The organism is Sinomonas gamaensis, assembly GCF_005876955.1.
In the GTDB taxonomy this organism is placed as follows: domain Bacteria; phylum Actinomycetota; class Actinomycetes; order Actinomycetales; family Micrococcaceae; genus Sinomonas; species Sinomonas gamaensis.
The window spans coordinates 166,879-223,937 of sequence record NZ_SSCL01000004.1 but is presented as its reverse complement, the minus strand read 5'-3'; the positions used below and the strand labels follow the sequence as shown (position 1 = coordinate 223,937).

Below are 57,059 nucleotides of genomic sequence, written 5' to 3'. Positions count from 1 at the left end.
ATGCGTGGAGCGCTTCAGGTTGAGGTAGGCGATGCAGCCCTTGGCCTTCGCGATCTTCTCGAGGATGATCTCGCTGGCGGGAACGAGCAGCTCCGCGAGGGGCAGGCCCTTCGTGTCCTCCTCGCCGATCCGGTCCCCGAGCTCGGAAGTTTCCCGATGAGCAAGGAGCCGCGCGGGAAGGACCCATTCACCCCACACGCCCTTGCTCGGCAGCAGCATGGGAGTCTGGCCCTCGGGGAGAGTCGCCGCGAAGTACCGCGTGTCGAAACGCCGGTGGGCGAAGTCGGGCGAGATCCAGTGGACGAGTGGCCGGAGGAGGTCCGTGCGGAGGCCGAGGCCGCGTTTGGACATCAGCTCGCCGAAGCCGATCTCCTCGTTCGAGACGGCCTCCCGCGCGCGGGTCCACTCCGCAGTGCCAGTGCCCTCGACCACGGTCGTCGCGTCCGTGCCGGCAAGCAGGACGCCGGTCTCCTCGAACAGCTCGCGGATGGCGGCGACAACGTGAGCGCGGGCAATCGAGAAATCGTCGACGCCGAGCATCTCAGCCCACTGCCCAACCGAAGGGCCGAACCAGTCGAACGTGTCGTGGTCGGCGTTCTGGACGGATCCTCCCGGGAAGGCGACCGCTCCCAGCGGAGAATTCCCGGGCCGGTAGTCGAGCCAGGTCTCAGTGCCCTCGGCGGAGTCCCGGACGAGGACGACCGAAGACGCGAGCCGTGCGCTGCGACGAGGACGGTCTGCCTCGTCGAGCCAGCTGCGCGCCGCTCCTTGGTATCGCTTCGGAACGATGAAGCGACGGCTATGCGAACTCTGCAATCAGTTCCACCTCAACAGGGGCGTCGAGCGGCAGGACCGCGACGCCGACGGCGGAACGGGCGTGAGCGCCCGCCTCGCCGAATACCTTGCCCAGGAGCTCGGAGGCGCCGTTGACGACGCCCGGCTGCCCGGTGAACGACGGATCCGAAGCGACGAAGCCGACGACTTTGACGATGCGGGTGACACGGTCGAGGTCGCCGATCTGCGCCTTGACGGCTGCCAGGGCATTGATGATGCACAGTTCCGCGTACTTCTTCGCGTCCTCTGCGCCCACCTCTGCTCCGACCTTGCCGGTGGCCGGCAGCTCGCCCTTGACGAAGGGCAGCTGGCCGGAGGTGTAGACGAACCCGCCGGCGACGGCGGCGGGCACATACGCAGCCACGGGTGCGGCCACCTCGGGGAGGCTCAGGCCGAGATCGGCGAGCCGACGTTCGACGGCGCCCGCCGCACCTTCCGCGGTGCCCTCGGCGGCCGTTGCCTGCACTTCGCTCACGCCTGCTTCTCCCTCTTCATGTAGGCCACAAGTCCGTTTCCGCCAGGCCCGGGGACGACTTGGACGAGCTCCCAGCCGTCCTCTCCCCACTGGTCGAGAATCTGCTTTGTCGCGTGGACGATCAGCGGTACGGTGGCGTACTCCCACGTGGTCATAAGGTCCAGCGTAATCGGTCCCGGTAGACTGCCCTACATGGCGTCTGGCAAGAATCCGCTCTTCGACACTGCCACAACGCTCGGCAAGATCATCGCTTTCCTTGGTGTCAGCGCGATCTGCGGAGTGCTCGTGGCGGGCCTTATGGTGCCCGCTGCAGCCGTGACGGGGAGCGCAGCAAACGGTTCGGTGCAGTTCTTCGACAGCCTGCCGAGCGAACTGACCGTGACCCCTCCGGGACAGGTGACGAAGCTCCTCGCAGCCGACGGCTCGCAGATCGCGACCCTGTTCGCGGAGAACCGGACGCAGGTCCCGCTCGACCAGATGTCTCCCAATATCAAGAACGGCATCGTGGCCATCGAGGACTACCGGTTCTACGAGCACGGCGGCGTCGACCCCACGGGCATCCTCCGGGCGCTGGTCTCGAACGCGCGAGGGAACAAGCAGGGCGCCTCGACGCTCACCCAGCAGTATGTGACGAATGTCATCAACGAGAACCTCGTCTCGCAGGGCAAGGACGCCGAGGTGGTCCTCAACGGCCAGAAGGGCGTCGGCGACAAGCTGCGGGAAATGAAGCTCGCCATCGCTCTCGAGAAGCAGTACTCGAAGGAGCAGATCCTTCAGGGCTACCTCAACATCGTGTTCTTCAACACGAACGCGTACGGAATCCAGGCGGCGAGCCAGTACTTCTTCTCGGTTGACGCAAAGGACCTGACGCTTCCGCAGGCGGCGCTGCTCGCGGGCCTCGTGAACAGCCCGTCCTATTACGACCCCATCGCGCACCCGGACAACTCGATCAAGCGCCGGAACCTCGTGCTCGACTCGATGCTCGAGCACGGCTACATCAACAAGCAGCAGCACGACGACGCCGTCAATACCCCGATCCAGCTCAAGGTGAATCCACCGAAGCAGGGCTGCCAGTACGCGGGGCAGGCGCAGTACTTCTGCGACTACGTGGTGCACCAGATTGAAAACGATCCCGCCTTCGGCGCAGACAAGGATGCGCGAGACCAGAAGCTCACGCGCGGCGGCCTCACCATCAAGACCACGCTCGACACCCGTATGCAGGGCCCTGCCCAGGAACAGGTCGACGCGACTGCCGGGGCCAACCCGGACAAATGGGGCGCCTCACTCGTGACGATTGAGCCCGGCAGCGGCAAGATCCTGGCGATGGCCCAGAACACCCGCATGCTCCCCGGCCAGGGGAAGGACTTCGTCACGTCCTACAACTTCAACGTCGACAGAACGGACCCCAACGGGAATGACCTCGGCGGCGCGGGAGGCATGCAGCCCGGTTCGACGATGAAACCGGTGACGCTCGCGGCATGGCTCAACGAGGGCAAGCCGACCAACCAGATCGTCAACGCGGCCCAGCGCCGTTATCCCGCGAACTACCCGTGGAAGTCCACGTGCGGCAAGGTCAACGGCTTCTATGACTCCACCGTGTCCGGTTCGGATGACCTGCAGAACGACGAACCCGGCTGGTACCGGCCCATGTCGGTCCGCGAGGGCATCTATCAGTCGATCAACACCGCGACGTTCGCCTCTGCGGCAGGCCTCAACGACTTCTGCGACATCCAGCGGGCGGCCGATTCGCTCGGCATGCATGACGGCGAGGGCAAGGGCCAGAAGCTCGACCTCTCGACCCTCGGCAACCTCCTCGGCGGCATGAACGTGGCGCCGATGACCATGGCGAACGCGTTTGCGACCTTCGCGAGCAACGGCACCTACTGCACTCCGATGTCCATTACGGAGGTCACCGACGTGCAGGGCAAGAAGATCGGCGGCCAGGCTCCGACCTGCCAGCAGGGGGCGATCAAGCCGGACGTGGCCAAGGCCGTCACAAACGTGCTCCAAGACGTGCTCACCAAGGGCTCGGGCTACAACATCAAGGACAACAGCGGCCAGACCATCAAGCTCGGCGTCCCCGACGCGGCAAAGACCGGTACCAACCAGTACAACAGCCAGACGTGGGTGGTGGGCTACACCCGAGGCCTCGCTACGGCGTCCTTCTTCGGCGAGGCACTGAATGACCCGAGCTCGCGCATCGGGCGCGGCGTGACGGTCAACGGGAAGTTCTACACAAGCGTCGACGGTGCGTTCATCGCCGGACCGCAGTGGGCCTACTACATGCAGAAGGTGCTCGGCCTGTACGACCACGGCGACTTCGATGCTCCGCCGCAGAACCTCATCACCGGTGGCTCTGGCGCCACGCCGCCCAGCGGTACCACTACCCAGGGCGCGGGCGGAACTGGGAGCCAGAATCAGCCTGCGCCGCTGCAGACTTTCGCGCCGCAGCCACCGCCAGTCCAAACGAAGCCCGGCAACGGCAAGGGCAACGGCTGATGGCAGCCCTTGAAGGGCCCGTCCCCTCTTCGGGGCGGGCCCTCGCCCGTACAGCGCGGCGGACGACGGCGGCCCTCGCCCGGGCGGGCAAGCGGACCGGGCTCTTGGCCGGCATGGCGGCCTCGGCTGGCGCCGCGGCAGCCGCCTACGGCTGGTGGGAGAAGGAGCAGTTCGGTCTCCGCGAGGAGCGCGTTCCGATCCTGCCGCCCGGTTCCGCGCCGTTGCGGGTGCTGCACCTCAGCGACATCCACTTCGTGCCGGGCCAGACGAAGAAGGCGCGGTGGCTCGGGGAGCTCGCGAGCCTCAATCCCGACCTCGTCGTCAACACCGGCGACAACCTGAGCCACGTGGAAGCGGTCGCTCCCCTGCTCGAGGCGCTCGCGCCCCTTCTGACGTTCCCCGGCGTCTACGTCCCGGGCTCTAACGACTATTACGCGCCCATCGCCCGGAACCCGGCGACGTACCTCCTAGGACCGTCGAACCGCCGCCCCCTCCCGGAGCGGATCGAGCTCGATTGGCGCGGCCTCTTCGCGGGTTTCGGCGCGGCCGGCTGGATCGACCTCACCAACCGCTCCCAGTCGCTCGCGTTCAACGGGACGCGCTTCGACTTCTCCGGAGTGGACGATCCGCACCTCAAGCGCGAGCGTTACGCCGACTGGCCCCGTGGCGCTTCGGGCCACGACCGTAAGCCGCACGTGAAGGTGGCGGTCATCCATGCCCCGTACCAGCGGGTGCTCGATCACTTCACGCGTGTGGGAGCCAACCTGATCCTCGCGGGCCACACTCATGGCGGTCAGATCTGCCTCCCCGGCTACGGCGCTCTGGTGTCGAACTGCGACCTCCCGACGTGGCGCGCCAAGGGCCTCACGGGCTGGGAGCACGACGGCCATTGGGTCCCTCTCAACGTCTCCGGCGGCATCGGAACGTCGCGTTTCGCGCCTATCCGCATCGCGTGCCGCCCGGAAGCTGTGCTGCTGACGCTGACCGCACGGCGGTAATCGGCGGCCCGGGCTCCCCCGCGCACCGCCGCCTCCAGCAGACCCTCACAGCCGCATGGCGTAGGGTAGTTGCCGCAGCTAACTACTTCTAGCCGGAGGTGCACGCACCGGCATGCCCGTCAAGGCCCCCGCCCGAGAGCAGATCCCCTTCCGCCGCAGTCTGGCACGGCTCGCGCCCGAGGCGCGGCGCATCATTCCGCGGCTCGTCGCGGGCCTGGGCGTGGGGCTTTCCGCCTCGGTTCTCGCGGTCCTCGTGCCGCAGGTGTTCCGCGCCATCATCGACACGCTGCTGCGCGCCGGTGCCACGCCGTCCGCCGTCGTGAGCGCCGCCGTCGTCGTCCTCATCATGGGCGTGCTCGAAGCGCTGCTGACCTTCCTGCGCCGCATCTTCGTGCTGGACCCCGCAACGAATGTCGAGGCGTCGCTGCGCGTCACGCTGTACCGGCACCTGCAGCTCCTGCCGGTCTCGTTCCACGACCGCTGGGGCTCGGGCCAGCTGCTCTCACGTGCCATGACCGACCTCAACATGCTGCGCCGCTGGCTCGCGTTCGGGGCGATCTATCTGGTCATCTCGATCACCACCGTGATCGTGGGCATCGCCATGCTGTTCACCATTTCGTGGCAGCTTGCGCTCATCTTCCTTGCCGCGGCTGTTCCGATCAGCATCTACAGCTTCCGCTTCCGCCGCCAGTTCGTAGCCGCTTCCCGCCGAAGTCAGGACCAGGCCGGAGACCTCGCGACGGCCGTCGAGGAGTCTGTGCACGGCATCCGGGTGCTCAAGGCGTTCGGACGGAGCCGCGAGGCGCTCGAGAACTTCACGCTGCAGGCCGAGGAGCTCCGCGCCACGGAGGTCACGAAGGCCCGTCATCTCGCGGTGTTCAGCATGGTCGTGACCCTGCTGCCGGAGCTCGCCCTGGGGACCGGGCTCATGGTGGGGCTGTGGCTCGCCGCGACCAACCAGATCACGGTGGGCGCCCTCGCCGCATTCTTCGCCACGGCGGCCGCGGTCGCGAACCCCGTCGAGATGTCGGGCGCCCTCGTGGGCATGGCCCTCACGGCGAAGACCGCAATCGACCGCCACTACGAGGTCCGGGACGAGCCCGTCTCGATCGCGGACCCCAAGGAGCCGCGGCGTCTCGCCCGGCCCCGCGGGGCGCTCGCCTTCCGCAGTGTCCGCTTCGCGTACGAGCCCTCCCGCTCGCGATCGGCCGAGCGCAAGGACGACGGCGCCCGCCCGGTTCTCCGCGACATCGACCTTGAGCTCGTCCCCGGCGAGACCATGGCCCTCGTAGGCCTGACGGGATCGGGGAAGAGCACCCTCCTGCAGCTCGTGCCCCGGCTGTACGAGGTGAGCGGCGGCTCGGTCGAGATCGACGGTGTGGACGTCCGCAGCCTCGCGCTCTCGGACCTCCGCCGGATCGTCTCCGTCGCGTTCGAGGACACCACGCTCTTCTCGACGTCTGTTCGGGACAACGTCCTGCTCGGCGCCTCGACCCGGGAGGGGCCAGAGGCGGAGGCCCTCCTCCAGGAGGCCCTCGACGTCGCGCAGGCCCACTTCGCGTATTCGCTCCCCGAGGGGGTCGACACCCGGATCGGCGAGGAGGGGCTGAGCCTGTCCGGCGGGCAGCGGCAGCGCATTGCGCTCGCCCGCGCGATCGCGGCCAAGCCTGCCGTGCTGGTCCTCGACGATCCCCTCTCCGCGCTCGACGTCGCCACCGAGGAACGCGTCGAGGCGCGCCTTCGACAGGTGCTCGCCGAGACGACGACCCTCATCGTCGCCCACCGCCCGTCCACCGTCGCCCTCGCCGACCGCGTGGCGCTCCTGCGGGACGGCGTCATCGATGACGTGGGCACCCATTCCGAGCTCCTCGCACGGAACTCGCACTACCGGTACGTCATCGCGAGCCTCGACACCGCCCCGCGGGACCTCGACTCGGAGCTCGAAGCCGGCGATCTGGACGATCTGGAGGAGGCCCGATGAGCCACGCTCCCCGCACGGCGAGAGGCACCTCCCGCCCGGGCGCGCCGGAAGCGCACGCCGAGGACGACGTCGTCCTCTCCCGCGAGGAATCGCGCGCGGTCCGCCGCCGGTCCCTCCGACTCCTCGCCGAGCTCATCCGTCCGGTGCGGGTGCGCTTCTGGGCGACGCTGGGGATGGTCGTCGTGTCGCAGGCGACGAAAGCCGCCGGCCCCGCGATCATCGCCCTCGGCGTGGACCGCGCCCTGCCCGCACTCCTGCACGGCGACTCGTTGCTCGTCTGGCTCACCGGCGCCGCCTACCTCGCGGCCGCGCTCACGACGGCGGGGCTCACCGCGGGCTACGTGACCTCCACGGCGAAACTCAGCCAGGCGATGCTGCTCGACCTCCGCGTCCGCGTCTTCCGGCACACGCAGCGCCTGAGCCTGGACTTCCACGAGCACTACACCTCGGGCCGCATCATCAGCCGCCAGACCTCGGATCTCGAGGCCCTGCGCGAGCTGCTCGATTCAGGCGTCAGCTCGCTCGTCTCCGGCATTCTGTTCATGCTGTTCACTGCGGCCACGGTGTTCCTGCTCGACTGGCCGTCCGGCTTCATCATGCTCACGGCGGCGGCGCCGATGTTCGCCCTCGCGCGCTGGTACCAGAAGCGCTCTCAGGTGGCCTACCGGGCCTCCCGGGTCGCCTCGGCGCGCCTGATCGTGCACTTCGTCGAAACGATGACGGGCATCCGCGCGGTGAAGGCCTTCCGCAAGGAGGCCGAGAACAACGAGGTCTTCGGCGGCCTCGCCGAGGACTATCGCAAGGTGACCGCCCGCTCGATCCAGCTCAACGGCATCCTGCAGCCCGGGCTCGTGCTCATCGGGAACGTGACGGTCGCCGTCGTGCTCCTCGTCGCGGGCCTCCGCGTGCTCGACGGAACGCTCGCCGTCGGCGTGCTCCTCGCGCTGGTCCTCTCGGTGAAGCGCTTCTACCAGCCGGTCGCGGACATGGCCATGTTCTACAACTCCTTCCAGAGCGCACAGGCGGCGCTCGAGAAGGTCTCGGGACTGCTCGAGGAGGTCCCCACAGTGGTGCCTCCGCGCGATCCCACGCCGCTCCCGGACCCGCGTGGCGAGGTCCGCTTCGACCGCGTTGAGTTCGGCTACGGCGAGGGCCCGGTGGTCCTCCCGGAATTCAGCCTCGACATTCCAGCCGGTCAGACCGTCGCGCTGGTGGGGGCCACGGGCGCGGGGAAATCGACCCTCGCCAAGCTGATCGCGCGCTTCTACGACGTCACCTCAGGCGCGGTGATGCTCGACGGCGTGGACCTCCGGCGCCTCTCGACGACCGACCTGCGGCGAGCCGTCGTCATGGTCACCCAGGAGGCGTTCCTCTTCAGCGGCTCGGTCGCCGACAACATCGCGCTGGGACGGCCGACGGCGACCCGCGCCGAGGTCGAGGCCGCCGCCAAGGCGGTGGGCGCGCACGACTTCATCGAAGCCCTGCCCGAGGGCTACGACACGGACGTCAACAAACGCGGTGGGCGGGTCTCGGCGGGCCAACGCCAGCTCATCTCCTTCGCCCGTGCGTTCCTCGCGGCACCGGCGGTGCTCATCCTCGACGAGGCGACCTCGTCGCTCGACATCCCGTCGGAGCGGCTCGTCCAGGCTGGCCTCGCGAAGCTGCTCGCCCAGCGTGAGCGGACGGCCATCATCATCGCGCATCGGCTCTCCACGGTGGAGATCGCGGACCGGGTCCTCGTCATGGACGGCGGCCGCATCGTCGAGGACGGCACCCCCGAGGAGCTCATCCGGGGCGGCGGGCGATTCGCGGCGCTGCACGGGGCGTGGCGCGAGTCGCTGGTCTGATTTCACGTCAGGGGCCCGAATCGGGTACTCTGGATGAGTTGCTTCGGGGACTTGGTCCACGAATGGCAGCGGATCGGGATGTAGCGCAGCTTGGTAGCGCGCTTCGTTCGGGACGAAGAGGTCGCAGGTTCAAATCCTGTCATCCCGACCACAAAAAGTGCTCTGGCGGAAAATGCCGGGGCACTTTTTTATTGCCCTCTGCTTTCGCAGAATTGTCGCTTTTTTGCGCGTATCCATGCCCATCACTCGCACAAAACCCACAATTCGCGGGATACCCGGGTTAGAAAACGAAGAACCCCGCCCGTCGAGGTGACGGGCGGGGCTCCCCTGCACTATCTCTGGACCCGCTAGCGCGGATCATGTCGGAGAGTCGAACGTTGCTGCCTGCCTCGGGCAGTCGTCCGCTCGCCTGGATAAGTCAGATCAGAAGGTCGACTTCATCGGGTCGGGCCAGTTGCCGATCGCCGTGGCCTTCATCGGGTCGGGCCAGTTGCCGATCGCCGTGGACTTCATCGGGTCAGGCCAGTTGCCGATCGCCGTGGTCTTCATGGGGTCAGGCCAGTTGCCGATGGCCGTCGGGGCAACAGAAACGCCTCCCAGCGCCAGAGCGCCGACGAGGGCGAGTGACGCGGTCAACTTCTTGAGCATGTCATGTCCTTATGTTGTAGCGGGTGCAATCGGGCAGAGCGTGCTTTGTCGTGATTGACACACCAAGTAAAATAAGATCCACAGCAGGTGTCAAGCCGCTAGGGTATCGCCTTACCCCAAGTTGCAGACCGGGGTGCTCTGTCAAGGAGGAAGTTGTGGGGAGCGGATTCGGCGAGAAGTTGCGGGCCGAGCGCCTCGAGCGTGGGCTGACCCAGGCGGAATTGGGCAAGGATCTCTACTCTCCGAGCTACATCTCCCTCCTCGAAACTGGCCGTCGGGAGCCGACTCCCGAAGTCATCCAGGAGCTGGCCCGCCGGCTTGAACTCGCACCGAAGGCCCTCGAGGCCTGGAGCCAGCCTGTTACGGCCAATGACGCCGAATACGTCCTTGCCGGCCTGTATGCACGGCAGGCGTGGGACATGCGCGACTACGCCCAAGCCGCGAGCCATGCAGCCACGGCCGCGCAGTTCGCCCTCGAGGCGAAAAACAATAGCGCATGGTGGAACATGACGTACATGCAGGCCGAGTGCCTCATGAAGCAGGGCCAGCTCGCCGAGTGCCAGCGGATCGTCCAGCATCTCCTCGAACACCCCATCATCGCCGAGTCAGATGGCCTCGCCGTCCGCGCCCACCAGATGCTCGCTGCCGTGTGCCACGGCCTCGGCCAGCTCGGGACCGCCGTCGAACATGCTCGCGAAGCAGTGCGCCTCGGGGCCCAACTCCCCGCCGGCTCCACGATCTACATCGGAGCGCTCCGCGCCCTCATCGGCGCCCTTGCAGAGAGCGGCCGCCTGGACGAGGCATGGGACTACTGCAAGATTCTCGGCTCCCTCGTGGACGAGGAGTCCATGGGCCAGCTCTCGGGCGAGGTCGAGTGGGTCATCGGGAACGTCGCGTTCATGCGCGCCGACTACGAAGAGGGCGTCAAGCACCACGAGCGGGCAGCGAAGCTCCTCTCCCCCGCGAACGACATCGAGCTCTGGGCCCGGTTCAACAAGGCCTCCGCCGCGGTGCGCCTGTCCGGCGGCATCGTCGAGCCGGAGACCCTCGCCGCGATCGAGCGCGCCGAGCTGGCCCTCTCCATCGTGGGAGGGAGCCGGCCCGAGCAGCTCGAGGTGGCGTTCATCCGCGCCCGGTGGCTGTACCTCAACGGCGAACTCCCGGAAGCGATCGAGAAGCTCAAGGAGATCCACGCGGAGAAGAAGGTCCTCGGCCGGCACACCGCGGGAGAGGTGGCCCTCCTCTACGGCCGCGCGCTCAAGGCCCTCGGCCGGAACGACGAGGCGCTCGAGCTCCTCAAGGACGCCCGCGAGCAGTTCAGCTACGCGGGCGCCTCGGAGAAGGTCCAGCAGACCATGGACGCGATCCTCGAGATCCGGCTCGCGCAGCAGCGCGCCGGGCATCCCGAGGAGAAGCCGGCGCCCCCGGGTTAAGCAGCGCGGAGAAGGCTCATCCCTCGAAGGCGCGCCCCGTGAGCCGCTCGAACGCCTCCACGTAGCGTGCGCGTGTGCGCTCGACGACGTTTTCAGGAAGAGCCGGGGGCTCCTGATCGGAGTGTCGATCCCAGCCGGACTCCGGCGAGGTGAGCCAATCCCGGACGAACTGCTTGTCGAACGACGGCTGGGCCTTGCCGGGCTCCCACGTTGCCGCATCCCAGAAGCGGGACGAGTCCGGCGTGAGCACCTCGTCCCCGAGGGTGATGAGGCCGGTGATGGGATCCAGGCCGAATTCGACCTTCGTGTCCGCGAGGATGATCCCGCGCTCCCGCGCGATCCGCTCTGCCTCGCGGTAGATCTCGAGGGTGAGGCTGCGCAGCTGGGCGGCCGCGTCGTCGCCCACCATGCCGGTGACGTCCTCGTAGGTGATGTTCTCGTCGTGCTCGCCGACCTCGGCCTTCGCCGAGGGTGTGAAGATCGCCTCGGGCAGGCGTGAGCCGTCGACGAGGCCCTCGGGCAGAGGGATCTCGCACACCGTGCCGCTCTCGCGGTACTCGGCGAGGCCGGAGCCCGTGAGGTAGCCACGGGCGATGCACTCGACCGGGTACATCTCGAGGCGGCGGCAGATCATGGCGCGGCCCACGACCTCGGCGGGCACGCCGTCGTCGACCGTGGAGCCGACCACGTGGTTCGGCACGTTGAGCTGGTCGAACCACCACAGGCTCAGCTGCGTCAGGATGCGGCCCTTGTCCGGGATGCTGCTGGAGAGGACGTGGTCGTAGGCGCTGATGCGGTCGCTGGCGACCACCAGGACGACATCCGCAGGATGTGAAATGACGGCGCCTTCGACTGGCTCGTACAGGTCGCGGACCTTGCCCGAATAGATGTGCCGCCAGCCTTCGAGGAGAGGCGCCTCCGTCTGGAAACCGCGGGTCTCCGTCATCAGACCCCTGCCTTTCCGGCCCGCTCGGGCACGCGGATCTCGCCGCGTGCGGCTTTCGCTGCGATGTCCTTGCGGTACTGGCCGCCGTCCAGACGGATGAGCCCGATTCCCTCGTACGCGCGTTCGCGAGCCTCCTGCAGGTCCTCGCCAAGCGCCACCACAGCGAGGACACGGCCACCCGCGCTCACCACGTGGCCGTCGTCGTCGAGCTTGGTGCCCGCGTGGAGGACGTGTGTGCCCTCGACCGCGGCCGCCTTCTTCAGGCCCCGGATGCGATCGCCTGTGCGCGGCTTGTCGGGATAGTTCTCGGAGGCGAGCACGACGGCGACCGCGGACTCGGGCGACCAGCGCAGCTCGTCCGCGTCGTCCAGATGCCCCTTGGCGGCGGCGAGGAGGATCCCGCCGAGCGGCGTCTTGAGGCGCGCGAGGACGGCCTGGGTCTCGGGGTCGCCGAACCGCGCATTGAACTCGATGACCCTTGTGCCGCGGGACGTGAGCGCGAGGCCGCAGTAGAGCACGCCGACGAACGGAGTGCCGCGCTTGGCCATCTCGTCGATCGTAGGCTGGGCTACCCGCCGCACCACGTCGTCGACAAGGCCCTCCGGTGCCCAGTCGAGGGGTGTGTAGGCGCCCATGCCGCCCGTGTTCGGGCCCTCGTCGTTGTCGAAGATGCGCTTGAAGTCCTGAGCCGGGGAGAGCGGCACCACCGTCTGGCCGTCGCTGAGCACGAAGAGCGAGACCTCGGGGCCGTCCAGGAACTCCTCGATCACCACGCTGCCGCCGGCGTCGAAGCAGGCCTGCGCGTGGGCGAGTGCCGCCTCGCGGTCCTCGGTCACGACGACGCCCTTCCCTGCGGCGAGCCCGTCGTCCTTCACCACGTAGGGGGCGCCGAAGGAATCGAGCGCGTCGGCCGCCTCCTCCGCCGTCGTTGCCACCCGCGCCATGGCCGTGGGCACGCCGGCCTCCGCCATGACCTGCTTCGCGAACGCCTTGGATGCCTCGAGCTGGGCGGCGGCCTTGCTCGGGCCGAAGACCGGGATGCCGGCCTCCCGCAGGGCGTCCGCGACGCCGGCGGCGAGGGGCGCCTCGGGGCCGATCACGACGAGATCCACCTCGAGCTTCTGGGCGAGGTGCGTGACGGCAGAGGGGCTGTTGGCGTCGATGGCGTGGGTCGGCACGACCTGGGCGATCCCCGCGTTGCCGGGTGCCGCATGCACTTCGGTGACGGCGGGATCGGCCAAAAGGGAACGGACAATGGCGTGTTCGCGGCCGCCCGGGCCGATCACGAGAACCTTCACACCCCAAGGTTATCGGTCCGCCTGCGCTGCTTGCATCGATGCGCGGCACGCGAAGCATAGACTTCGCACATGGCCACCCACGCAACTTTCACGGCGGACGACGCCGTGGAACTCGCTGTGATCGAACGCAGCGGCTTCGTCGAGTCACGGCACCTCGGATCCGCCGTCGTGCTCGCCGGCGACGGCAGCGTGGTGACCGAACTCGGCGACATCCGGACTCCCGTCTACGCCCGCTCGGCACTCAAGCCGCTCCAGGCGCTCGCGTCGATGCGCAGCGGGGTCCCGTTGCGGGGCCCGCAGGTGGCCATCGCGTGCGGCTCGCACGTGGGGTCGCTCGACCATCTGGACGTCGTCGAGGGAATGCTGAAGGCCGCTGGAGTGCGAGAGGCGGATCTTCAGTGCCCGCCGGCGTGGCCGCGGGACGAGGAGGCGCGCGCCTGGCTCGTTCGCACAGAGAGCGGCAAGCGGCGTCTGGCCCACAACTGCTCCGGGAAGCACGCCGCGTTCCTCTGGGCCTGTTCCGTCAACGGCTGGGGCCGCGGGAGCTACCTCGAGCCGAACCACCCGCTTCAGCAGCGCGTCCTCGAGACGATCGAGGAGTACACGGGCGAACCGATCGCCCACCTCGGCATCGACGGATGCGGCGCACCCGTGGCCGCGATGTCGCTGACCGGCCTGGCGCGGGCGTACTCGCAGCTGGCGAAGGCGCCCGGGATGCGCGGCGAGGCGGGCGATGCGCGCGCCGCCACCATTGTCACCTCGATGCTCGACTACGCCTGGGCCGTCCAGGGCAAGGGCCGCGAGAACACCGTGGTCATGGACGAGTTGGGGATCATCGCGAAGATCGGCGCCGAAGGCATCCTGGTCCTCGCCACGCCCCAGGGCGCCACGGCAGCCGTGAAGATGCTGGACGGGAGCTTGCGCGCCACCACCCTCGTGGGGCTCACCATGCTCGCCGCCGCCGACGCCGTCGACATCCCCGAGGTTGCGCGCGTCCTCGAGGACGTCGTGGAGCCCGTCATGGGCGGTGGTCGCGCCGTGGGCCGGATCCGGCTCGGGCGTGCTGTTTCGGCCCTGTTGGGTTGACGCCGGCCGCGTTCCTGTCCGGTTGTTCTTCCCCCATCAGCCAGGAAGCGGCGCGTTTCGGCAGAACACGCACTTGGCGCGTCTAGAAGCGGACAGGAGCGCTCGGTAACGTGGCCCTCAGGACCAGCAAGGGAGGAAGCCAGTGCCCCCACGACGGAGAATCACGGCCGACGACGGTCGGGCGGCTGTCGCTGCGTGGCTCGCGGCCCGGGAGGGCGACGGCGTCGCGGAACCGGGCGGGGCACCTCTGGCCCCAGTGGACCGCTCGGTCCTGGCCACCGCAGTGCGCTACACCCTCGAGGAACTTGCCGCCCGTGCCCCTGGCAACTCAGTCGAGGTGCGTGTCCCGCCGTTCGGGGTAGCCCAGTGCATCGAGGGGCCCCGGCACACGCGCGGCACTCCCCCGAACGTCGTCGAGACCGACGGCGAGACCTGGCTCGCGCTCGCGACGGGATCGATGGCCTGGCTCGACGCCGTAGCCACGGGGAAGCTCAGCGCCTCCGGGACGCGGACCGACCTGAGCGGGCTCATGCCGCTCGCCTAGTTCACCCCCGTCCGACGAACGGCATCCCGGAGGCCGTGATGAGGAGCGATCCGATGGTCGCCTCGGGCGGCAGGGACGCCATGAGGACGACGGCGTTCGCGGCCTCCTCGACGGGGAAGGTCGGCTCGATTCGGCGCGAGCCGTCGGCTTGAAGAGCGCCCTGCCCGACGCCGAGGGTCGTCATGATCTCCGTGCGTGTATTGCCGATGTCGATCTGGCCGCATGTGATGCCGTAAGGCCGCCCGTCGAGCTCGATGCTCTTCGTGAGGCCCGTGATCGCATGCTTCGTCGCCGTGTACGCGACGGACTTGGGGCGCGGGGTGTGGGCCGAGATCGAGCCGTTGTTGATGATCCGGCCGCCTTGGGGACTCTGCGCCTTCATCGCTCGGAACGCCGCTGCCGCGCAGAGGAAGCTGCCCGTGAGGTTGATCGATACGGTCGCTTCCCAGTCCTGCGGAGAGATCTCGCCGACGTCCCCGCTGGGCCCGAACGTCCCCGCGTTGTTGAAGAGGACGTCGACCCGGCCCCACCGGCCGGTGGCTTCGGCGAACAGGCGCTCGACGTCGTCGGGCATGCTGACATCGGCGGCAACGCGAAGCGCGCGATCGCCGAAGCCCTCGGCTGTCTCGGCGAGAGGGGCGGCGCGGCGCCCGGCGAGCGCGACGTTCCACCCGTCAGCAAGAAGCCTGCGGGCCACGGCCCGACCAATCCCGGAACCGGCTCCCGTCACGACGGCGACCCGCGGGGTCTCGTTCATACAGCCTCCTCATCCTGAGCCGAGCTTGACGCACATCACGCCGACAAGCCACTCTTAATCCACATTGCAATAAATCGTTTCCATTATACGAAATCAAGGAGACGATGCAGACCAGCCATCCGGGGGATGACGACATCCCCAGGACGAGCGCGCGCAACCCGGCGCGCAGGAAAGAGGTTCGACGTGTTGACTGGAGAGCATACCCAGCAGATCGTCGGCGGGCTCGGAACACCGCCCGACCACGACCCGGAGGAGACCGCCGAGTGGATCGAGTCGTTCGATTCTCTCGTGAAGGAGCGCGGAACCGAGCGCGCCCAGTTCATGGTCCGGAACATCCTCCAGCGGGCCGGAGCCCAGAGCGTCGGAGTCCCGCTCGTCACGACGACGGACTACGTCAACACCATTCCCGCCGATCAGGAGCCCGAGTACCCCGGCGATGAGGAGACCGAGCGCCGCTATCGGGCATGGATGCGCTGGAACGCGGCGGTCCTCGTCCACCGCGCGCAGCGGCCGGGCATCGGCGTCGGCGGCCACATCTCGACGTACGCGGGTGCGGCGACACTCTACGAGGTCGGCTTCAACCACTTCTTCCGAGGGAAGGACCATCCCGGCGGCGGAGATCAGGTCTTCTTCCAAGGCCACGCCTCGCCCGGAATGTACGCGCGCGCATTCATGGAGGGCCGGCTCACCGAGGAAGACCTCGACGGCTTCCGCCAGGAGAAGTCCCACGAGGGCCACGCCCTCTCCTCGTACCCGCATCCTCGGCTCATGCCGTCCTTCTGGGAGTTCCCCACGGTGTCGATGGGCATCGGGCCCATGAACGCGATCTACCAGGCGCAGTCCAACCGCTACCTCCAGCATCGCGGGATCAAGGACACCTCGGACCAGCACGTGTGGGCGTTCCTCGGCGACGGCGAAATGGACGAGCCCGAGAGCCGAGGGCTCCTCCAGCTCGCGGCCAACGAGGGCCTCGACAACCTCACGTTCGTGGTGAACTGCAACCTCCAGCGCCTCGACGGACCGGTGCGCGGCAACGGCAAGATCATGCAGGAGCTCGAGGCGTTCTTCCGGGGCGCCGGCTGGAACGTGGTCAAGGTCGTCTGGGGCCGGGAATGGGACTCGCTCCTGCAGAAGGACCGGGACGGCCACCTGGTGCGCATCATGAACGAGACCCCCGACGGCGACTACCAGACGTACAAGGCCGAGGACGGCGGGTTCGTCCGCGAGCACTTCTTCGGCAAGTCGCCGGAGACGAAGGAGCTCGTCGCCGATCTGACGGACGAGCAGATCTGGAATCTCAAGCGGGGCGGTCACGATTACCACAAGGTCTATGCCGCCTATAGGGCCGCCACGGAGTTCAAGGGAAAGCCGACGGTCGTCCTCGTGAAGACCGTCAAGGGCTACGGGCTGGGCTCGCACTTCGAGGGCCGCAATGCGACCCACCAGATGAAGAAGCTCACCCTCCAGGACCTCAAGGACTTCCGCGACCTCCTGCGCATCCCGATCACGGACGAGCAGCTTGAGGCCGATCCTTACCGCCCGCCCTACTACCACCCAGGGCTGGAGGCGCCCGAGATCCAGTACCTCCTCGAGCGGCGCCGGGTGCTCGGCGGCTCCGTTCCGGAGCGCCGGAGCCGGCACGCGGAGGTGAGCCTCCCGCCGTCGTCCGCCTATGCCGTGGCGAGCCGCGGCTCTGGAAAGCAGCAGGCGGCCACCACCATGGCCTTCGTGAGGTTGCTCAAGGACCTCATGCGGGACAAAGAGTTCGGCCGGCGGGTGGTCCCGATCGTGCCCGACGAGAGCCGCACGTTCGGCATGGACGCGTTCTTCCCGACGGCCAAGATCTACAACCCGAAGGGCCAGAACTACCTCTCCGTGGACCGCGACCTCGTCCTCGCGTACAAGGAGTCCCCTGCCGGGCAGCTCATCCACCCGGGCATCAACGAGGCGGGCGCTGTGGCCGCCTTCACCGCAGCCGGGACGTCGTATGCGACCCACGGCGAGCCGCTCGTGCCCATCTATGTCTTCTACTCGATGTTCGGCTTCCAGCGCACTGGCGATTCGTTCTGGGCCGCCGCCGACCAGATGACCCGCGGCTTCATCATCGGCGCCACGGCCGGGCGGACCACCCTCACGGGCGAGGGCCTCCAGCACGCGGACGGCCACTCACCCATCCTCGCGTCGACCAACCCCGCTGTGGTCACCTACGACCCCGCCTTCGGGTACGAGATCGGGCACATTGTGCGGGCTGGTCTCGAGCGGATGTACGGCGGCCGGCACCCAGACCCCAACGTCATGTACTACCTCACGGTGTACAACGAGCCGATCGCCCAGCCCGCCGAGCCCGAAGGACTCGACGTCGACGGGCTCCTGCGGGGGATGTACCGGCTCCCGCTCGAGGCACTGGTGCCGGCGGACGGCCCGCGCGCACAGCTGCTCGCCTCAGGCGTCGCGGTGCCATGGGCCATCGAGGCACGTCGCCTCCTCGCCGAGGACTGGGGTGTGGCCGCCGACGTGTGGAGCGTGACGTCCTGGACAGAGCTCCGGCGTGACGGCCTCGCCGCCGAGGAGCAGGCCTTCCTGCATCCTGAGCTCGAGGCGCCCGTGCCTTTCGTGACGCAGCAGCTCGCGGGGACCCGCGGTCCGGTCGTGGCCGTGACGGACTACATGAAGTCCGTGCCGGACCAGATCCGGCAGTTCGTCCCCGGCGACTACGCCGTCCTCGGGGCCGATGGCTTCGGGTTCTCGGACACCCGCGCCGCGGCACGGCGGTTCTTCAAGATCGACTCGACCTCCGTCGTCGTCCGCGCGCTCCAAGAGCTTGCCCGCCGCGGCGAGGTCCCCGCGGATGCGCCGCGGCTGGCGATCGAGAAGTACCGCCTCCTCGACGTCAACGCCGGCCCGGCCGCGAGCACGGAGGATTAACCGTTGCGCCGTCAGCTTTGCAGGGTGTGCACCCTGCAAAGCTGACGGCGCAAACAGACGAGGGCCCCGACGCAGTTCGTCGGGGCCCTCTCTGGTGCGCGGGAAGCTCAGCGAGCGGCGAGCCAGCCGAGCATCCGGCTGAACCAATCGCGCTTGGTGCCGTGGCGGTCGGAATGGACGGCGAAGTCGGGGTCGGTGGTCCATTCGCGGGGAATGTAGCGCTCGACTGCTGCTGCCTCCTGTGCGGGTGCAAGCTGATTCGTCTCTTTCGTGGGCATCTTTCCTCCCCTTTCTGGACTCGGAGCCTTCTCAGTCTATTCCACGTATCGGAAAGGATTTTCTGATACGTGGAATCCTACCGACCCAGCTCCTGTCCGGTCAAGGGTTTCTGTCCGCCAGCCCGCACCGGGTGTCAGTGGAGCACCAGCTGCCCCACGGCAGCGGCGGCGAGGAACGACGCGCCGTACGTTACGAGGGCGACGACCACGACCTTCCAGCTCAGGGACTTGAGCGCGCCGATGTCGCGACCGAGGGTCAGTCCGATGAGCGTCAACGCGGGGAGGCCAACGAGCAGCGAGTCGAGATGCTGGGTCATGCCGCCGAGGAAGCCAGCAGTCGGCATGAAGGGCGCGGAGAGGACCGTAGCCATCGAAAGGACCCATACGCTCGACGGCACCGCCGGCACCAGCTTGGACAATGCGAAGGCCAGCCACGTGAGGGTCAGCAGCATGGCAACGCCCATGAGATCCTCGGGATGGAAGGACTTCGAGCCAACGACGTTGGCGATTAGCGCCATGAGTCCGACGACGGTGTAGGCCACCAGCGTCATTCGCGCGTTCGGCTTTAGCGCCGGATCCGTCTCGACCTTGCCGAGCGGCTTGACCGCCTGTGCCGCCTGGCTCCCAGTGGACTTCCCCCGCAGGGACCGGCCCTCGTCGTCTCGGCCGAAGAGCTGGCTCCAGAAGCGGTAGAGGCGGCGGCACAAGGGCAGGGACAGGAACACGCCCGCGTAGAAGCCCACGATGTTGGTGACCAGATTGGACAGGGCCGCGAGGGCCGCGATCTCTGGGGCCCGTTGCGGGAAGAGCAGGGAGAGCGCTCCGACTCCGCCGAGCATCATCGAGGCTGACCCGAGGCCAAGGCCCAAGGCAAGCGCCCGAGGATCGAAAATCCCGAGGTTTCCGACGGTGCCAGCGAGCAGGGAGATGAAAACCGCTCCGAACAGGCTGCCCAGCAGCCAGACGGAGAAGACGCCCCGGTACTCGCCCGACCGGACGCCGAACCGCTGAAGCGCGTAGGCGAGGAAGGACTCGCGATCGATCGACCACGAGGCACCGATCGCCACCCGCCCCAGCCCCAGCGCGACGGCGATGGGCAGCGCCAGGATGACGGTGCCGAAGATGTGCCCGACCTCCTGGAGCAGGATCGCCGGTCCGATCTGGGTGAACTTGGCCAGCGACGGGCCGATCTGCAGTCCGAGTGCCGCCAGGAAGGCAATGATGCCTATTTCGAGGAGGAAGCCCGCCACGGCTCGGCTCGAGCCCGATAGGCGTCGCACTCGCTGGGTGCCGATGATGCCGCCGATGATCACCGCCCAGATGATGGGGAAGAGCACGAGCGCGGCAGGGCCGAGCTGGAGCTTGTAGGTCCCGATGAGCACGGCCGCGACCGAGATGAGCGTGGCGACGACGATGACCGTCACCCAATGCCCTCGACCAATGCTGGCCTGCCGAACGGTCTGCTCGGGTGCCTGCTGTGGAGCCAACCTGATCACTGTCCTTCAAAAGGGTTTTGACGTTCTTGCATGCCAAACAACTGTAGATCGGAGAATGTGAGATGTAAATCACTTGGGGTCGCGGGATATTCAGAGGTGCGAACTCCGCGTCTGGCCGGACTTGGCATGCCAAATGATTTCCGGCTAGATCATTTACAGCACCGCGAGCTCTGACCTACGCTCGTTCTTGGTATACCAATCGACCTTGTCCCCTCGCTCAAGAATCCGCCGAAGAAAGAGACTCGTGACTGACCCGATGGCCTCCAAGACCCTGATCCGCAACGTCCGTCCCTGGGGCAGGGAAGCGAGCGACGTCGTCATCGAGAACGCGGCGAGACGCTCAGCGGCGATCGCCGCCGTCGTGCCCCACGACCCGGCAGCGGCGGGCTCCCACGACGGTGTGACGGTCGTCGAGGGCCGCGGCCGCCTCCTGTTTCCCGCCTTTTCCGACGTGCACGTCCATCTCGACTCGACCCGCCTAGGCCTCCCCTTCCGTCCGCACACGGGATCGCCCGGCGTGTGGGCCATGATGCTCAACGACCGGGAGAACTGGCGCAGCGCCGAGGTGCAGATCGGAGAGCGCTCGGCCATTGCCTTGGAGCGCATGATCGCCCGCGGAACCACGCGGGTCCGCTCGTATGCGCAGGTCGACGTCGATTGTCGCCTCGAGCGCTTCGAGGCTGTCCTCGCGGCAAAGGAACGCTACGCCCACGCCGCCGACGTCGAGATCATCGCCTTCCCGCAGGCCGGAATCCTGCGCGAGGACGGGACCGAGAAGCTGCTCGAGGAAGCGATGGAGGCAGGCGCGAACGTCGTCGGCGGGCTTGACCCGTCAGCGCTCGACCGCGACCCCGCACGCCACCTCGACATCGTCTTCGGGCTGGCCGACAGGTATTCGGCCCCCGTCGACATCCATCTCCACGAGACCGGGACCCTCGGCGCCTTCACGACCGAGCTGATCCTCGAGCGCACCCGTGCGCTCGGCATGCAGGGCAAGGTGACCATCAGCCACGCCTTCCAGCTCTCATCGATCGACGACGAGTCACGCGGCCGCCTCATCGACGAGATGGCCGAACTCGACGTCTCACTGGCGACGGTTGCCCCGCCTCCGCCCCGGCACCTCCCGCTCGTCCGCCTCGCCGAGGCAGGTGTGCGCGTGGGCCTCGGCGAGGACGGCCAGCGCGACTATTGGAGCCCGTACGGCAACGCCGACATGCTCGATCGCACCTGGCAGCTCTCCTTCACGCAGGGGTTCCGCCGGGATGAACTCATCGAGCACTGCCTCGCGGTCGCCACGATGGGCGGGGCGAGCGTCATCGATCCAGGGGCCCGGCGCGTGCTGGGCGTCGGCGACCGTCCGGGAGCCGACCTCGGCGACCCGGCCGACGTCGTCCTCGTCGATGGTGAGAGCCCAGCCGCGGCGGTCATGGACCGCGGCCACGACCGCACTGTCCTCCACCGCGGACGTGTCGTCGCGGATGGCCTCGCCGTCCTGAGCGCGTAATCCAGGCCACCCCGCCACCCCCAAGAAGAAAGACACCCATGCGCCTCTTCAACCAGCTCGCTCTCCAGGGCACCGCAGCTCTTGCGCTGAGCGTGCTCGCCCTCACCGGGTGCACGAGCGCGTCCGAAACCGGTTCGGCGCAGCCCGCCAGCTCAGGCCCCGCGCCCAGCTTCGACCCCGGCAGTGTTCGGAAGGACGATGCCCTCGCCGCCCAGGTCCCGGCAGCGATCACTGCGCGGGGCACGCTCGAAATCGGCTCGGACACCACCTACGCCCCAGCCGAATTCCTCGGCGGCCCGGACAACCACACGCCGATGGGCTACGACGTCGACCTCGCCAAGGCCATCGGAGCGAAGCTCGGCCTGAAGGTCGACGTGCAGACGGCAGAATTCGCGAGCATCCTGCCCGCCCTCGGGCCGAAATACGATCTCGGCGTCAGCTCCTTCATGATCACGAAGAAGCGTCTCGCCTCCGTCAACTTTGTGAGCTACTTCGACTCGGGCACGCAGTGGGCGGTCCAGAAGGACAACCCGAAGAAGTTCTCGCTCGACGACGTGTGCGGCAAGACCGTCGGCGTCCAAACCGGGACCATCCAGGAGGAGCCGGATCTGAAGGACCGGACCGAGCGGTGCAGCAAGGCCGGCAAGAGCCCCATCAACGTCGTCTCACTCAAGAGCCAGACGGACATCACCACGCGGCTCGTCAACGGAACCCTCGACGCGATGGTCTCCGACTCCCCTACCGTCGGCTACGCCATCCAGCAGACCAGCGGCGCGATCGAGAAGCTCGGTGATACGTACAACAGCGGACCCGGAGGGATCGCCGTCGCGAAGAATGACCAGGCCCTCGCGGACCTCGTCGGCCAGGCCCTGAACAAGCTCATCGACGACGGGACGTACAAGAAGATCCTCAGCTCCTGGAACGTCGCGGACGGAGCGGTGGCGAAGGCCGAAGTCAACCCGTCGCTGCCCTCGTGAAGGAGGCACCCGTGAAGATCTCAGTCTCCGCCCGCTATCTCCTCGCCCACCAGGACACCCGCCACGTTCTCGTTGACAACGGAACCGTGGTCCACGAGGACGGAGTGATCCTGTACGCGGGTCCGTCTTCGGACGCTCCCCCGGCCGAAGAGCACCGCGACCTCGGCGACGCCCTGCTCATGCCGGGGCTCATCGACCTCGACGCCCTCTCGGACATCGACCACCTCATCCTCGACAGCTGGGCCAGCGGCGAGCTCGCCCGCGGCCACCTCTGGTCGGAGGAGTACTTCCGGGACCGCCGCGAGAACGTCTTCACGGCCGAGGAGCGCCAGGACGTCCGCCGGTATGCCCTCATCCAGCTGGCGCTCCACGGTGTCACGTCCTTCATGCCCATCGCCTCCGAGATCCACTCCTCGTGGGCGGAGGGCTTCGACGAGCTCGTGGGGATGGCGGAAACCTCACGGCAGCTCGGGCTGCGGGCCTTCCTCGGGCCGGCGTACCGCTCGGGGGTCAACGTGGCGCTCGAGGACGGCAGCGTGGGAGTCCTCTTCGACGAGGAACGCGGCCGCGAGGGCCTCGAAGACGCGATCCGGTTCCTGGACTACGCGGACGGGCTGGGCGATCCGCTCGTCACCGGGGTCCTCCTGCCCTGCCGCATCGAGACGCTCACGCGCGAGCTGCTCGATGAGACCGCGCGAATCTCCCGCGAGCGCGACGTGCTCGTACGCCTCCACAGTCTGCAGGGCCTGAACGAACGGGCCCTCGTCATCGAGCACCACGGTATGACGCCACTTGACCTCCTCGACGACGCGGGGCTCCTCGGCGACCGCCTCCTCATTCCGCACGCGCTGTTCCTCGACCGGCACCCGCGGGTCCATGGAGAGGACCGCGGGGACCTCGCGAGGCTTGCGGCATCGGGGGCGAGCGTCGTCCACTGCCCGCTCACGTCGATGCGATACGGCGAGGCACTCGATTCCTTTCCCGCATACATCGACGCGGGCGTGCCCATGGCCCTCGGCACGGATTCCTTTCCCCCAGACCTCATCCGGGGGATGGACGCGGGGTGGCACCTCGCGAAGATCGTCGAGGGGCGGCGGGACGCCGTCCGGCTTTCCGACTACGTCGATGCCGCGACCCTCGGCGGCGCCCGTGCCCTCCGCCGCCCCGACGTGGGGCGGCTGGCCCCGGGCGCTCAAGCCGACTTCGTCGCCTTCGGGTTGGGGGACCTGCGGGACGGCGTCCACGAGGATCCTCTCCGGACGCTCATTCTGAACGGCTCGGCCCGGCAGTGCGTGCTGAGTGTGGTGGCGGGCCGCACGGTGGTCGACGATGGGGGGATCCCCGGCCTCGATACCGCGCGGTGGCGGCGGCGTGGCCAAGAGCTCTTCGACAGGATGCGCGCGGCCTACTCGGGGCGCGACGAGAGAGGCCGCAGCCCCGCGGAGCTGTTCCCTCCCGTCTACCCGCGCGCGGCTGGCACCGGCGCGGGAACCGGCCGCGCCCGCAATGCCAGCCCCGCGTCCTTGAGCGCCAGGTAGATCCGGTCCCGCGTCACGGGCAGCTCCGTGAACCGAAGGCCCGTCGCGGCCCGCAAGGCGTTCGCGAGCGCGGGCGCCACGGGATTGAAGGGGCTTTCGCTCATGGACTTCGCGCCGAGGGGTCCCGTGGAGTCCGAGGTTTCGGCGAAGTACACCTCGCTCCGCGGGATGTCGGCGAAGGTGGGGATGTGGTACTGCCGGAGGATGTCCGTGGTCACCTTCCCGGACTCGTCCAGCCGCACCTCCTCCCACAGCGCCGCCCCGAGCGCCTGCGCGATGCCGCCTTCGACTTGGCCGCGACACTGCCGGGGATTGACCACGACGCCCGCGTCCGCCGCTTGCACGCTCTGCAGAATCTGGAGCTCCCCGGTGCCCCGGTGAACCGCTACTCGGAAGCCGTGCACGTTGAACGCGACGGAGCGCGGCGTCCCGCCCCACCGGCCCTCGGCCGCGAGCTCGACCCCGCGCTCGGACGCGGCGGCCGCCAGCTCGGCGAGCAACAGGCGCTCTCCCGAGCAGACGACGGCGCCGGGCACCAGTGCGCAATCGGCCAGGTCGGCGCCGGTTGCCTCGGCGGCGAAGGCCAAGATCCTGCGGCCGAGTTCCTCTGCGGCGGCGAGCGTCGCCTTGCCGGCGACGACCGTCCCGGTCGAGCCGAACGCGCCGCTGTCGTGGTCCGTGAGCGTGGTGTCCGCGTTGCGGAGCACGATGTCCGAGGCCCCGGCCGCGAGCGCGGTCGCGGCGAGCTGGGCGTGGACGGTGCTCGTTCCGTTGCCGAACTCGGCCGTCCCGACGTCGAGGCCAAAGCGGCCGTCCGGGAGGAGAGCAATCCGTGAGTGCGCGTAGTGCCCGCGCGGAGGCACGGTGTCGATCATTGACAGAGCGGACCCCTCGCCGATGAACCATTCGGGACCGAGCTCCGAGAGCCCGAACGTCCGCTCGCGCTCCCTGCCCCGCTTGAGGGCCTTCGACACAAGTCGGACGCACTGGTCCAGCCCGTAGCTCCCGTACAGGACGTCGGGTTCGGGCTCCGGGTGCGAGGCGATCATCGGGTCCCCGCGGTGGACCATGTTGCGCCGCCGGAACTGCATCGGGTCCATGCCGATACCAGCGGCGAGCTCGTCCACCGCGGATTCGACGGCGAAGATCATCTGGCTCAGGCCATACCCCCGGAAGGCCCCGGCCGGCACGGTGTGGGTGTAGACGGCCCGAGCGTCGATCTTCTTGTTCGCGCACCGGTAGACGCTCACGGACTCGTTGCAGCCGTGGAACATCACGCCCGGCGCGTGGTTCCCGTACGCGCCGGTATCGGTCACGACGTCGAGCGCGAGCGCCGTGAAAGTCCCGTCGCGCTTCGCGCCCGCACGCAGGCGGATCGTGAACGGGTGGCGGGTCGTGGTGGCCTGGAACTGCTCGGAGCGCGTCAGCTCGAGCTGGACGGGACGTCCCAGCCGCAGCGCGGCCAGCGCCGTGACGTCCTCCGTGAGGACTTCCTGCTTGCCGCCGAAGCCGCCGCCCACACGGCCGGTGACCACGCGGACCTGCTCGAGCGGCAGCCCGAAGATCCGCGAGAGCGTCCGCCGGGCGAGGAAGGGAACCTGCGTAGACGAGCGCACTGCGAGGACGCCCGAGCCGCCCAGGGGGTCGCCCTCGGTCCAGGCGATAGAGCAGTGCGTCTCGAGCGCCACGTGCTGGACGCGGTGGGTGCGGAAGGTGTCTTCGTAGACGAAGTCGGCGGCGGCGAGCGCGCTTTCCACGTCCCCGATCTCCGAATGCAGCTCCGCGACGGTGTTCCGGGCCGGGTCGGCGATGCGGGTCAGCGCCGAGACCTTCTCGCCGTGCACGAGCGGGGCGCCGGGGGCGAGCGCCTCTTCCGGGCTGAGCACGGCGGGCAAGACGTGGTAATCGACGACGACGGCGCGCACGCCCGCTTCGGCCGCGGCGACCGTCTCTGCAACCACGGCGGCCACACGCTGCCCGCGGAAGCGGACCTCGGTGTCGAACAGCCGGGTGTCGTCCGGGTCGTCCTCGACGAGCTCGTGCTGCGCGGTCGAGTACAGGACGCCGGGGTCATCGTCGGGGGTGAAGACCGCGACGACGCCCGGTACCGCGAGCGCGGCCGAAGGGTCGACGGACAGGATGCGCGCGTGCGAATGCGGTGACCGGACGAGCTTGAGGTGGAGGAGTGCCTTCTGGCCGCCTGGCACTTCGGCCTCGGTGACGTCCAGGGTGTACCTTTCTGTACCCGAGACGATCCGGCGGCCCGCGAGCGCCGGGACGTCCTCCCCCATCCGCCCGTCCGCGGGGCCGCCCTGCCCGGCGCCCGAGACCGCGGCCTCGATCGCGGCGTAGCCCGTGCAGCGGCACAGGTTGCCCTTGAGGTTCCTGGGCAGGTTGGCGAGCTGGGCGCCGTCGAACGTCGCCGCCGTCATGACCATGCCTGCCGTGCAGAAGCCGCATTGGAAGCCCTGCGCCTCGACGAACTGCCGTTGCATGGGGTGCAGTTCCTCGTCCCCGCACAGGCCCTCGATCGTGGTCACGGCGTGTCCCTCGGCCCGCTGGGCTGGGTAGATGCACGAGTGGACGGGCACGCCGTCGACGTGGACGGTGCACGCCCCGCAGTCCCCGGCGTCGCAGCCCTTCTTGACGCCGAGCGCCCCCTGTTCGCGCAGGAAGGTGCGCAGGCACTGGCCCGGGCGCGGCGTCCCCTGCGCCCGGCTGCCGTTGATCTCGATCGCCATGTCAGGCACCTTCCTGGTCGCACAGCTCGAGCCTGAGTTCCTCGGCGAGCCGGTAGGTCATGTCGCGACGCCAGGCGGGGAGGCCGTGGAGGTCCTCGTGGTAGAGCGCCTCGGGGATCGCGGCGTCGAGGGTCCCCGCGAGAGCGTCGGGGGAGGGAAGCCCAAGGGCTGTGAACCGAAGCTGCACAGGGCGTTTCGTCGAGGCCGTCACGGTGAGGACGAAGCCCCCGTCAGGGTCGCGCCGTCCGATGAGCAGCACGCCGGAACGGCCCAAGTTGCTGAGGGAGAGCCGGCGGAAGGCCGTGCGGGCGCGCAGCGCGTGGGCGGGAAGGCGGATCGAGCGGATCAGCTCGCCGGGCTCGAGGGCGTTGCGGCCGTCACCGGTCACGAGCTCCGCCACGGGGACCTCGCGATTGCCGGCGATGCCCCACAGCGTCGCAACCCCGTCGAGTCCGGCGCACAGCGACGTCAGGGGTCCCGCGGGGAGCGACGTGGCGATGTTGCCCCCGACGGTCGAGAGATTCCAGATCTTGAACGATGCCACGAACGCGTCACAGCACGGGCGCACGACGGCGAGCCCCGGCCACCGCTGCACGATCGCCCCCTCCGGGTCCCCGGCTTCCCAGAGCCGCGCAACCGTGCAGGTCGCGGCCAGCGTGATGCCGCCGTCGTCCTCTTCGATCGGCTCCCAGCCAGCGGAGGTGAGATCCAGGAGGCGGCGCAGGGTCTGGCTCCCGTACGAGAAGAGGACGGTGCCGCCGGCGAGCCAGGCGTCGCCCTCGCGCCAGTCCGCGGGGTCCGCGGTGGGCACGAGGGCCTCGACGGTGTTCAGGTCCATGCGGGTGCCTCCTCTGTGCGGTGAATCCGGCCCTCCCGGGCCCTGAGGGGAGCCGCGCTCGCGCCCGGCGCCCGCGACGCGACGACCTCGGCCAGGATCGACACCGCGACCTCGGCAGGAGTGACGGCGCAGAGGTCGAGGCCGATGGGCGAGTGCAGCCGCGCGAGATCGAGGGGGCCGTGGCCCGCTTCGAGGAGCGCCGCGATGCGCTGCTCGTGGCTCCGGCGCGACCCCATTGCCCCGACGTAGGCGACGTCGAGGCGGAGGGCGGCGTCCAGGAGCGGGAGGTCGAATTTGGGGTCGTGGCTCAGCACGCACACGACCGTCCGCGCGTCGAGCCGCCCGGCTCTGGCCTCCGACGTCACGTACTCGTGCGGCCACGCGACGGCGACCTCATCCGCGACCGCGAAGCGGTCCTGCCGCGCGAACGCGGGCCGTGCGTCGACGAGGGTCACCCGGTAGCCGAGGAGCTTCGCGGCCGGGATGAGGGCCTCACCGAAGTCGTTCGCGCCGACGACAAGGAACCGCGGGGCCGGCAGCCGGCTCTCGACGAGCAGCCGCACCGGGCCGGTCCCCGGCGCCGCGCCGCAGCCTCCCGACGGTTCCACGGGCACGACGGCCGACATGCCCTGCGCGAGCACGGGCGCCACGAGCGCGGCGGCCCGGTCCGCAATGGGATCGCCGCGGAAGAGCGGTGCGAGCACCGACGCCAGCTCGGTGATCTCTGACGGAGGCGAGGCGAGGAGCACGGGTCGCGCGGCGTCGTCCGCCCGCTCACCCACGCCTGCAAGACGGCGGACGACGGCGAACGCCGGCTGCGCGGGGAGGCCCGCCACCGCGTCGGGCGCGAGGACCTGGAGGTGGACCTCGAGTTCGCCGCCGCACGTCAGCCCGACGGCGAACGCGTCCTCCTGGCTGTAGCCGAAGCGCTCGAGGCGCGTGGCGCCGTCGCCCAGGGTGTCGAGGGCTGCGGAGACAACCGCGCCCTCGACGCAGCCGCCCGAGAGGCTGCCGAGAACGGCCGGTGATCCGTTGGGGCCTTCGGGCTCGCAGATGAGCATCGATGTGCCGACGGGTCGCGGCACGGATCCGCTCGTGGCGACGATGGTCGCGATGGCGCACCGCGTGCCTTTCGCCGCCTTCTGCCATCCCGGCAGCTCGTTCAGGAGCTCGATCATTGGCTCCCCCTTCTTGCCTGAGGTCCGTCCGACGGCGCGCGCGGACGGAGTGTATATATGGTGCGCCCGCGGGACCCCGGAGCGTCACATCCGGGTCCCGCGGGCGCGGTCTTTGTGGTCGGGCCTGGCCCGGGAATTGTCGGGTTCTTGCGGGTGCGAAGCTCCTGCACCCGCAGAAACCCGACAATTGCGGCGTTAGGAGCCGGCCCCGATGAGGTGCCCCAGCGGCCCGCGGACGAAGTACACGATGAACCCCGCCGCGACCACCCACATGAGCGGATGGATCTTCCGGGCCTTCCCGCTCGCGGCCCGGACGAGGACCCACGTCACGAAGCCGGCGCCGATGCCGTTCGCGATCGAGTAGGTGAGGGGCATCGTCACGATCGTGAGGAACGAGGGCAGCGCGACGTCGAACTTCCGGAAGTTGATCTCGCGGATCTGCCCGGCCATCATTGTGCCGACTACCACGAGCGCCGAGGAGGCGACCTCGAGGGGCACCACGCTCGTGAGCGGCGTGAGGAACATGGAACCGAGGAACAGCGCGCCCGTCACCACCGAGGCCAGGCCGGTTCGCGCGCCCTCGCCGATGCCCGCGGCCGAGTCGACGTACACCGTGTTCGACGAGCCCGAGTTCGCTCCACCGAGCACCGCGCCGAAGCCCTCGATGATGAACGCCGACTTGAGCCGGGGGAAGGTGCCGTCCTTCTGCGCGAGGCCGGCGCTCTTGGCGAGGCCCGTCATGGTGCCCATGGCATCGAAGAAGTTCGTGAACACGAGCGTGAAGACGAGGGTGATGCCCGCGAGGAGCCCAATCCGGCCGAACGCGCCGAAGAGGTCGAAGTGTCCCACGAGGCTCAGGTCCGGGATGGAGACGAGCTGTCCGGAGAGAACAGGGGTGTTCAGATGCCAGCCGTCGGGGTTGTTCGGGCCGGAGGCGCCAAGGTGCCAGATCGCCTCGACGAGCATGGCGACCGCGGTCGTCGCGATGATCCCGATCAGGAGGCCGCCCTGGATCTTCCGCGCAACGAGAATACCCATGAGGATCAGGCCGATCACGAAGACGAGCGTCGGCAGCGTGGTGATCGAGCCGTCGTGGCCCAGCTGCACGGGTGGCCCCGCCTTTGTGCCGCGGACGAAGCCCGAGTCCACGAAGCCTATGAACGCGATGAACAGCCCGATGCCGACCGTGATCGCGGCCTTGAGCTCCCGCGGCACCGCCCGGAAGATCGCCGTCCGCGCGCCGGTCACGCCGAACAGGACGATGAGGACGCCGTTGATCACCACGAGGCCCATGGCCTCGGGCCAGGACACATCCTTGACGACCGCGACGGCGAGGAACGAGTTGATCCCCAGCCCCGCCGCGAGGCCGAACGGCAAGTTCGCGAAGATGCCGAACAGGATGGTCAGCACGCCGGCCGTGAGCCCGGTGACGGCGCCGACCTGAGCCGCCGGGAGGAACGCGCCGGTGACGTCCACCGGGGCGGTCGTCGCGTTGAAGCCGCCCAGGATGAGCGGGTTGAGGATCACGATGTACGCCATCGTGAAGAACGTGACGAGCCCGCCGCGGATCTCGCGCGGGATGGTCGAGCCGCGCCGGGTGATGTGGAAGAAGCGGTCAAGGAGGCCCCGACCGGAAGGAGCAGTGCGCGCCCGGGCGGCGGGCGCCGTCGTCGTCTGTTCTTCGGTTTCCACTGCAGCGGTCTCTGTGCTCGAATCGATGCTCATGGCACGCCGCCTCAGTATTCGATGCGCTGCGCGAAGCTGGACCACTGCTCGAAGGGCGCCTTGCGGCTGATCCCTTCGGGCTCAGTGTGCAGCACGGGCATCGAGCGCAGTTCGGCGGGGGTGTCGAAGTAGTCGTAGAAGACGGCGTCGTCGAAGCCGGCTGCTGCGGCATCATGCCGGTCGGCGGCAAAGCGGACGACGGCGATGCGCGCCCAGAGAGCCGACGCGAGGCACATGGGGCAGGGCTCGCAGCTCGAGTAGAGCGTGGCGCCTGAAAGGTCGAAGGTGCCGAGCTGGCTGCAGGCGTTGCGGATAGCCGTGACTTCTGCGTGGGCTGTCGGGTCGTTATTGGCGGTGACGCGGTTGACGCCGTCGAACGCCTGCCCATCCGCCGTGACGACGACGGCGCCGAACGGGCCGCCCTTGTCGAGGACGTTCTGGGCGGCCAGCCGGACGGCCCGCGCCAAGTGCACGTGGTCCTGGTCCGTGAGCGGCGCGACGCTGGGGGTGGTGGTCATGGGGAGACTCCCTCGCCTGGGGAAGTCCGGCCATGCCTTTGGCTTGCCAACTGGAGCACCGCGGGCCCGACCAGACTTCGAAAGCTCTGAATTGAGGTTGCCTGGTAGATAGCCTTCCGGGATCCGCTTGGTGGATCGCCCGGGGGCCCGCCGTGACCCTTCAACGGTAGCAACGTCTTGTGACGCGCGCCATAGGTTGGGGAAAGTTTTTTGGAATTCGGCTTCCGCGTAGCGAAATCCTGATGCAGCCCTACGTGCGGTTGAGCTCCGCCGAGATCCGCTCCGCAGCCGCGCGGAGAGCAGGAACAGCGCGCTCGCCGAATGCGTCGTCCACACGAGAAACCGGGCCGGACACGGAGATCGCCGTGGGCGTGGGGGCATTGGGGACGGCCATCGAGAAGCAGCGCACGCCCACCTCCTGCTCCTGCTCGTCGATGGCGTAGCCGCGGGCGCGGATCTTGTCGAGGTCGGCGAGGAGGGTCTCGACGTCTCCGATGCTGTAGGTCGTGGGGGTCGGCATGCCCTGGCGGCCCACAATGGCGCGGACCTGCTCGTCGTCAAGCTGGGCGAGGATCGCCTTGCCCACACCGGTGTCGTGCGTGTGCGCCCGGCGTCCCACCTCGGTGAACATGCGCATCGAATGCGGGGACGGGACTTGGGCCACGTAGATGACCATGTCCGAATCGAGCACAGCCATGTTGGCCGTTTCGCCGAGGCTGTCCACAAGGGTCTTGAGCTCGGGCTGCGCGAGGGCGCCCAGCTGCTTGTTCGCTCCCTCGCCGAGGCGGATGAGGCGCGGCCCGAGCGCGTAACGGCGGCTCGGCAGCTGGCGGACGTAGCCGAGCGACACCAGGGTGCGCAGCAGGCGGTGGATCGTGGGCAGCGGGAGCTCAGTCGACGACGACAGTTCGCTCAGCGTCACATCTCCACCGGCATCGGTGATGAGTTCGAGCAGCTCGAAGACGCGCTCGACTGACTGGACGCCGCCTGAGGCCTTCTCGGCCATGTCTCCTCCATGGGTAGCGGCCGGTGGTGTTCCGGCAAATATTATCCGCATCCCGGAAACTCTGCGGTCTATCTCACGATACCGCACACTCTCTCTTCTTGCGCCGTCAGGTTTGCAGGGTCCCCCACCCTGCAAACCTGACCGCGCAAGCCACTGGGACTTGTTTTTCCAAGATGCAGACAATAGTATCCGTATTACGGAAACTGAACCGAGGCCGATAGCCTCCCCGACCGAAGGACGATTCAATGGCGAGTCCCAGCCCAGGCAACTCCATCACGCTCCGCCTCGACGCGCCGTCGCGCATCAGCATCACGAGCGAGCTCGCCGCCGCCGTCGCCGCGGTCGGCGCTCCCGTCACCGCCCTCGACATCAGTGAATCGCACCACGATCACCTCACCGTCGACATCACCTGCAACACCACCTCTGAGCAGCACGCCGATGAGGTCGCCGCTGCGCTCGAGGCGCTCGACGGCGTGAGCGTCCGCAAGGTCTCGGACCGCACCTTTCTCATGCACCTCGGCGGCAAGCTCGAGGTCGTCCCCAAGGTTCCCCTCCGCAACCGCGACGACCTCTCGCGGGCCTACACGCCCGGCGTCGCCCGCGTGTGCCGCGCCATCGCGGAGAACCCGGAGGACGCGCGGCGCCTTACCGTCAAGCGCAACACGGTCGCCGTCGTCACGGACGGCTCGGCAGTGCTCGGGCTCGGCAACATCGGCCCCGCCGCCGCCCTCCCCGTCATGGAGGGCAAGGCCGCCCTCTTCAAGCAGTTCGCGAACGTGGATGCCTGGCCGGTCTGCCTCGACACGCAGGACACCGAGGAGATCATCAAGATCGTCAAGGCCCTCGCGCCCGTCTACGGCGGCGTGAACCTCGAGGACATCGCGGCGCCGCGCTGCTTCGAGATCGAGGCGCGCCTCCGGGAAGAGCTCGACATCCCCGTCTTCCACGACGACCAGCACGGCACCGCCATCGTGACGTTGGCGGCTCTCGTCAACGCGCTCAAGCTCGTGGACAAGAAGATCGAGGACGTCCGGATCGTCGTCTCGGGCGTCGGTGCGGCCGGCAACGCGATCATCCAGCTCCTCCTCGCCCAGGGCGCGAGGAACATCGTCGCCTGCGACCGCAAGGGCGCCATCCACAAGGGCCTCGAGCTCACCGACGCCCACCGCATCTGGATCGCGGAGAACACCAACCCCGAGCAGTTCTCGGGCAGCCTCCACGATGCGCTCAAGGGCTCCGACGTCTTCATCGGCGTCTCCGCACCGAACCTCTTCGGCCCGGAGCAGGTCGCCACCATGGCCGAGAACGCGATCGTCTTCGCGATGGCCAACCCTGACCCGGAGACCGACCCGATCGCCGCCGCGGAGCACGCCGCCGTCGTCGCCACCGGCCGCAGCGACTTCCCCAACCAGATCAACAACGTCCTCGCATTCCCCGGCGTGTTCCGCGGCCTGCTCGACGCTGGCGTGGCAGACATCACTCCTGCCATGCTGGTCGCAGCCGCCCAGGCCATCGCGGCTCGCGTCTCAGAAGAGGAGCTCAACGCGAGCTTCATCATCCCGAGCGTGTTCGACCCGCACGTCGCCCAGGACGTCGCCGCGGCCATCGTCGCCGCCGTGAACGCCTGATTCTTCGGAACCACGACTCACATCAGGGAGAAGGAAAGCATCGCAATGGCCATCACCGTGACCGACCAGCACCCCGTGGACCGGGCCGAGGAAATCCTCACCGAGGAGGCACTCGCCTTCGTCGAGGAGCTGCACCGCCGTTTCGCCGGCGAGCGCAAGGCTCGCCTCGTGGCTCGGAAAGCACGACGCGCGGAGGCCGCCTCGAGTGGCCGGCTCGACTTCCTGCCGGAGACCGCCGACATCCGCGCCGGCGATTGGAAGGTTGCCCCGGCGCCCGCGCCGCTCCAGGACCGCCGCGTCGAGATGACCGGCCCCGCGAGCCCGGCGAAGATGGCCATCAACGCCCTCAACTCGGGTGCGAAGGTCTGGCTCGCCGACATGGAGGACGCCTCGAGCCCGCACTGGAGCAACGTCGTCGACTCCGTCCTCAACCTGCGCGACGCGGCCAAGGGCACTCTCTCCTTCACCTCCCCGGAGGGCAAGGAGTACCGCCTCCGCGCCGACGCGCCGCTCGCCGTCGTCGTGACCCGCCCCCGCGGGTGGCACATGGAGGAGCGGCACGTCCTGGTCGACGGCGAACCCGCCTCGGGCGCCCTCGTGGACTTCGGACTGCATTTCTTCCACGTCGCGAAGCTCCTCATCGCGTCGGGCCGCGGCCCGTACTACTACCTTCCGAAGATGGAGAGCCACCTCGAGGCACGCCTCTGGAACGAAGTCTTCGTGTTCGCGCAGGACTACCTCGGCATCCCGCAGGGCACCATCCGCGCCACGGTGCTGATCGAGACCATCCCGGCCGCGTTCGAGATGGACGAGATCCTCTACGAGCTCCGCGACCACGCCTCCGGCCTCAACGCGGGCCGCTGGGACTACCTCTTCAGCATCATCAAGTACTTCCGGGACGCCGGCGAGCAGTTCACGCTCCCGGACCGCGCGTCGGTCGTCATGACCGCGCCGTTCATGCGGGCCTACACCGAGCTCCTCGTCCAGACCTGCCACAAGCGCGGGGCCTTTGCGATGGGCGGCATGGCTGCGTTCATCCCGAACCGCAAGGAGCCGGAGATCACCGCCGCCGCGATCGAGAAGGTCCGCGCGGACAAGACCCGCGAGGCCACGGACGGCTTCGACGGCTCGTGGGTCGCGCACCCGGATCTCGTCGAGACGTGCCAGGAGGTCTTCGACCGCTTCCTCGGCGACAAGCCCAACCAGGTGGACCGCCAGCGCCCCGAGGTCCACGTGACGGCGGACCAGCTGCTCGACGTCTCCTCGGCTGAAGGCGTCGCCACCGAGGAGGGACTGCACCTCAACCTCTACGTCGCCGTCGCGTACACCGCGGTGTGGCTCTCGGGCAACGGCGCGGTGGCGATCCACAACCTCATGGAGGACGCCGCGACGGCCGAGATCTCCCGCTCGCAGGTGTGGCAGCAGATCCACAACAAGGTGGTCCTCGCGGACACGGGCAACACCGTGACGCGGGAACTCGTGGAGCGGATCCTGGCCGAGGAGACCGAGCGCCTGCGCGGCGAGGTCGAGGCGGATCTGTTCACCAAGTACTACGAGCCCGCGAGCCGCCTCATCGCGGACATCTGCCTCTCCGAGGACTACACGGACTTCCTCACCACGCCCGCCTACGAGCTGGTGGGCTGATGACTCAGCCCCAGCCCATCTTCTCCGCGGGCGACTATGAGCGGATCGACGCCGGCCTCGCCGACACCGATCGGCTCCTCGCCGCGGGCTACCCGGGGGACTCCGGCACCCGCCAGCCGGTGCACACGGTCTACGTTCCGGCCGACCGGTTCACGCCCTCGCTCGCTGCGGAGTGGGGCCACCAGGCCCTCGCCGCCGCCGGCGCGGCGGGCGGGATCCAGCGCCTGGCCGAGGTCGTGGGCCTCTCCCCCGAGCTCGCGGCGGAGGTCGCCCCGCGGGTGGAGTCCAAGCTCCGCGCCGAGCCCATCGAAGACCTCCGGATCGACTTCGAGGACGGCTACCTCGCCGCGGCAAAGTCGGGCGACCCCGAGGCGACAGAGGACGACGACGTGATCCGCGCCGCGGACCGCGTCACCGAAGCGCTCGCGGCCGGGATCGCGACGCCGTTCATCGGGATCCGCTTCAAGTGCTTCGAGGAGGCGACGCGGCGACGCGGCCTGCGGACGCTCGAGCTGTTCGTGTCACGCCTCGTCCAGCGGGGCGGCCTCCCAGAAGGACTCGTCCTCACGCTGCCCAAGGTGAGCACAGTGGACCAGGTCGGGGCGATGGTCTACGCCGTCGAACGCCTCGAGTCCGCGCTGGGCCTGCGCCGCGGCCGCCTCGGCTTCGAGGTCCAGGTGGAGACCCCGCAGCTCATCATCGGTGCCGACGGCAGCCACCCGGTAGCCCAGCTCCCGCACAAGTCCGAGGGCCGCATCACCGCGCTGCACTACGGCACCTATGACTATTCCGCGTCGCTCCAGATCGCGGCGGCCTATCAGTCCATGGAGCACCCCGCGGCGGACTTCGCCAAGGAGGTCATGCAGCTCGCGGTCGCCGGGACGGGCATCCGGCTCTCCGACGGATCGACGAACATCCTGCCCGTCGGCGACGATGCCCAGCGCGAGGAGGCCTGGAAGCTGCACGCCCGCCTCGTGCGCCGCTCGCTCGAGCGTGGCTTCTACCAAGGCTGGGACCTCCACGCGCACCAGCTGCCCACGCGGTATATCGCGACGTACGCGTTCTATCGGGAGGGCTTCCCCAAGGCCGCCGAGCGTCTCCGCAACTACGTGCAGCAGACCATCGGCGCGGTCCTCGACGAGCCGGCCACCGCTCGGGCCCTCGCGGCCTTCGTTCTCCGCGGCGTCCAATGCGGGGCCGTGGGATCCGAGGAGGTCCTGGCCCGCACCGGCCTCTCCGAGGCTGACCTCACCCGTCTGGCGCACCCGCGCCTCACCCCAGAACCCCAAGGAGCGTCACGATGAGCTACTTCTACCCCGAGGGCGGCCTGCCGCCGCAGACCCAGCTCCTCACCGACCGCGCGATCGTCAAGGAGGCCTACACGGTCATCCCCAAGGGCGTGCTGCGCGACATCGTCACGAGCATCCTCCCCGGCTGGGAGAACACCCGCTCGTGGATCATCGCGCGTCCCATCGCAGGCTTCGCCACGACGTTCTCCCAGCTCATCGTCGAGGTGGGCCCTGGCGGCGGCTCGAAGAAGCCCGAGCCTGAGGCGGGCGTCGAGGGCGTGGTGTTCCTCACCAAGGGCAGGCTCACCCTGACGCTCGACGGCGAGACCCACCACCTCGAGGAGGGCGGCTACGCCTACCTCGCCGCAGGTGCGGAGTGGTCCGTGGCGAACGACTCCGAGGACATCGCCTCATTCCAATGGATCCGCAAGGCGTACGAGCGGCTCGAGGGCTACGAGGCGAAGAGCTTCGTCACCAGCGACAAGGAGGTGGAGCCCACGCCGATGCCGAACGTCAACGGCGTCTGGTCGACTACGCGCTTCGTCGACCCGAGCGACCTCGCGCACGACATGCACGTGAACATCGTGACGTTCGAGCCCGGCGGCACGATCCCGTTCGCCGAGACCCACGTGATGGAGCACGGCCTCTTCGTCCTCGAGGGCAAGGCTGTCTACCGCCTCAACGACGACTGGGTCGAGGTCGAGGCCGGTGACTTCATGTGGCTGCGGGCCTTCTGCCCCCAGGCGTGCTACGCGGGCGGGCCCGGCCGCTTCCGCTACCTCCTGTACAAGGACGTCAACCGGCAGATCCGCCTCACCTGACGCCTTGTCCCCACGGCCCGCTGTGCGGGCCCCTCAAGCACGACGGCGTGGGGCAGGACTGGCACTGAGCCGCCCTGCGCCGTCGTACCCACCTCCGCCCCCGGTCGCGCAACACCGGGGGCGGAGCTGTTTAACGCAACGCAGCGGTACCCAACTCCGGCTCTCGCCCGCTCAGCCGGCGAGCTTCTCCGGTTCGTCGAGGTCGTCGTCTTCCGGCACCCACCGCACCGCGACCTTGGCGCCGTCGCCGTCCTCCTCGATCCGGAGGACCAGGTCCACCCCGCAGAGGTGCTCGTGCTGCGCGTACCGTCCGTCGGTCCGCGCGGCTTCCAGAAGTCGGTCGAGGGCAACCGCAAGTGCCCGTCCCCAGTCGCGGGGGTCAGTGCTCGAGGCGCGTTCCGCCCCCACATAGCTAGCCATACGGTCATTGTTGCCCGTGCTCAGGGCGAAAAGCCAGTGGTCCAAGGTCCCGCGACCCCAACCGAGCTCCCCACCTTCCACGCCGACCTCCCCAGTTCCTCAGTGCTGAGACGCGTCGCGGCGCAAGCGGGAGAAGACGAGGAGGCCCGGGGAACGGGCCCAATCCTCCACGCCGCCGCGGAAGCTGGGGAGCCCGGTTCAAGAACTGGGGAGATCGGAAAGCATGCTGACGCTCGCACTCGGTATACCGGGGTTGACCACGCTCACGATCGCCACCTACACTTTTCATCAAGAGAAATTCTTCTTCCGCAATGTGAAAGATGAACAGGAAGGCTGCGACAATGACGTACACGGTGAACTGCTCGATCCTGCTGACCGAGCTTCCGCTCCTGGAGCGCCCCGCGGCGGCCAAGGCCGCTGGGTTCGACGCGGTGGAATTCTGGTGGCCCTTCACCGAGGCCGTCCCCGCCGACGGCGACGTCGATGCCTTCGTCACGGCCGTCCAGGACGCGGGCGTCCAGCTCAGCGGGCTGAACTTCTTCGCGGGCGACATGCCCGGCGGCGACCGCGGCCTCGTGTCGTGGACGGGCCGCGGCAGGGAGTTCAAGGACAACATCGACGTCGTCGTCGCCATCGGCAAACGGCTCGGCACCAAGGCCTTCAACGCCCTCTACGGCAACCGCCTCGAAGATTCCACGCCTGAAGAGCAGGACGAGCTCGCACTGGAGAACCTCGTCGCGGCCGCCCAGGGGGTCGCGGCGATCGGCGGAACAGTGCTGCTCGAGCCGGTCTCCGGCACCCCCGCCTACCCGCTGAAGACGGCCGCCGATGCCCTCGCCGTCATCGGCAAGGTGCAGGCTGCCGGGGCCGAGAACATCAAGCTCCTCGCGGACTTCTACCACCTCGCGGTCAACGGCGACGACGTCCCGGCCGTCATCGAGCAGCACGCCAAGGACTTCGGCCACATCCAGATCGCCGACAATCCCGGCCGCGGTGCCCCCGGCACCGGCGAACTCCCCCTGGGCGAGTGGATCGCCCGCTCCCGGGAGCTCGGCTACGCGGGCTACATCGGCCTCGAGTACAAGGCGCCCGCCGCCCAAGCCTTCCAGTGGGCCATCCGCCCGGTCGCCGGCTGAGCCGCACCACGACGAAACACCTTCAGGAGAGAACATGAGCAACGTTGCAGTCATCGGTCTCGGCATCATGGGCCTCCCCATGGCCGTGAACCTCGTCAAGGCCGGGCATCAGGTCACCGGCTACAACCGCAGCCAGGACAAGATCGAGAAGCTCGTCAGCGAGGGCGGCAAGCGCGCGGCCAGCATTGCCGAGGCGGTCACGGATGCCGACGTCGTCATCACCATGGTGCCGGACTCCCCCGACGTCGAGGCCGTCGTGACCGGCCCCGAGGGCGTCTTCGCGAACGCCAAGGAAGGGGCCCTGTGGATTGACGCCTCCTCGATCCGGCCCGACGTCGCCGTCCGCCTCGCCGACCAGGCGCGGCAGGCCGGGATCCGGTCCCTCGACGCCCCGGTCTCCGGCGGCGAGCAGGGCGCCATCGACGCGGTCCTGTCGATCATGGTCGGCGGCTCCGCCGAGGACTTCGCCGCCGCGCAGCCGGTCCTGGACGCCGTCGGCAAGACGATCGTCCACGTGGGACCCTCCGGCTCCGGCCAAACCGTCAAGGCCGCGAACCAGCTCATCGTCGCGGTGAACATCCAGGCCCTCTCAGAGGCCATCGTCTTCCTCGAGGCCTACGGCGTGGACACCGACGCCGCGCTCAAGGTCCTCGGCGGAGGCCTCGCCGGCTCCAAGGTCCTGGACCAGAAGGGCCAGAAGATGCTGGACCGCAACTTCGACCCGGGCTTCCGCCTCGCCCTCCACAACAAGGACCTGGGCATCGTCACCTCCGCCGCCCGCGAGGCCGGCGTCGTGGTTCCGCTCGGCGCGGCGGTCGCGCAGCTCGTCTCGGCGCTTGTGGCCCGCGGCGACGGCGGCCTGGACCACTCGGGGCTCTTCAAGCTCACCAACGAACTTTCCGGAAAGAATTAAGGAGCACCGACATGGCAAAGATGCGCACTGTCGACGCGATCGTGGCCATCCTGGAGAAGGAGGGCGTGACCGAGGCATTCGGTTTGCCCGGCGCCGCGATCAACCCGCTGTACTCGGCGATGAGGGCCCACGGGGGCATCCGCCACACCCTGGCCCGCCATGTCGAGGGTGCCTCGCACATGGCTGACGGCTACTCCCGCGCTAACGCCGGCAACATCGGCATCTGCATCGGCACGTCGGGCCCGGCGGGCACCGATATGATCACGGGCCTCTACGCGGCCCAAGCCGACTCGATCCCGATGCTGTGCTTCACGGGCCAGGCGCCCGTTGCGAAGCTGCACAAGGAGGACTTCCAGGCGGTGGACATCGAGTCCATTGCGAAGCCCCTCACGAAGATGGCCATGACCATCCTGGAACCCGGCCAGGTTCCGGGGGCCGTGCAGAAGGCGTTCCAGCTCATGCGCACCGGGCGCCCGGGCCCCGTGCTGCTGGACCTGCCGTTCGACGTGCAGATGGCGCAGATCGAGTTCGACATCGACGCCTACGAGCCGCTCCCGGTCGAGAAGCCGCGCGCCACACGCAAGCAGGCCGAGAAGGCCCTCGACATGCTGACCGCAGCGGAAAGGCCGCTCATCGTGGCCGGCGGCGGCATCATCAACGCGGACGCTTCGGACAAGCTCGTCGAGTTCGCCGAGCTCCTCAACGTCCCCGTGGTGCCGACCCTCATGGGCTGGGGCGTGATCCCGGACGACCACCGCCTCACGGCAGGCATGGTCGGGCTCCAGACGAGCCACAAGTACGGCAACGCCACGTTCCTCGAGTCGGACTTCGTGATCGGCATCGGCAACCGATGGGCCAACCGCCACACCGGCTCGATCGAGAAGTACACCGAGGGCCGGAAGTTCGTGCACATCGACGTCGAGCCGACCCAGATCGGCCGAGTGTTCTCCCCCGACTTCGGCATCGTCTCCGATGCCGGCCTGGCGCTCGATGCCCTCATCGAGGTCGCGAAGGAGCGCAAGGCAGCGGGCGCCCTCCCCGATTACTCCGCCTGGGCCGAGTCCGCCCAGGAGAAGCGCGGCCGGATGCAGCGCAAGACGCACTTCGACAACGTGCCCATGAAGCCGTTCCGCGTCTATGAGGAGATGAACAAGGCGTTCGGTCCCGAGACGACGTACGTGACCACGATCGGCCTGTCCCAGATCGCCGGCGCCCAGATGCTGCACGTGTTCGGCCCGCGGAAGTGGATCAACGCCGGCCAGGCTGGGCCGCTCGGCTGGACGGGGCCTGCTGCCCTCGGCGTGGTGCGCGGCAAGCCGGGCGAGACCGTTGTAGCACTCTCGGGCGACTACGACTTCCAGTTCATGATCGAGGAGCTCGCCGTGGGCGCGCAGCACCAGCTGCCGTACATCCACGTGGTGGTGAACAACTCGTACCTCGGGCTCATCCGTCAGTCGCAGCGCGGCTTCGAGATGGACTACCACGTGTCGCTCGCGTTCGAGAACGTCAACGCGACCGGCTCCGAGGCCGCCCAGGCCTACGGCGTGGACCACGTCAAGGTGGCCGAGGGCCTCGGCTGCAAGGCGATCCGCGTGGAGCACCCGGACGATCTCGGCCCGGCCTTCGAGAAGGCCCGCGCCCTCATGGCGGAGTACAAGGTGCCCGTGGTGGTCGAGGCCATCCTCGAGCGCGTCACCAACATCGCGATGGGCACCGAGCTGGACAACGTGGTGGAGTTCGAGGAGCTCGCCCAGTCGCGCGAGGACGCCCCGACCGCGCTCGTGGCGCTGCTCGACTAAATCGAAGGAACCAGCATGAAGATCGTCCTCGCACCGGACAAGTTCAAGGGATCCCTCACCGCCCCGGAGGTCGCGGACGCACTCGCGGAGGGCCTCCGCGAGGTGCTTCCCGGGGCGGACCTGATCCTGGTCCCCGTGGCCGACGGCGGCGAGGGCACCGTGGGTGCGGCGCTCGGCGCGGGGTTCTCCCCGCGCCGAGCGCGCGTCTCCGGCCCTACCGGCGAGCCGCTCACGGCGGAGTTCGCCGTGGATGCCTCCTCTGCTAGCCGGTGCCGTGCCGTCGTCGAAATGGCCGCCGCCTCGGGCCTCGACGTGCTTCCCGGGGGCATCAAGGATGCCCGAAACGCCACGAGCCTCGGGACGGGCCAACTCATCCGCGCCGCGCTCGACGCGGGCGCCCGCGAGATTATCCTCGGCGTCGGCGGCAGCGCCTGCACCGACGGCGGCGCGGGCATGCTCCAAGGCCTCGGCGCGCGCTTCACGGACGACGGCGGCAACGAGCTCCCGCTCGGAGGGGCCGCTCTCGCCCGCATCGCCGAGGCTGATCTCTCCGGGCTCGACGCTCGTCTGGACGGGTCAACCCTGATTCTCGCGGCCGACGTCGACAATCCCCTTCTCGGCGAGCGCGGCGCTGCCGCCGTGTTCGGCCCGCAGAAGGGCGCAACACCGGCGGACGTCGCCGAGCTCGACGCCGCGCTGGCCCGGTTCGCCGAGGTCTTGGGCCGCGAGATGGGCGCCCGCACCGTTGCGGCCAAGGATGCCCCTGGGGCCGGGGCAGCGGGCGGCGTGGGGTACGCGGCGCTTGCCCTCGGTGCCCACAGGAGGCGCGGGATCGACGTCGTCGTCGAATTCACGGGCCTGCGGCACAAGCTCGAGGGGGCAGCGCTCGTCGTCACGGGCGAAGGCAGTCTCGACGCCCAGTCGCTCGCCGGCAAGGCTCCAGTCGGGGTCGCTTCCACCGGCCGGGCGCTCGGCGTTCCCGTCGTCGCTGTCTGCGGGCGGACCCTCCTCGACGAGGCGACGCTGCGCGGAGCCGGGTTCTCCGCCGTCCACGCCCTGACGGACCTGGAGGGCGACGTCGAGGTGTGCCTCCGCGAAGCACGTCGCCTCGTGCGGGAGGCGGGTCGCCTCATCGGGGCGGGCCTTCAGGGGGCGCTTGCGGGAACGTCGGACCCCCTCACTAACGTTGACACTGACAGCAGGAAGGAAACTGTGCGATGACTGACACCGGATTCGATCTGGTCATCCGCGGGCAGCGCGTGCTCACCACGGCCGGCATCGCGCCGCGCGAAGTAGGCATCATGGACGGGCGGATCGTCGCGCTCGAGCCGCTCGGCAATGGGCTCGCGGGCCGCGAGGTCATCGAGCTCGCCGACGACGAGACGCTCATCCCCGGCCTCGTGGACAGCCACGTGCACGTGAACGAGCCCGGCCGCACCGAGTGGGAGGGCTTCGCCTCGGCGACCCGCGCCGCCGCCGCCGGAGGCGTCACCACCATCATCGACATGCCGCTCAACAGCATCCCCCCGACCGTCAACGTCGACGCGCTCAGGGTGAAGCGGGCGGCCGCGGAGACGCAGTCCTTCGTGGACGTCGGCTTCTGGGGCGGCGCGATCCCGGGGAATACCGGTGACCTGCGCGCCCTTCACGATGAGGGCGTGTTCGGCTTCAAGTGCTTCCTGCTGCACTCGGGCGTCGACGAGTTCCCGCACTTGGACGTCGACGAGCTGGAGAAGGACCTCGCGGAGATCGCCTCGTTCGACGGGCTCATGATCGTCCACGCGGAGGATTCGCGCGCCATCGACCACGCGCCGAACCCCGAGGGCGACGTCTACGAGAGCTTCCTGCACTCGCGGCCACGGGGCGCGGAGAACGTTGCGATCGCCGAGGTGATCGAACGGGCCCGCTGGACCGGTGCTCGTGCCCACATTCTGCACCTGTCGTCGTCGGACGCCCTCGCGATGATCGCCACGGCGAAGCGCGATGGCGTCAAGCTCACCGTCGAAACGTGCCCGCATTACCTCACGCTGCTGGCCGAGGAGATCCCGAACGGCGCGACCGCGTTCAAGTGCTGCCCGCCGATCCGCGAAGCCTCCAACCGGGAGCTGCTGTGGAAGGGCCTGGAGGACGGGACCATCGACTGCATCGTCTCGGACCACTCCCCCAGCACCGTCGACCTGAAGGACCTCGAGAACGGCGACTTCGGCGTGGCCTGGGGCGGCGTCGCGTCGCTCCAGCTGGGCCTGCCGATCATCTGGACCGAGGCCCGTCGGCGGGGCATCCCGCTCGAGCGCGTCGTCGAGTGGATGGGGCGCAAGCCTGCCGAGCTCGCACGGCTCCAGCGGAAGGGGACGCTCGCCCCGGGGTACGATGCGGACCTCGCGATCTTCGCGGCGGACGAGGCGTTCGTCGTCGACGCGGACAAGCTTTACCACAAGAACCACATCACGCCGTATCAGGGAAAGACCCTCTCTGGCGTGGTGCGCCGCACCTTCGTGCGCGGCACCGAGGTGGATTTCAGCGAACCGAAGGGGCAGCTGATTCGCCGCGGCACGGCCTGATTCGATCTTCCCAGGAGGAACTATGACAACCACCACGAAGCTCGCTGCGGGGCAGCAGGCACCGGACTTCACGCTTCCGGACGCGTCCGGGAAGGACGTCTCGCTCTCGGACTACCGCGGCCGGCGCGTCGTCGTGTACTTCTACCCCCAGGCCGCGACGCCGGGCTGCACCACGGAGGCCTGCGACTTCCGCGACAGCCTTGACGCCCTCAACGCGGCCGGAGTGAGCGTTGTGGGCATCTCGCCCGATCCTGTGGAGGCCATCGCCTCGTTCGCTGACGACTACAGCCTCACCTTCCCGCTGCTCGCGGACGACGGTGCTGCCGTCGCCAAGGAGTGGGGCGCGTGGGGCGAGAAGATCGTCAAGGGCGAGGTCGTGGACGGCATCCTCCGTTCGACCGCTGTTGTGGCCCCCGACGGGACCATTGAGTCGATCGACTACAACGTGAAGGCCGACGGCCACGTCGCCGCCCTGCGGGAGCGCCTGGGCGTCTAGTCCCTTCGCGTTCCACCCGATCTTGGGGGGCTCCGGACATCCGGGGCCCCTCTTTTCGTGCTTCGCGTCGCCTAGAACCGGACAGGAACACGGCGACGACCCCAAGCGGAGTGGATCACACGCTAGGGTGTTGACAATCACATGAGCGTCCCCCAGAATATTTACACATGCTGAAATAACAGTTCCACGATACGGAACCAAAGAAACCGACGTTCCGTATAGCCGTCACCGTGGATGCCAGCATTGAGCAGTTGAGGACCCGACAAGCCATGTTGCTTGAACAGTTCAACGCCGCCCCCGCCGAAGAGGCACGAGAGCTCCTGAAGCCTTGCCTTGACGTGCCCCGCTGGATCGATGAGGTCATTTCCGCCCGCCCCTTCGCGAGCTTGGACGACCTCCTCGACACCGCGCGCACAGCAGCCGACCCCTTCACCTCCGCGGAACTCGAGGGCGCCCTCGCGCACCATCCCCGCATTGGCGAAAGGGTCAGCGGCAAGTCCACCGAGGCATCGATGTCCCGCAACGAGCAGTCCGGTGTGGACGAGCGCGATGCCGGCACGATCGCTGCGCTGGCCGAGGGGAACCGCGCCTATGAAGAGAAATTCGGCCGGGTCTTCCTGATCCGCGCCGCTGGCCGAACGGCCGACGAGATGCTCGCCGCCCTCCACGAGCGCCTGGGCCACACGCCCGAGCAGGAGGAGCCCGTCGTCGCACAGCAGCTCCGCGAGATCGCCGTGCTCCGTCTGAAGCAGAGCCTGCTGAAGCAGAGCCTGCTGGAGCAGAGCGTTCCCGGCGAGAGGAGCATGAGCTCATGAGCGTCTCCCACGTGACCACCCACATTCTGGATACCGCAGCCGGGAAGCCGGCTGCGGGTGTCGCCGTCGAACTCTACGCCCGCGACGGCGAGGCATGGTCCCAGATTGGAACGGGCACCACCGATGCCGACGGGCGGGTGAAAGACCTCGGCCCGGAGCGCCTGCAGAGCGGCTCGTACCGCCTGCAGTTCGCGACTGGGGCCTACTTCGCCGGCATCGGGCAGGAGACCTTCTTCCCGGAGGTTTCTCTGACCTTCACGGTCAACGAGAACGAGGCTCACTACCACGTGCCGCTCCTGCTGAGTCCATTCGCCTTTTCTACATACCGAGGGAGCTGAAGCGCCATGGCGCAGAACACCACTGAGAACACAAAGAGCGCGGTCGTGCTGGGCAAGAACCAGTACGGCAAGGCCGAGGTCCGGGTCGTCAAGATCACCCGGGATACTGCACGCCACGAGATCGAGGACCTGAACGTCACCTCGCAGCTCCGAGGCGATTTCGAGGCCGCGCATCTCGACGGCGACAACGCCCACGTCGTTCCGACCGACACCCAGAAGAACACGGTCTACGGCTTCGCACGGAACGGCATCGGCTCCCCCGAGGAGTTCCTCATCCGGCTCGCGAATCACTTCACGTCAGAGTTCGCCTGGGTCACCGGGGGCCGCTGGGAGGCCGAGCAGTACGCCTGGGAGCGCATCATCGCCCACGGCGAGGGCCACGACCACTCGTTCGTGCGGAAGGGCCAAGAGGTTCGCAACGCGGTCGTCACGAAGGACGGCGACAACCTCTACGTCATCTCGGGCCTCAACGACCTCACGGTCCTGAAGTCCACCGAATCCGGCTTCGTCGGCTACCCGAAGGACCGCTTCACGACCCTTCAGGAGACCACGGACCGCATCCTTGCGACTGACGTCTCGGCACGCTGGCGCTACAACAACGAGGCAATCGCGAACGGCACGGTTGATTTCAACAAGGCGTACGACGACGTCAAGGCCCTCCTTCTCGAGGGCTTCACCGAGGGGTACTCCTACGCGCTCCAGCAGACGCTGTTCCAGATGGCCCAGAAGGTCCTGGACGCGCACCCGGAGATCGACGAGATCCGCTTCTCCACGCCGAACAAGCACCACTTCGTGGTCGACCTGACCCCGTTCGGGCTCGACAACCCCAATGAGGTCTTCTACGCGGCGGACCGCCCGTACGGCCTCATCGAGGCGAACTTCCAGCGCGAGACGATCTCGGACGCAGGAAATGCCTGGGACGGCATCGCCGGCTTCTGCTGAGCCGCCTCTCCCACCCCAGCGCCAGGAAGGACGACGGCGGTGAACTCCGGCCGCCGTCGTCCTCCTGTGGGCTCGCCCCGCCGAGCCCGCCGGCTAGCCAATCCACACCCATCCCAAGTTGCGCACTCGGTATTCAAAGCTGACAAGGAGGTCTGCTGTGTCCCGAAAGACCGCACCCGCCCCCACTGCCGTCGAGCAAGCGGCCGTGAGCCCGGAAAATCAGAAGCTGCCCGTCCTCACGGCGTTCGCCTACGGCTTCCAGCACGTGCTCACGATGTACGGCGGCATCATCGCCCCGCCGCTCATCATCGGCTCGGCCGCCGGCCTCAAGGGGCCGGATCTGGCGCTGCTGATCACGGCTTGCCTCTTCATCGGCGGCCTCGCGACCCTGCTGCAGACTCTGGGCATCAAATGGTTCGGTTCGCGCCTCCCGCTCGTCCAGGGAACGTCCTTCGCCTCGGTCGCCACCCTGCTCGCCATCGTCAACGGCGGCGGTGGCCTTCCCGCGGTGTTCGGCGCCGTCATGACGGCCTCGCTGATCGGGCTCCTCGTCGCGCCGTTCTTCGCGAAGATCATCCACTTCTTCCCGCCCGTCGTGACCGGCGTCGTCATCACGACGATCGGCCTCTCGCTCGTCCCCGTCGCGGCGGGGTGGTCTCTCGGAGGGAACGCGAAGGCGCCGGACTACGGTGATCCGGCCAACATCGGCATGACCGCGCTGACGCTGGTGATCATCATGCTGTTGAGCAAGCTCGGCAGCGGCATGGTCTCGCGCCTGTCCATCCTCCTCAGCATCGTCATCGGCACCGTCATCGCGGCCATCCTCGGACGGGCCGACTTCTCCCAGGTCCTGAACGGCCCGATCTTCGCCTTCCCCGAGCCGTTCCACTTCGGCCTTCCGACGTTCGAACCCGCGGGCATCATTTCCATGGTCATCGTCGTGCTGGTCATCCTGACAGAGACCACCGCAGACATCCTCGCCGTCGGCGAGGTCACGGGCGCCAAGGTGGATTCGAAGCGGATCGCCGACGGTCTGCGGGCCGACATGCTCTCCTCCGCCATCTCGCCCGTCTTCAACGGCTTCACCCAGAGCGCGTTTGCGCAGAACGTCGGCCTCGTCGCCGTCACGGGCATCAAGAGCCGCTTCGCCGTCGCCGCGGGCGGCGGGGTCCTGATGATCCTCGGCCTCCTCCCCATCCTCGGGCGAGTCGTGGCGGCGGTGCCCATGCCGGTACTCGGTGGCGCCGGGATCGTCCTCTTCGGCACCGTTGCGGCTTCCGGCATCCGGACGCTCTCGAAGGTCGACTACAAGGACAGCATGAACCTCATCATCGTGGCGACGTCGATCGCGTTCGGCCTCGTCCCCGTGGTGAGCCCGAGCTTCTACGCGAAGTTCCCCACCTGGGTCCAGGTCATCTTTGACTCCGGGATCAGCTCCGCAGCCATCATGGCCGTCCTGCTGAACATCCTGTTCAACGTCATCAAGCGGGGCACGCCAAAGAGCCCCTCCGTGTTCGCTGCGGCCCCCACGCGGATGATCCCGCTCGTGGTCCTCGACGCGCTTGAAGACGGCGATCGCTGTGAGAACGGCAAGATCGTGGACAAGGAAGGCAACGAGGTCAAGGTGGCGACGACAGACGCCGCACACGACCACTGAGGCCCTGAAGCTTCGCAACACTGAGGTCGGTCCCGTTCTCCACGGAGAGGACGGGACCGCCCTTTATGCTTTTCAAAACGCCAGCTCAGCCGAAGTTCTTTCGATAGTCCCTCGGCTCAATTCCCGTACTCGCAATGATGGCCTTTCTCATGGCCCGGCCGTCGAGAAAGCCGCTGCTCCTCGCAACGCGTTCAAGACTCGCGTCGCGGATAGAGCCTGAGCCGAGAAGCCTGAGGGCTTCTTGAGTGCGATACGCGCGAATTGTATGCGTCATTCCTCCGCGTCCCGCAAATGCCCGCTGGAGCGCGCGAATCGAGATACCGAGGGATTTCGCGACTTCGGCTGGAGTCAACTCCTTGTTGCGGAAATCCTGGGCGATGATCCTCGTGGCCTCGGCCACCAGTGACTCGTCCCGGTCCTCGGACCACGCCTCAATTGAGGCCTCCACAAGGACTGCCGCACTCAGGCTCACGAGGAGATCCGCAGCGGCCGCGTCGTCCTCGCCCGATCGGAAGACCACCTCCGCCACGGCGCGGACGGCCGACATGCTCGCGGACGGTCCGCTGAGGAGATAGGGATTCTCCACGGAGAACACGAGCCGCCCGGGCGGCACGCCGCGCGTGAGGCTCACCACGATCACCCTCCCGGTGGATTCCATGCGCAGCCTGAGCGGCGAACTCTCGGCGTAGGCGACCATGCCGCCCGCCGGAATGCCCCGCTCTGCGAAGTCCTCGACGAACAACTGTGCGTCGAAGGGGAAGACGAGGTGGACGCAGTCGTCGTCCCCGTCGAAGATCGCCTTCCCCGTGGTGCGGGAAGGGGCGACGGCGGCATACGTCACCAAGACGTCGCGTGCGCGCACCGATCTCATGCGGAGGCCGAACTCTCCCGGCTCGCCGAGCGGGGCGATGAAGCCCTCGAGCTCCGCGAGCCCTTCCGCGCCCAGGAAATCATGCTGGGCCCCGTCCGCCCATTCGCTCACAGTCATCCCCCAAAATGTGGTTCCTCACCGATTTCAGGCTCCCAAGATAGCCCCGGCAGTGGACCACGGAGATCGACACGGAGAGCACTTAATGCTGCCCGTTTGGCGCTGAAATGCCTTTTCAACGACGGTGAATCGCGAAGCCCTCTACGGTTCAGAATGACCGGTTTCCTTCTGAAGCCGCCCAGCGAATCCTATGAGAAAGAGGCAGCATGACTGAGCCCAATGTTCCCGGCGGCCCGAACGGGGAAAATGCCGCCCAGGAAGAGGGAATTACCCGCCGCGCCGTGACGCGGACCGCGGCCTGGACTGTGCCCGTGGCGCTCGCCGTCGCCGCGGCTCCGCTGGCCGCGGCGTCCCCCACCGGCGGCACGATCGTGTTCGACTACCCCGAGTACATCGTGGGGCCCGGCATGACCTACGGGTCCATCACGGGCAAGGTCATCCCCAACGTCGGCACCTCGCTCCCAGCCACCGTCACCCTGACCTACCCGCCGGGGTGGACTGGTCCCTCGACAGCCAGCGTGGACCCGGCCACCGGGACCTTCAGCCTCAATGGCGTTGTGGCGCCGTCGTCCGTGGGCAGCGGAACGCTCACTGCCACTTCGTCGGGCTTCACGCCGGGCACCACCACGCTCACCGTCGCGATGAACCCTGTACCGGCCGCGACCGATGGCATTGTGTGGGGCGAGAACCTCGGGACCACCCTCTACCGGACTGGTAGCGTCATCCAGACCTACGCCGTTACGCCGGACAACCTCAACGGGGCCGGCACGCTCGGGGCGACCTCCATCATCGCGATGGCCGGCGGATATCGCGATCACAACAGCTACCTCATCCGCAGCGACAACACGTTGTGGAGCCATGGCGCAGGCTCCAACGCGTGCGCTCCGGGGACGACCTCGACGACGGCCGGCATCTTCGGCTTCGGCGGAGCCTCCGCGCTCCTCCCCGGTGAGCGCTTTGTCGACACCGTCGCCTTCACGGGCGGCGGCTACGTGCTCACGACCCACGGCCGGATCTTCTCGTGGGGCTTCAACACCGCGACGGGTTCGCTGGGCGACGGCACCAACGGCCCCGACACCAACGTGCCGAAGGTCGTGCTCATCTCTGGACCGGACGTGTTCATCAAGGCGATCTCGGCCGGGTACACCGGCGGCATCGCACTCGACACCAAGGGCCGCGTCTGGACGTGGGGCATCAACGACCAGTCCGACCTCGGAACAGGGCTGAGTGGGAACCAGTCCGTCATGAAGCCCGTCATCCTCCAGGACGGCACACCGCTATCGGGCGTGAGCCAGATCCGGGGGCGTTTCAAGGGCGGCCTCGCGCTCCGCAACGGCATGGTCTACAGCTGGGGCTACGGCGCCGGCGGCATGAACGCCAACGGCAGCAACTCGAACCAGAACTACGCAGCACCCGTGCTCACCGGCCCGGGGACTCCCCTGACCGGGATCGCCCAGCTGCCGAAGTTCTACCACGAGGCCTACCACAGCGCTGCCCTCGGCAGTAACAACACCGTTTACACGTGGGGCTACGGCTCGTACTACGTGCACTCCCCCGCGAGCCAGGCCAATCGTCAGTACGCCGCCCCTTATGCCGGAACCATCCCCTCGGGGACGATCAAGGAGATGGCCGTCAGCTACTACGGGGTGCACGTGCTCCTGACTGATGGTTCCGTGTGGAACTGGGGCTACGGCGCGTACGGTCAGGGCGCCGACGGCACCACGACGGTCTACCAGCGGAACCCAGTGCGTGCCCTCTCGGGCCCCGGTTCCCCGATCGTCGCGGGCGGCTTCTTCCCCAACAGCCATGGAGGCGTCTTCGCTCACAAGTAGTGGCTGAGGGGGCGTGCCGCGTCCCGCGCAACCCGCACGGGACGCGGCAGTTCGTCCGACTCGCTAGGCTAGATGCATGCCCTCGCAACGCCAGATCACCGTCCGCCGCGCGCCGAAGTTCGTGCCGTTCCTCGTCACGGGCGGCCTCCTCGGTGTGATCGCCGCGGCGATTTTCGGCTACAGCGGCCCCGTTCCGGACGGCTACACACGCGAAGCTGTGTTCGGCTACTTCCTCGTCCTCTTCGTCGCCGCGGGAGTTCTGGTGGGCGGCGTCGTCGTCCTGATCGTCGACCGTGTCAGCGTGCGGCGAGCCCGCCGCGCGACCGTCGAGGAGCTCCCTGATGACGCCGACGGCGAGAGCCCTGCATCCTGAGCCAAGGCGCCGCCGCGGCCATGAGACAATTGACCAGTGGTACGCGGTGACGGACTCCTCTCACTTGACCTAGACCCTGTTGACAAAGGCCCCAAGGACGCCTGTGGCGTCTTCGGGGTGTGGGCGCCCGGCGAAGAAGTCGCCAAGCTCACCTACTACGGTCTCTACGCTCTGCAGCATCGCGGCCAGGAATCCGCGGGCATTGCAGCGAGCGACGGTACGCGCATCAGCGTGTACAAGGACATGGGGCTTGTGTCCCAAGTCTTCGACGAATCGACGCTCAACACGCTGACCGGGCACATCGCCGTCGGCCATTGCCGCTACTCGACCACGGGTGCAAGCCACTGGGCCAACGCGCAGCCCACGCTGGGTGCCACGGCCAACGGCACGGTCGCCCTCGCCCACAACGGCAACCTGACGAACACTGCCGAGCTCCGGGACATGATCGAGGAGCTCACGGGCGGCCAGCTCACGGGCGAGATGAAGCAGGGCAATACGTCGGACACAGCGCTGGTCACGGCCCTCCTCCAGGGCGAGAAGGGCCAGACCCTCGAACAGACCGCGATGGCTCTCCTGCCCAAGATCCGTGGCGGCTTCTGTTTCGTGTTCATGGACGAGAGCACGCTCTACGCCGCGAGGGATACGTTCGGCGTTCGCCCCCTCTGCCTTGGGCGCCTCGAGCGGGGTTGGGTTGTCGCGTCCGAGCAGTCGGCGCTGGCTACTGTCGGCGCGAGCTTCATCCGCGAAATCGAACCCGGCGAGTTCATCGCCATCGACGAGCAGGGGGTTCGGTCGCAGCGTTTCGGCGAGGCGACTCCCGCTGGCTGCGTCTTCGAGTACGTCTATCTCGCGCGTCCGGATGCCAGCATCGCGGGCCGTTCCGTCTACGAGTCCCGCGTCGAGATGGGCCGCCAGCTCGCCCGCGAGAACACGCACGCGGCGGACATCGTGATTCCGGTGCCCGAGTCGGGCACGCCGGCCGCCGTCGGGTACGCCGAGGAGTCGGGTATCCCGTTCGCCCACGGATTCGTGAAGAACTCCTATGTGGGGCGCACGTTCATCCAGCCGTCCCAGACGCTCCGCCAGCTGGGCATCAGGCTCAAGCTCAACGCCCTCGAATCCGTCATCCGCGGCAAGCGGGTCGTCGTCGTGGATGACTCGATCGTCCGGGGCAACACCCAGCGCGCGATCGTCCGCATGCTCCGGGAGGCCGGCGCCAAGGAAGTCCACGTCAAGATCTCCTCGCCGCCCGTGAAGTGGCCGTGCTTCTATGGGATCGACTTCGCTTCGCGCGCAGAGCTCATTGCCAACGGCGCCACCGTCGAGGAGATCTCTCAGGCGATCGGCGCCGACTCGCTCGGCTACATCTCCGAGGAAGGGATGATCGCCGCGACCCAGCAGCCGCGCGCAAGGCTCTGCACGGCGTGCTTCACGGGAAAGTATCCGATCGAGCTGCCGAGCGCGGACAAGTTGGGCAAGAATCTGCTCGAGCGCGAGGCTACGGTCGAGGCCACCGAGGATGGGGCCACCGCGGACCCTGCCGACCGGCCCGGCGCGGCCGGCTGCGATCCGGGGCCCGGCTCTGAACTCGAATCCCTCCTGAACCAGGCAGAAGAACCCAACGAGGCCAACGTATGACGAACTCCGCTCCCCAGCCCATCGCACCCCCCGTCTCGAGCCCCTCGGCCGGCATCACCTATGCCGCAGCCGGCGTCGATGTGGAAGCCGGGGACCGCGCCGTCGAACTCATGAAGGACGCCGTGAAGGCGACGCACAGTGCCTCGGTGCTTGGCGGCGTCGGCGGATTCGCCGGGCTGTTCGACGTGAGCCGTCTCCTGACGTACCGCCGCCCCCTGCTGGCGACGTCGACCGATGGCGTGGGGACGAAGGTCGCCATCGCGCAGGCGATGGATGTGCATGACACGATCGGCTTCGACCTCGTGGGCATGGTCGTGGACGACATCGTCGTGGTAGGTGCCGAGCCGCTCTACATGACCGACTACATCGCCTGCGGCAAGGTCGTCCCCGAGAGGATCGCCGACATCGTCCGCGGCATCGCCGCCGCCTGCTCGGTGGCTGGAACAGCGCTCGTCGGCGGAGAGACGGCCGAGCATCCCGGCCTCCTCGGCGAGAGCGAGTACGACGTCGCGGGCGCGGCTACGGGGGTTGTCGAGGCCGACGCGCTGTTGGGCCCGGAGCGCGTTCGCACCGGCGATGTCGTCATCGGCATGGCTTCCTCGGGTATTCACTCGAACGGGTATTCCCTCGTCCGGCGCGTGATCAACCACGCTGGCTGGGCGCTTGACCGTCAGGTCTCCGAGCTCGGCCGGACGCTCGGCGAGGAGCTGCTCGAGCCGACGCGGGTGTATGCCTCCGACTGCCTGGACCTGGTTCGTTTCCTCAACACTGCCTCCGAGGCCGGTGCCGACCTCCCGCTCCGCGGATTCAGCCATGTCACGGGCGGCGGCCTCGCGGCCAACCTCGCGCGCGTCCTGCCGAAGGGCCTCCTCGCCACGGTCGACCGTTCCACGTGGGAACTCCCCGCAGTCTTCAAGCTCGTGGCCGAGCTTGGCGGAGTCCCCCAGGCCGATCTCGAGCGGACTCTCAATCTCGGCGTCGGAATGGTGGCCATCGTGGCCCCCGAGGCTGCCGACGCCGCGCTAGGTCGGCTCGCCGAGCGCGGCGTTCCCGCTTGGACCATGGGAACGGTGAGCGCCGACGAAAGTTCGGCCGCTGCCAGCGACCCCGACTACGTCCAGGGCGCGAAGGGTGTGGACGGCGGGGCCGTCCGCCTCGTCAACTCCTACGCCTAACGTCTCGGGTACGCCAACTGCGACAGTTGGCGTACCCGAGACGCTTTGAGAGTTGAGTTTCTGTACCCGAGACGGGGGGTGGGGTACCCGAGACGGGGGTGGGGTCAGAGGGCCGCCGAGAGCTCCTCAAGGGCCGCGCCGACGTCGGTCCGCCACCGCCACTGCGCTCGGCTGTCCCCGCGGGTCGGTCCCGCATTGACGATCCCCACTGGCTTCCCGTCCCGTACGGCGTCGAGCACGAACCGGAAACCGCTCATGACGGCGAGCGATGACCCGAGCACGAGGAGGCTCCGGGCGGAGGCGAGCATCGCCGTCGCCCGCTCCTTCCGCTCCAGGGGAACGCTCTCGCCGAAGTACACGACGTCCGGCTTGAGTTCGACGGAGCCGCACACGAGGCAGCCCACCATGCGGAAGCGGTCGACCCAGGCCTGCGGGAGCTCGACGTCGCCGTCCGGGTTGACCGTCGACGGGTCGAGGCGCACAGCCTCGGCGTAGCCCGGGTTCGCCTGGGCCAGCCGCTCGTCCAGATTCGAACGCCCCTCGACGATGCCGCAATTCAGGCACACCACCTTGTCGAGGTCGCCGTGCAGGGTGACGAGGTTGTGCGAGCCTGCAGCAGCATGCAGCCCATCGACGTTCTGCGTGACGACTCCAAGCACCACGGCGCGCGCCTCGAGCTGGGCGAGGATTCGGTGCGCAGCGTTGGGCCGCGCCCTGTCGATGTGCCGCCACCCGACGAAGCTCCTGGCCCAGTACCGGTGCCGTGCCGCGGGATCGTGGCGGAACTCCTGGTACGTCATGGGCCGATGCTTGCGCCAAGACCCGTGAGGACCCCTGTAGTCGGGTATGCCGGACGCCGTCGACACCCCTGCACCGGTGAGAGCCATGACGGCCCCCTCGCGGAGCAGATCGAGCAGACCGGCGCGAGCCACAGAGGAGTCCTGAGGTTCTACGGTTTCAACGACCTCACGTGCGATCGACCGGAGCGCTGCCGCGTGGGCTCGCGCAACTGCGGGATCGTGTCCTCGGTCCGCCGACTCGCTCATCAAGGCGAGTCAGCCGATACGGCGAGAATCCTCGTCGTCGTCGTCAAACTGATCGGCGTACTTGTCCTCGTAGTCGGAGTAATCCGGCTCGAGGTCGGCGTCATGGTGCGCAGGATGCGAGTTCGATGCGAGCTCGCGCTCAAGCGCCGCGTAGTCGGTACTCGGGCTGTAGTACTTGATGTCCCGAGCCTGCTTGGTTGCCTTAGCCTTTTGACGGCCGCGCCCCATGGCGTGACCCCCTCTTTTGCCTCGTCCCGGAGGTAGTCGCGAAGGCAGGCTCGCGAGGCCCCGGAGTCATTGATCAATTTGTCGTAGGTCTAGACTACATGTAATTGCGGTGGCCTGCGTATTCGCGGGACGTGCCGCGCTGGCAATCGGGGGCCCGCGAACCCCGCCTCCCACGAGCACGACGGAAGGGCATCGAATCCGCATGGAGACCGATCAGGGTTCCCACGGCGCCTCGGCCGAAGATGCCTCGAAACCGCTGACGCGCCGTCGGGCCCGGATTCCCGAGCGGCCTCGGCGGGAACCGCGTCGTCCGCGCTTCCCCACCACGGCCTGGGGTCGTATCCTCGCGGTCGGCGGCTGCGCGGTCGCGGTCCTCATCCTGTGGGCGGTCACCGCTTCGCTGCTGGCGAAACCCGGCGCGAGTCTCACGGCCGCCGCCAGCTACAAGGCCGGCGACTGCTTCTCGAACTTCGATGTGAATGCCGAGGCGAACCGGACGGTCCCCTGCACGGAAGCCCACTCGGCACAGCTCGTGGCCACCACCAGCTACTCCGTGGGGGACTCGTATCCGGGGAAGGACGCGCTCGAACAGCGGGCGGCCGACCTCTGCCGCCAGACGAAGCTCGCCCTTCCCTCGGATACCAGCAGTCTGAAGCAGCGCAACGTGTTCCCCACCCAGGACGGCTGGGCGACGGGCGACCGCCGCGTGGACTGCTTCGTGGAGAGCACCTCTGGCAACTCCCTCAGGACATCCCTGCTGCCCTGACTCTCAGGCCTCCTGCGCCGCCGGCGCCTTGCGTGTGACGCTCAGGCCACCCGTCGACGCCCCACTGAGGGCTTCGAGGTCGACCGAGACATCTGCGACGTCCACGAGCACCGTGTCCCCGTCGGTGATCTCGCCCGAGAGGAGCGCCCTCGCGAGCCGGTCGCCGATCTCGCGCTGGACCAGCCGACGCAGCGGCCGGGCCCCATAGGTGGGGTCGTAGCCGGACATCGCGAGCCAAGCGCGCGCACCGTCTGTGACATCCAGCGTGAGGCGCCGCTCGTGCAGCCGGCGCTGGAGGGCGTCGACCTGAAGCTGGACGATCTTGGAGAGGTCGTCCACGCTCAGCGGATCGAAGACGATGATCTCGTCCAGCCGGTTCAGGAATTCGGGCTTGAACGAGGAGTTCACGACTCCCATCACCGCATCGCGCTTCGTCTCCGCGCTCAGGTCCTGGTCCACAAGGAACTGGCTTCCCAGGTTCGAC

The 57,059-nt window shown here is 68.3% G+C and carries 50 protein-coding genes and 1 tRNA gene (2 of these 51 only partly in view); 31 read left to right on the top strand and 20 right to left on the bottom strand.

The features are described from left to right. The 3 genes in view from E5679_RS07890 to E5679_RS07880 are tightly spaced (each overlapping or abutting the next) and all read right to left on the bottom strand, a layout consistent with a single transcriptional unit that may run on beyond the window. Positions 1 to 816, bottom strand: the 5' portion of a protein-coding gene (locus E5679_RS07890; protein ID WP_138414529.1) for an NUDIX hydrolase. Its footprint begins 108 nt before the window's first position; the window shows 816 of its 924 coding nt (coding positions 1–816); the start codon lies at positions 814 to 816; the stop codon falls past the left edge of the window. Beyond that, positions 800 to 1,309 (bottom strand): RidA family protein, encoded by a 510-nt coding sequence (locus tag E5679_RS07885; protein ID WP_420821062.1) that lies wholly within the window; start codon positions 1,307 to 1,309, stop codon positions 800 to 802. Before E5679_RS07885 ends, E5679_RS07890 begins: the two co-directional genes overlap by 17 nt. Then, a complete protein-coding gene (locus tag E5679_RS07880) occupies positions 1,306 to 1,464 on the bottom strand; it encodes a Sp36 family protein (protein ID WP_138414528.1) in 159 nt (52 codons plus the stop codon). Before E5679_RS07880 ends, E5679_RS07885 begins: the two co-directional genes overlap by 4 nt. Positions 1,465 to 1,501: 37 nt before the next feature. On the opposite strand from E5679_RS07880, the gene E5679_RS07875 reads away from it, so the two are divergent. The 5 genes from E5679_RS07875 (at position 1,502) to E5679_RS07855 (ending at position 8,785) form a co-directional block, all read left to right on the top strand. Next, positions 1,502 to 3,808 (top strand): transglycosylase domain-containing protein, encoded by a 2,307-nt coding sequence (locus E5679_RS07875; protein WP_138414527.1) that lies wholly within the window; start codon positions 1,502 to 1,504, stop codon positions 3,806 to 3,808. Then, entirely contained in the window at positions 3,808 to 4,806 is a 999-nt protein-coding gene (locus E5679_RS07870) for a metallophosphoesterase (RefSeq protein WP_171042285.1), read from the top strand. The genes E5679_RS07875 and E5679_RS07870 overlap by 1 nt, the downstream gene beginning before the upstream one ends. Before the next feature lie 112 nt (positions 4,807 to 4,918). Next, positions 4,919 to 6,787 carry an ABC transporter ATP-binding protein gene (locus E5679_RS07865; protein WP_138414526.1) on the top strand — a complete coding sequence of 623 codons (1,869 nt, stop codon included), beginning with the start codon at positions 4,919 to 4,921 and terminating at the stop codon, positions 6,785 to 6,787. Further along, positions 6,784 to 8,634: an ABC transporter ATP-binding protein gene (locus tag E5679_RS07860; RefSeq protein ID WP_138414525.1), complete on the top strand. Its 1,851-nt coding sequence runs from the start codon at positions 6,784 to 6,786 to the stop codon at positions 8,632 to 8,634. The genes E5679_RS07865 and E5679_RS07860 overlap by 4 nt, the downstream gene beginning before the upstream one ends. A gap of 74 nt (positions 8,635 to 8,708) precedes the next feature. After that, positions 8,709 to 8,785, top strand: a tRNA-Pro gene (locus E5679_RS07855). A 272-nt stretch (positions 8,786 to 9,057) separates the two neighbouring features. On the opposite strand, the gene E5679_RS07850 is transcribed toward E5679_RS07855, so the two are convergent. Continuing rightward, a complete protein-coding gene (locus E5679_RS07850) occupies positions 9,058 to 9,282 on the bottom strand; it encodes a hypothetical protein (protein WP_138414524.1) in 225 nt (74 codons plus the stop codon). Positions 9,283 to 9,437: 155 nt separating this feature from the next. On the opposite strand from E5679_RS07850, the gene E5679_RS07845 reads away from it, so the two are divergent. Next, positions 9,438 to 10,715: a helix-turn-helix domain-containing protein gene (locus E5679_RS07845; RefSeq protein WP_138414523.1), complete on the top strand. Its 1,278-nt coding sequence runs from the start codon at positions 9,438 to 9,440 to the stop codon at positions 10,713 to 10,715. Between the two features lie 16 nt (positions 10,716 to 10,731). On the opposite strand, the gene E5679_RS07840 is transcribed toward E5679_RS07845, so the two are convergent. After that, complete coding sequence (locus E5679_RS07840; protein WP_138414522.1) at positions 10,732 to 11,661, bottom strand: phosphoribosylaminoimidazolesuccinocarboxamide synthase; 930 nt, start codon at positions 11,659 to 11,661, stop codon at positions 10,732 to 10,734. After that, a complete protein-coding gene (gene purD, locus E5679_RS07835) occupies positions 11,661 to 12,959 on the bottom strand; it encodes a phosphoribosylamine--glycine ligase (protein ID WP_138414521.1) in 1,299 nt (432 codons plus the stop codon). Before purD ends, E5679_RS07840 begins: the two co-directional genes overlap by 1 nt. Positions 12,960 to 13,028: 69 nt before the next feature. Between purD and E5679_RS07830 the strand changes: the two genes are divergently transcribed. Together E5679_RS07830 and E5679_RS07825 are read left to right on the top strand one after the other, a co-directional pair. Beyond that, on the top strand, positions 13,029 to 14,045 hold the full coding sequence (locus E5679_RS07830) for an asparaginase (RefSeq protein ID WP_138414520.1): 1,017 nt from the start codon (positions 13,029 to 13,031) through the stop codon (positions 14,043 to 14,045). Between the two features lie 142 nt (positions 14,046 to 14,187). Then, positions 14,188 to 14,589 carry a sterol carrier family protein gene (locus E5679_RS07825; protein WP_138414519.1) on the top strand — a complete coding sequence of 134 codons (402 nt, stop codon included), beginning with the start codon at positions 14,188 to 14,190 and terminating at the stop codon, positions 14,587 to 14,589. A gap of 1 nt (position 14,590) precedes the next feature. Here the strand turns inward: E5679_RS07825 and E5679_RS07820 are convergent, their stop codons facing one another. After that, complete coding sequence (locus E5679_RS07820) at positions 14,591 to 15,346, bottom strand: SDR family oxidoreductase (RefSeq protein WP_138414518.1); 756 nt, start codon at positions 15,344 to 15,346, stop codon at positions 14,591 to 14,593. A 126-nt stretch (positions 15,347 to 15,472) separates the two neighbouring features. Here E5679_RS07820 and aceE point away from each other — a divergent pair, with 126 nt between their 5' ends. Beyond that, complete coding sequence (gene aceE, locus E5679_RS07815; RefSeq protein WP_138414517.1) at positions 15,473 to 18,271, top strand: pyruvate dehydrogenase (acetyl-transferring), homodimeric type; 2,799 nt, start codon at positions 15,473 to 15,475, stop codon at positions 18,269 to 18,271. A gap of 107 nt (positions 18,272 to 18,378) precedes the next feature. Here aceE and E5679_RS20800 read toward each other — a convergent pair whose 3' ends face one another. Together E5679_RS20800 and E5679_RS07810 are read right to left on the bottom strand one after the other, a co-directional pair. After that, positions 18,379 to 18,549, bottom strand: coding sequence for a hypothetical protein (locus E5679_RS20800; RefSeq protein ID WP_171042284.1), 171 nt, complete (start codon positions 18,547 to 18,549; stop codon positions 18,379 to 18,381). 134 nt (positions 18,550 to 18,683) lie between these two features. Then, the gene (locus tag E5679_RS07810; RefSeq protein WP_138414724.1) at positions 18,684 to 19,973 is read right to left on the bottom strand and encodes a DUF3100 domain-containing protein; all 1,290 of its coding nucleotides are present in this window, start codon (positions 19,971 to 19,973) and stop codon (positions 18,684 to 18,686) included. A 328-nt stretch (positions 19,974 to 20,301) separates the two neighbouring features. Here E5679_RS07810 and E5679_RS07805 point away from each other — a divergent pair, with 328 nt between their 5' ends. Genes E5679_RS07805 through E5679_RS07795 form a run of 3 tightly spaced genes read left to right on the top strand, consistent with a single transcriptional unit; the run spans position 20,302 to position 24,064 of the window. Then, positions 20,302 to 21,549, top strand: coding sequence for an amidohydrolase family protein (locus E5679_RS07805; RefSeq protein ID WP_138414722.1), 1,248 nt, complete (start codon positions 20,302 to 20,304; stop codon positions 21,547 to 21,549). Between the two features lie 38 nt (positions 21,550 to 21,587). Next, positions 21,588 to 22,526: an ABC transporter substrate-binding protein gene (locus tag E5679_RS07800; protein ID WP_138414516.1), complete on the top strand. Its 939-nt coding sequence runs from the start codon at positions 21,588 to 21,590 to the stop codon at positions 22,524 to 22,526. Positions 22,527 to 22,537: 11 nt separating this feature from the next. Continuing rightward, a complete protein-coding gene (locus E5679_RS07795; protein WP_138414515.1) occupies positions 22,538 to 24,064 on the top strand; it encodes a chlorohydrolase family protein in 1,527 nt (508 codons plus the stop codon). Here E5679_RS07795 and E5679_RS07790 read toward each other — a convergent pair. The 6 genes from E5679_RS07790 to E5679_RS07765 form a co-directional block, all read right to left on the bottom strand. Continuing rightward, positions 23,986 to 26,805: a molybdopterin-dependent oxidoreductase gene (locus E5679_RS07790; protein WP_138414514.1), complete on the bottom strand. Its 2,820-nt coding sequence runs from the start codon at positions 26,803 to 26,805 to the stop codon at positions 23,986 to 23,988. The genes E5679_RS07795 and E5679_RS07790 overlap by 79 nt on opposite strands. Before the next feature lies 1 nt (position 26,806). Beyond that, positions 26,807 to 27,643, bottom strand: coding sequence for an FAD binding domain-containing protein (locus E5679_RS07785; RefSeq protein WP_138414513.1), 837 nt, complete (start codon positions 27,641 to 27,643; stop codon positions 26,807 to 26,809). Then, a complete protein-coding gene (locus E5679_RS07780) occupies positions 27,634 to 28,821 on the bottom strand; it encodes an XdhC family protein (protein WP_138414512.1) in 1,188 nt (395 codons plus the stop codon). Before E5679_RS07780 ends, E5679_RS07785 begins: the two co-directional genes overlap by 10 nt. A gap of 195 nt (positions 28,822 to 29,016) precedes the next feature. Next, a complete protein-coding gene (locus E5679_RS07775; protein WP_138414511.1) occupies positions 29,017 to 30,546 on the bottom strand; it encodes an NCS2 family permease in 1,530 nt (509 codons plus the stop codon). Between the two features lie 11 nt (positions 30,547 to 30,557). After that, complete coding sequence (locus E5679_RS07770) at positions 30,558 to 31,064, bottom strand: nucleoside deaminase (protein WP_138414510.1); 507 nt, start codon at positions 31,062 to 31,064, stop codon at positions 30,558 to 30,560. Between the two features lie 250 nt (positions 31,065 to 31,314). Next, entirely contained in the window at positions 31,315 to 32,070 is a 756-nt protein-coding gene (locus tag E5679_RS07765) for an IclR family transcriptional regulator (protein WP_138414509.1), read from the bottom strand. 245 nt (positions 32,071 to 32,315) lie between these two features. On the opposite strand from E5679_RS07765, the gene E5679_RS07760 reads away from it, so the two are divergent. Genes E5679_RS07760 through E5679_RS07745 form a run of 4 tightly spaced genes read left to right on the top strand, consistent with a single transcriptional unit; the run spans position 32,316 to position 37,452 of the window. Then, on the top strand, positions 32,316 to 33,698 hold the full coding sequence (locus E5679_RS07760) for an NAD-dependent malic enzyme (RefSeq protein WP_138414508.1): 1,383 nt from the start codon (positions 32,316 to 32,318) through the stop codon (positions 33,696 to 33,698). 45 nt (positions 33,699 to 33,743) lie between these two features. Next, positions 33,744 to 35,342, top strand: coding sequence for a malate synthase A (aceB, locus tag E5679_RS07755; protein ID WP_138414507.1), 1,599 nt, complete (start codon positions 33,744 to 33,746; stop codon positions 35,340 to 35,342). Next, a complete protein-coding gene (locus tag E5679_RS07750; protein ID WP_171042283.1) occupies positions 35,342 to 36,646 on the top strand; it encodes a DUF6986 family protein in 1,305 nt (434 codons plus the stop codon). Before aceB ends, E5679_RS07750 begins: the two co-directional genes overlap by 1 nt. Then, positions 36,643 to 37,452, top strand: a complete 810-nt coding sequence (locus tag E5679_RS07745; protein ID WP_138414506.1) for a bifunctional allantoicase/(S)-ureidoglycine aminohydrolase — start codon at positions 36,643 to 36,645, stop codon at positions 37,450 to 37,452. Before E5679_RS07750 ends, E5679_RS07745 begins: the two co-directional genes overlap by 4 nt. Before the next feature lie 171 nt (positions 37,453 to 37,623). Here the strand turns inward: E5679_RS07745 and E5679_RS07740 are convergent, their stop codons facing one another. Then, the gene (locus tag E5679_RS07740; protein WP_138414505.1) at positions 37,624 to 37,872 is read right to left on the bottom strand and encodes a hypothetical protein; all 249 of its coding nucleotides are present in this window, start codon (positions 37,870 to 37,872) and stop codon (positions 37,624 to 37,626) included. Between the two features lie 341 nt (positions 37,873 to 38,213). Here E5679_RS07740 and E5679_RS07735 point away from each other — a divergent pair, with 341 nt between their 5' ends. The 10 genes from E5679_RS07735 (at position 38,214) to E5679_RS07690 (ending at position 48,529) form a co-directional block, all read left to right on the top strand. Beyond that, positions 38,214 to 39,008: a hydroxypyruvate isomerase family protein gene (locus E5679_RS07735; RefSeq protein ID WP_138414504.1), complete on the top strand. Its 795-nt coding sequence runs from the start codon at positions 38,214 to 38,216 to the stop codon at positions 39,006 to 39,008. Positions 39,009 to 39,042: 34 nt separating this feature from the next. Continuing rightward, the gene (locus E5679_RS07730; protein WP_138414503.1) at positions 39,043 to 39,921 is read left to right on the top strand and encodes a 2-hydroxy-3-oxopropionate reductase; all 879 of its coding nucleotides are present in this window, start codon (positions 39,043 to 39,045) and stop codon (positions 39,919 to 39,921) included. Between the two features lie 11 nt (positions 39,922 to 39,932). Continuing rightward, complete coding sequence (gene gcl / locus E5679_RS07725; protein ID WP_138414502.1) at positions 39,933 to 41,720, top strand: glyoxylate carboligase; 1,788 nt, start codon at positions 39,933 to 39,935, stop codon at positions 41,718 to 41,720. Positions 41,721 to 41,735: 15 nt separating this feature from the next. Next, positions 41,736 to 42,941 (top strand): glycerate kinase, encoded by a 1,206-nt coding sequence (locus E5679_RS07720; RefSeq protein ID WP_138414501.1) that lies wholly within the window; start codon positions 41,736 to 41,738, stop codon positions 42,939 to 42,941. Next, positions 42,938 to 44,281: an allantoinase AllB gene (gene allB / locus E5679_RS07715; RefSeq protein WP_138414500.1), complete on the top strand. Its 1,344-nt coding sequence runs from the start codon at positions 42,938 to 42,940 to the stop codon at positions 44,279 to 44,281. The genes E5679_RS07720 and allB overlap by 4 nt, the downstream gene beginning before the upstream one ends. A 22-nt stretch (positions 44,282 to 44,303) precedes the next feature. Next, positions 44,304 to 44,777, top strand: a complete 474-nt coding sequence (gene bcp, locus E5679_RS07710; protein ID WP_138414499.1) for a thioredoxin-dependent thiol peroxidase — start codon at positions 44,304 to 44,306, stop codon at positions 44,775 to 44,777. A gap of 251 nt (positions 44,778 to 45,028) precedes the next feature. Next, positions 45,029 to 45,592: a 2-oxo-4-hydroxy-4-carboxy-5-ureidoimidazoline decarboxylase gene (uraD, locus tag E5679_RS07705; protein ID WP_275092548.1), complete on the top strand. Its 564-nt coding sequence runs from the start codon at positions 45,029 to 45,031 to the stop codon at positions 45,590 to 45,592. Next, entirely contained in the window at positions 45,589 to 45,930 is a 342-nt protein-coding gene (gene uraH, locus E5679_RS07700; RefSeq protein ID WP_138414497.1) for a hydroxyisourate hydrolase, read from the top strand. Before uraD ends, uraH begins: the two co-directional genes overlap by 4 nt. 6 nt (positions 45,931 to 45,936) lie before the next feature. After that, positions 45,937 to 46,872: a factor-independent urate hydroxylase gene (pucL, locus tag E5679_RS07695; RefSeq protein ID WP_138414496.1), complete on the top strand. Its 936-nt coding sequence runs from the start codon at positions 45,937 to 45,939 to the stop codon at positions 46,870 to 46,872. Between the two features lie 157 nt (positions 46,873 to 47,029). Then, a complete protein-coding gene (locus E5679_RS07690; protein WP_138414495.1) occupies positions 47,030 to 48,529 on the top strand; it encodes a nucleobase:cation symporter-2 family protein in 1,500 nt (499 codons plus the stop codon). An 85-nt stretch (positions 48,530 to 48,614) separates the two neighbouring features. Here E5679_RS07690 and E5679_RS07685 read toward each other — a convergent pair whose 3' ends face one another. Continuing rightward, positions 48,615 to 49,511, bottom strand: a complete 897-nt coding sequence (locus E5679_RS07685; protein ID WP_171042282.1) for an AraC family transcriptional regulator — start codon at positions 49,509 to 49,511, stop codon at positions 48,615 to 48,617. Between the two features lie 212 nt (positions 49,512 to 49,723). Between E5679_RS07685 and E5679_RS07680 the strand changes: the two genes are divergently transcribed. The 4 genes from E5679_RS07680 to purM all read left to right on the top strand — a co-directional run bounded on the left by E5679_RS07680 (position 49,724) and on the right by purM (position 54,535). Further along, a complete protein-coding gene (locus E5679_RS07680; RefSeq protein ID WP_138414493.1) occupies positions 49,724 to 51,349 on the top strand; it encodes an RCC1 domain-containing protein in 1,626 nt (541 codons plus the stop codon). Positions 51,350 to 51,425: 76 nt separating this feature from the next. Beyond that, positions 51,426 to 51,722, top strand: a complete 297-nt coding sequence (locus E5679_RS07675) for a hypothetical protein (RefSeq protein WP_138414492.1) — start codon at positions 51,426 to 51,428, stop codon at positions 51,720 to 51,722. A 36-nt stretch (positions 51,723 to 51,758) separates the two neighbouring features. Then, a complete protein-coding gene (gene purF / locus E5679_RS07670) occupies positions 51,759 to 53,360 on the top strand; it encodes an amidophosphoribosyltransferase (RefSeq protein WP_138414491.1) in 1,602 nt (533 codons plus the stop codon). Then, on the top strand, positions 53,357 to 54,535 hold the full coding sequence (gene purM / locus E5679_RS07665) for a phosphoribosylformylglycinamidine cyclo-ligase (RefSeq protein ID WP_138414490.1): 1,179 nt from the start codon (positions 53,357 to 53,359) through the stop codon (positions 54,533 to 54,535). The genes purF and purM overlap by 4 nt, the downstream gene beginning before the upstream one ends. A 104-nt stretch (positions 54,536 to 54,639) precedes the next feature. On the opposite strand, the gene E5679_RS07660 is transcribed toward purM, so the two are convergent. Continuing rightward, entirely contained in the window at positions 54,640 to 55,581 is a 942-nt protein-coding gene (locus tag E5679_RS07660) for an NAD-dependent protein deacetylase (protein WP_138414489.1), read from the bottom strand. A gap of 9 nt (positions 55,582 to 55,590) precedes the next feature. Then, complete coding sequence (locus tag E5679_RS07655; protein ID WP_138414488.1) at positions 55,591 to 55,809, bottom strand: DUF3073 domain-containing protein; 219 nt, start codon at positions 55,807 to 55,809, stop codon at positions 55,591 to 55,593. 202 nt (positions 55,810 to 56,011) lie between these two features. On the opposite strand from E5679_RS07655, the gene E5679_RS07650 reads away from it, so the two are divergent. After that, positions 56,012 to 56,575: a septum formation family protein gene (locus tag E5679_RS07650; protein ID WP_138414487.1), complete on the top strand. Its 564-nt coding sequence runs from the start codon at positions 56,012 to 56,014 to the stop codon at positions 56,573 to 56,575. A 3-nt stretch (positions 56,576 to 56,578) separates the two neighbouring features. On the opposite strand, the gene clpB is transcribed toward E5679_RS07650, so the two are convergent. Then, positions 56,579 to 57,059 carry the end of an ATP-dependent chaperone ClpB gene (gene clpB / locus E5679_RS07645; RefSeq protein ID WP_138414486.1) on the bottom strand. It continues 2,162 nt past the right edge of the window, so 481 of the gene's 2,643 nt are visible here — the last part of the coding sequence; the start codon falls outside the window, past its right edge; its stop codon occupies positions 56,579 to 56,581.

Bases quoted from the DNA above. Each gene is read 5' to 3' on its own strand.
- E5679_RS07880 (WP_138414528.1), bottom strand. From the start codon at position 1,464: ATGACCACGTGGGAGTACGCCACCGTACCGCTGATCGTCCACGCGACA.
- E5679_RS07875 (WP_138414527.1), top strand. From the start codon at position 1,502: ATGGCGTCTGGCAAGAATCCGCTCTTCGACACTGCCACAACGCTCGGC.
- E5679_RS07870 (WP_171042285.1), top strand. From the start codon at position 3,808: ATGGCAGCCCTTGAAGGGCCCGTCCCCTCTTCGGGGCGGGCCCTCGCC.
- E5679_RS07865 (WP_138414526.1), top strand. From the start codon at position 4,919: ATGCCCGTCAAGGCCCCCGCCCGAGAGCAGATCCCCTTCCGCCGCAGT.
- E5679_RS07860 (WP_138414525.1), top strand. From the start codon at position 6,784: ATGAGCCACGCTCCCCGCACGGCGAGAGGCACCTCCCGCCCGGGCGCG.
- E5679_RS07850 (WP_138414524.1), bottom strand. From the start codon at position 9,282: ATGCTCAAGAAGTTGACCGCGTCACTCGCCCTCGTCGGCGCTCTGGCG.
- E5679_RS07840 (WP_138414522.1), bottom strand. From the start codon at position 11,661: ATGACGGAGACCCGCGGTTTCCAGACGGAGGCGCCTCTCCTCGAAGGC.
- E5679_RS07830 (WP_138414520.1), top strand. From the start codon at position 13,029: ATGGCCACCCACGCAACTTTCACGGCGGACGACGCCGTGGAACTCGCT.
- E5679_RS07820 (WP_138414518.1), bottom strand. From the start codon at position 15,346: ATGAACGAGACCCCGCGGGTCGCCGTCGTGACGGGAGCCGGTTCCGGG.
- aceE (WP_138414517.1), top strand. From the start codon at position 15,473: ATGACGACATCCCCAGGACGAGCGCGCGCAACCCGGCGCGCAGGAAAG.
- E5679_RS20800 (WP_171042284.1), bottom strand. From the start codon at position 18,549: ATGCCCACGAAAGAGACGAATCAGCTTGCACCCGCACAGGAGGCAGCA.
- E5679_RS07805 (WP_138414722.1), top strand. From the start codon at position 20,302: ATGGCCTCCAAGACCCTGATCCGCAACGTCCGTCCCTGGGGCAGGGAA.
- E5679_RS07800 (WP_138414516.1), top strand. From the start codon at position 21,588: ATGCGCCTCTTCAACCAGCTCGCTCTCCAGGGCACCGCAGCTCTTGCG.
- E5679_RS07790 (WP_138414514.1), bottom strand. From the start codon at position 26,805: ATGGCGATCGAGATCAACGGCAGCCGGGCGCAGGGGACGCCGCGCCCG.
- E5679_RS07785 (WP_138414513.1), bottom strand. From the start codon at position 27,643: ATGGACCTGAACACCGTCGAGGCCCTCGTGCCCACCGCGGACCCCGCG.
- E5679_RS07780 (WP_138414512.1), bottom strand. From the start codon at position 28,821: ATGATCGAGCTCCTGAACGAGCTGCCGGGATGGCAGAAGGCGGCGAAA.
- E5679_RS07775 (WP_138414511.1), bottom strand. From the start codon at position 30,546: ATGAGCATCGATTCGAGCACAGAGACCGCTGCAGTGGAAACCGAAGAA.
- E5679_RS07770 (WP_138414510.1), bottom strand. From the start codon at position 31,064: ATGACCACCACCCCCAGCGTCGCGCCGCTCACGGACCAGGACCACGTG.
- E5679_RS07765 (WP_138414509.1), bottom strand. From the start codon at position 32,070: ATGGCCGAGAAGGCCTCAGGCGGCGTCCAGTCAGTCGAGCGCGTCTTC.
- E5679_RS07760 (WP_138414508.1), top strand. From the start codon at position 32,316: ATGGCGAGTCCCAGCCCAGGCAACTCCATCACGCTCCGCCTCGACGCG.
- aceB (WP_138414507.1), top strand. From the start codon at position 33,744: ATGGCCATCACCGTGACCGACCAGCACCCCGTGGACCGGGCCGAGGAA.
- E5679_RS07750 (WP_171042283.1), top strand. From the start codon at position 35,342: ATGACTCAGCCCCAGCCCATCTTCTCCGCGGGCGACTATGAGCGGATC.
- E5679_RS07745 (WP_138414506.1), top strand. From the start codon at position 36,643: ATGAGCTACTTCTACCCCGAGGGCGGCCTGCCGCCGCAGACCCAGCTC.
- E5679_RS07740 (WP_138414505.1), bottom strand. From the start codon at position 37,872: ATGGCTAGCTATGTGGGGGCGGAACGCGCCTCGAGCACTGACCCCCGC.
- E5679_RS07735 (WP_138414504.1), top strand. From the start codon at position 38,214: ATGACGTACACGGTGAACTGCTCGATCCTGCTGACCGAGCTTCCGCTC.
- E5679_RS07730 (WP_138414503.1), top strand. From the start codon at position 39,043: ATGAGCAACGTTGCAGTCATCGGTCTCGGCATCATGGGCCTCCCCATG.
- gcl (WP_138414502.1), top strand. From the start codon at position 39,933: ATGGCAAAGATGCGCACTGTCGACGCGATCGTGGCCATCCTGGAGAAG.
- E5679_RS07720 (WP_138414501.1), top strand. From the start codon at position 41,736: ATGAAGATCGTCCTCGCACCGGACAAGTTCAAGGGATCCCTCACCGCC.
- allB (WP_138414500.1), top strand. From the start codon at position 42,938: ATGACTGACACCGGATTCGATCTGGTCATCCGCGGGCAGCGCGTGCTC.
- bcp (WP_138414499.1), top strand. From the start codon at position 44,304: ATGACAACCACCACGAAGCTCGCTGCGGGGCAGCAGGCACCGGACTTC.
- uraH (WP_138414497.1), top strand. From the start codon at position 45,589: ATGAGCGTCTCCCACGTGACCACCCACATTCTGGATACCGCAGCCGGG.
- pucL (WP_138414496.1), top strand. From the start codon at position 45,937: ATGGCGCAGAACACCACTGAGAACACAAAGAGCGCGGTCGTGCTGGGC.
- E5679_RS07680 (WP_138414493.1), top strand. From the start codon at position 49,724: ATGACTGAGCCCAATGTTCCCGGCGGCCCGAACGGGGAAAATGCCGCC.
- E5679_RS07675 (WP_138414492.1), top strand. From the start codon at position 51,426: ATGCCCTCGCAACGCCAGATCACCGTCCGCCGCGCGCCGAAGTTCGTG.
- purM (WP_138414490.1), top strand. From the start codon at position 53,357: ATGACGAACTCCGCTCCCCAGCCCATCGCACCCCCCGTCTCGAGCCCC.
- E5679_RS07660 (WP_138414489.1), bottom strand. From the start codon at position 55,581: ATGAGCGAGTCGGCGGACCGAGGACACGATCCCGCAGTTGCGCGAGCC.
- E5679_RS07655 (WP_138414488.1), bottom strand. From the start codon at position 55,809: ATGGGGCGCGGCCGTCAAAAGGCTAAGGCAACCAAGCAGGCTCGGGAC.
- E5679_RS07650 (WP_138414487.1), top strand. From the start codon at position 56,012: ATGGAGACCGATCAGGGTTCCCACGGCGCCTCGGCCGAAGATGCCTCG.